Annotated in this window: 49 protein-coding genes and 2 pseudogenes (1 of these 51 only partly in view); 28 read left to right on the forward strand and 23 right to left on the reverse strand. The window is 71.0% G+C overall.

All coding sequences use genetic code 11. The annotated features are described in order from the left end of the window. Positions 1–191: pseudogene (locus ABZ693_RS19940) on the reverse strand (IS1380 family transposase); the annotation flags it as partial. A 948-nt stretch (positions 192–1,139) separates the two neighbouring features. Between ABZ693_RS19940 and ABZ693_RS19945 the strand changes: the two are divergent. The 3 genes from ABZ693_RS19945 to ABZ693_RS19955 are packed head-to-tail and all read left to right on the forward strand — an operon-like array spanning position 1,140 to position 11,925. After that, complete coding sequence (locus tag ABZ693_RS19945) at positions 1,140–7,895, forward strand: LamG-like jellyroll fold domain-containing protein (RefSeq protein ID WP_359878796.1); 6,756 nt, start codon at positions 1,140–1,142, stop codon at positions 7,893–7,895. Beyond that, positions 7,895–11,401, forward strand: a complete 3,507-nt coding sequence (locus tag ABZ693_RS19950) for an RHS repeat-associated core domain-containing protein (RefSeq protein ID WP_359878961.1) — start codon at positions 7,895–7,897, stop codon at positions 11,399–11,401. The genes ABZ693_RS19945 and ABZ693_RS19950 overlap by 1 nt, the downstream gene beginning before the upstream one ends. After that, positions 11,398–11,925: a hypothetical protein gene (locus ABZ693_RS19955; RefSeq protein ID WP_359878798.1), complete on the forward strand. Its 528-nt coding sequence runs from the start codon at positions 11,398–11,400 to the stop codon at positions 11,923–11,925. The genes ABZ693_RS19950 and ABZ693_RS19955 overlap by 4 nt, the downstream gene beginning before the upstream one ends. 727 nt (positions 11,926–12,652) lie before the next feature. Here the strand turns inward: ABZ693_RS19955 and ABZ693_RS19960 are convergent. Beyond that, entirely contained in the window at positions 12,653–13,078 is a 426-nt protein-coding gene (locus tag ABZ693_RS19960) for a secondary thiamine-phosphate synthase enzyme YjbQ (protein ID WP_359878801.1), read from the reverse strand. A gap of 83 nt (positions 13,079–13,161) precedes the next feature. Between ABZ693_RS19960 and ABZ693_RS19965 the strand changes: the two genes are divergently transcribed. Further along, positions 13,162–14,271, forward strand: a complete 1,110-nt coding sequence (locus tag ABZ693_RS19965) for an NAD(P)-binding domain-containing protein (protein ID WP_435842478.1) — start codon at positions 13,162–13,164, stop codon at positions 14,269–14,271. Positions 14,272–14,370: 99 nt separating this feature from the next. On the opposite strand, the gene ABZ693_RS19970 is transcribed toward ABZ693_RS19965, so the two are convergent. Further along, entirely contained in the window at positions 14,371–14,502 is a 132-nt protein-coding gene (locus ABZ693_RS19970) for a hypothetical protein (RefSeq protein ID WP_359878803.1), read from the reverse strand. A gap of 58 nt (positions 14,503–14,560) precedes the next feature. Then, complete coding sequence (locus ABZ693_RS19975) at positions 14,561–16,387, reverse strand: ABC transporter ATP-binding protein (RefSeq protein ID WP_359878805.1); 1,827 nt, start codon at positions 16,385–16,387, stop codon at positions 14,561–14,563. A gap of 269 nt (positions 16,388–16,656) precedes the next feature. On the opposite strand from ABZ693_RS19975, the gene ABZ693_RS19980 reads away from it, so the two are divergent. From ABZ693_RS19980 to ABZ693_RS20010, 7 genes are all read left to right on the forward strand, one after another. After that, a complete protein-coding gene (locus ABZ693_RS19980; protein ID WP_359878807.1) occupies positions 16,657–17,118 on the forward strand; it encodes a MarR family winged helix-turn-helix transcriptional regulator in 462 nt (153 codons plus the stop codon). A gap of 82 nt (positions 17,119–17,200) precedes the next feature. After that, on the forward strand, positions 17,201–20,125 hold the full coding sequence (locus ABZ693_RS19985) for an FAD-binding and (Fe-S)-binding domain-containing protein (RefSeq protein WP_359878809.1): 2,925 nt from the start codon (positions 17,201–17,203) through the stop codon (positions 20,123–20,125). 435 nt (positions 20,126–20,560) lie between these two features. Further along, positions 20,561–23,404 (forward strand): nitrate- and nitrite sensing domain-containing protein, encoded by a 2,844-nt coding sequence (locus tag ABZ693_RS19990; protein WP_359878811.1) that lies wholly within the window; start codon positions 20,561–20,563, stop codon positions 23,402–23,404. Beyond that, positions 23,401–23,832 (forward strand): roadblock/LC7 domain-containing protein, encoded by a 432-nt coding sequence (locus ABZ693_RS19995; protein WP_359878813.1) that lies wholly within the window; start codon positions 23,401–23,403, stop codon positions 23,830–23,832. Before ABZ693_RS19990 ends, ABZ693_RS19995 begins: the two co-directional genes overlap by 4 nt. After that, entirely contained in the window at positions 23,829–24,254 is a 426-nt protein-coding gene (locus ABZ693_RS20000; protein ID WP_381693564.1) for a DUF742 domain-containing protein, read from the forward strand. The genes ABZ693_RS19995 and ABZ693_RS20000 overlap by 4 nt, the downstream gene beginning before the upstream one ends. Positions 24,255–24,260: 6 nt before the next feature. Next, positions 24,261–24,830, forward strand: coding sequence for a GTP-binding protein (locus tag ABZ693_RS20005; RefSeq protein WP_359878815.1), 570 nt, complete (start codon positions 24,261–24,263; stop codon positions 24,828–24,830). Between the two features lie 124 nt (positions 24,831–24,954). Next, complete coding sequence (locus ABZ693_RS20010) at positions 24,955–26,091, forward strand: FAD-dependent monooxygenase (protein ID WP_359878817.1); 1,137 nt, start codon at positions 24,955–24,957, stop codon at positions 26,089–26,091. Between the two features lie 138 nt (positions 26,092–26,229). Here ABZ693_RS20010 and ABZ693_RS20015 read toward each other — a convergent pair whose 3' ends face one another. Further along, positions 26,230–27,024: a metal-dependent hydrolase gene (locus ABZ693_RS20015; RefSeq protein ID WP_359878820.1), complete on the reverse strand. Its 795-nt coding sequence runs from the start codon at positions 27,022–27,024 to the stop codon at positions 26,230–26,232. A gap of 95 nt (positions 27,025–27,119) precedes the next feature. On the opposite strand from ABZ693_RS20015, the gene ABZ693_RS20020 reads away from it, so the two are divergent. Together ABZ693_RS20020 and ABZ693_RS20025 are read left to right on the forward strand one after the other, a co-directional pair. Continuing rightward, positions 27,120–29,693, forward strand: a complete 2,574-nt coding sequence (locus ABZ693_RS20020; protein ID WP_359878823.1) for a DEAD/DEAH box helicase — start codon at positions 27,120–27,122, stop codon at positions 29,691–29,693. Positions 29,694–29,742: 49 nt separating this feature from the next. Beyond that, positions 29,743–30,606: an acyl-CoA thioesterase gene (locus tag ABZ693_RS20025; RefSeq protein WP_359878825.1), complete on the forward strand. Its 864-nt coding sequence runs from the start codon at positions 29,743–29,745 to the stop codon at positions 30,604–30,606. Between the two features lie 24 nt (positions 30,607–30,630). Here ABZ693_RS20025 and sigJ read toward each other — a convergent pair whose 3' ends face one another. From sigJ to ABZ693_RS20040, 3 genes and pseudogenes are all read right to left on the reverse strand, one after another. Beyond that, the gene (gene sigJ, locus ABZ693_RS20030; protein ID WP_359878968.1) at positions 30,631–31,554 is read right to left on the reverse strand and encodes an RNA polymerase sigma factor SigJ; all 924 of its coding nucleotides are present in this window, start codon (positions 31,552–31,554) and stop codon (positions 30,631–30,633) included. Between the two features lie 111 nt (positions 31,555–31,665). Beyond that, positions 31,666–32,090: pseudogene (locus ABZ693_RS20035) on the reverse strand (DUF4267 domain-containing protein). Between the two features lie 74 nt (positions 32,091–32,164). Continuing rightward, positions 32,165–32,611: an anthrone oxygenase family protein gene (locus tag ABZ693_RS20040; RefSeq protein WP_359878828.1), complete on the reverse strand. Its 447-nt coding sequence runs from the start codon at positions 32,609–32,611 to the stop codon at positions 32,165–32,167. Between the two features lie 89 nt (positions 32,612–32,700). On the opposite strand from ABZ693_RS20040, the gene ABZ693_RS20045 reads away from it, so the two are divergent. Both ABZ693_RS20045 and ABZ693_RS20050 read left to right on the forward strand, forming a co-directional pair. Further along, positions 32,701–33,279, forward strand: coding sequence for a TetR/AcrR family transcriptional regulator (locus tag ABZ693_RS20045; RefSeq protein WP_359878831.1), 579 nt, complete (start codon positions 32,701–32,703; stop codon positions 33,277–33,279). 148 nt (positions 33,280–33,427) lie between these two features. Continuing rightward, a complete protein-coding gene (locus ABZ693_RS20050; RefSeq protein WP_359878834.1) occupies positions 33,428–33,943 on the forward strand; it encodes a nuclear transport factor 2 family protein in 516 nt (171 codons plus the stop codon). A gap of 24 nt (positions 33,944–33,967) precedes the next feature. On the opposite strand, the gene ABZ693_RS20055 is transcribed toward ABZ693_RS20050, so the two are convergent. Then, on the reverse strand, positions 33,968–34,198 hold the full coding sequence (locus tag ABZ693_RS20055) for a DUF6011 domain-containing protein (RefSeq protein WP_359878836.1): 231 nt from the start codon (positions 34,196–34,198) through the stop codon (positions 33,968–33,970). Between the two features lie 36 nt (positions 34,199–34,234). Between ABZ693_RS20055 and ABZ693_RS20060 the strand changes: the two genes are divergently transcribed. Continuing rightward, positions 34,235–34,717 (forward strand): glutathione peroxidase, encoded by a 483-nt coding sequence (locus ABZ693_RS20060; RefSeq protein ID WP_359878839.1) that lies wholly within the window; start codon positions 34,235–34,237, stop codon positions 34,715–34,717. A 4-nt stretch (positions 34,718–34,721) separates the two neighbouring features. Then, positions 34,722–35,501 carry a putative protein N(5)-glutamine methyltransferase gene (locus ABZ693_RS20065; RefSeq protein WP_359878970.1) on the forward strand — a complete coding sequence of 260 codons (780 nt, stop codon included), beginning with the start codon at positions 34,722–34,724 and terminating at the stop codon, positions 35,499–35,501. Positions 35,502–35,880: 379 nt separating this feature from the next. On the opposite strand, the gene ABZ693_RS20070 is transcribed toward ABZ693_RS20065, so the two are convergent. Then, entirely contained in the window at positions 35,881–37,257 is a 1,377-nt protein-coding gene (locus ABZ693_RS20070; RefSeq protein WP_359878841.1) for a cytochrome P450, read from the reverse strand. Positions 37,258–37,384: 127 nt separating this feature from the next. Here ABZ693_RS20070 and ABZ693_RS20075 point away from each other — a divergent pair, with 127 nt between their 5' ends. After that, complete coding sequence (locus ABZ693_RS20075) at positions 37,385–37,885, forward strand: VOC family protein (protein WP_359878843.1); 501 nt, start codon at positions 37,385–37,387, stop codon at positions 37,883–37,885. A gap of 75 nt (positions 37,886–37,960) precedes the next feature. On the opposite strand, the gene ABZ693_RS20080 is transcribed toward ABZ693_RS20075, so the two are convergent. Together ABZ693_RS20080 and ABZ693_RS20085 are read right to left on the reverse strand one after the other, a co-directional pair. Next, positions 37,961–38,326 carry a DUF7144 family membrane protein gene (locus ABZ693_RS20080; protein ID WP_359878846.1) on the reverse strand — a complete coding sequence of 122 codons (366 nt, stop codon included), beginning with the start codon at positions 38,324–38,326 and terminating at the stop codon, positions 37,961–37,963. A gap of 240 nt (positions 38,327–38,566) precedes the next feature. Next, positions 38,567–39,793 (reverse strand): acyl-CoA dehydrogenase family protein, encoded by a 1,227-nt coding sequence (locus ABZ693_RS20085; protein ID WP_359878848.1) that lies wholly within the window; start codon positions 39,791–39,793, stop codon positions 38,567–38,569. A gap of 163 nt (positions 39,794–39,956) precedes the next feature. Between ABZ693_RS20085 and ABZ693_RS20090 the strand changes: the two genes are divergently transcribed. After that, the gene (locus ABZ693_RS20090; RefSeq protein ID WP_359878851.1) at positions 39,957–40,607 is read left to right on the forward strand and encodes a TetR/AcrR family transcriptional regulator; all 651 of its coding nucleotides are present in this window, start codon (positions 39,957–39,959) and stop codon (positions 40,605–40,607) included. A gap of 98 nt (positions 40,608–40,705) precedes the next feature. Here ABZ693_RS20090 and def read toward each other — a convergent pair whose 3' ends face one another. Further along, the gene (def, locus tag ABZ693_RS20095) at positions 40,706–41,266 is read right to left on the reverse strand and encodes a peptide deformylase (protein ID WP_359878853.1); all 561 of its coding nucleotides are present in this window, start codon (positions 41,264–41,266) and stop codon (positions 40,706–40,708) included. Positions 41,267–41,381: 115 nt separating this feature from the next. On the opposite strand from def, the gene ABZ693_RS20100 reads away from it, so the two are divergent. The 6 genes from ABZ693_RS20100 (at position 41,382) to ABZ693_RS20125 (ending at position 47,301) form a co-directional block, all read left to right on the forward strand. Next, entirely contained in the window at positions 41,382–42,623 is a 1,242-nt protein-coding gene (locus ABZ693_RS20100; RefSeq protein WP_359878855.1) for a Mur ligase family protein, read from the forward strand. Between the two features lie 31 nt (positions 42,624–42,654). Continuing rightward, positions 42,655–43,383, forward strand: coding sequence for a type 1 glutamine amidotransferase (locus tag ABZ693_RS20105; protein ID WP_359878858.1), 729 nt, complete (start codon positions 42,655–42,657; stop codon positions 43,381–43,383). 235 nt (positions 43,384–43,618) lie between these two features. Continuing rightward, positions 43,619–44,644 carry a 6-phosphofructokinase gene (locus tag ABZ693_RS20110; protein WP_359878861.1) on the forward strand — a complete coding sequence of 342 codons (1,026 nt, stop codon included), beginning with the start codon at positions 43,619–43,621 and terminating at the stop codon, positions 44,642–44,644. Between the two features lie 122 nt (positions 44,645–44,766). Next, positions 44,767–45,732 (forward strand): cytochrome c oxidase assembly protein, encoded by a 966-nt coding sequence (locus ABZ693_RS20115; protein WP_359878863.1) that lies wholly within the window; start codon positions 44,767–44,769, stop codon positions 45,730–45,732. Positions 45,733–45,842: 110 nt separating this feature from the next. Beyond that, positions 45,843–46,064, forward strand: coding sequence for a hypothetical protein (locus ABZ693_RS20120; RefSeq protein WP_359878975.1), 222 nt, complete (start codon positions 45,843–45,845; stop codon positions 46,062–46,064). 193 nt (positions 46,065–46,257) lie between these two features. Next, complete coding sequence (locus tag ABZ693_RS20125; protein ID WP_359878866.1) at positions 46,258–47,301, forward strand: NAD-dependent epimerase/dehydratase family protein; 1,044 nt, start codon at positions 46,258–46,260, stop codon at positions 47,299–47,301. A gap of 109 nt (positions 47,302–47,410) precedes the next feature. Here the strand turns inward: ABZ693_RS20125 and ABZ693_RS20130 are convergent, their stop codons facing one another. The 8 genes from ABZ693_RS20130 to ABZ693_RS20165 all read right to left on the reverse strand — a co-directional run bounded on the left by ABZ693_RS20130 (position 47,411) and on the right by ABZ693_RS20165 (position 54,316). Continuing rightward, on the reverse strand, positions 47,411–48,991 hold the full coding sequence (locus ABZ693_RS20130; RefSeq protein ID WP_359878869.1) for an alpha/beta hydrolase: 1,581 nt from the start codon (positions 48,989–48,991) through the stop codon (positions 47,411–47,413). A 186-nt stretch (positions 48,992–49,177) separates the two neighbouring features. Beyond that, on the reverse strand, positions 49,178–50,017 hold the full coding sequence (locus ABZ693_RS20135) for an urease accessory protein UreD (protein ID WP_359878872.1): 840 nt from the start codon (positions 50,015–50,017) through the stop codon (positions 49,178–49,180). Then, positions 50,014–50,703, reverse strand: a complete 690-nt coding sequence (gene ureG, locus ABZ693_RS20140) for an urease accessory protein UreG (RefSeq protein ID WP_359878877.1) — start codon at positions 50,701–50,703, stop codon at positions 50,014–50,016. Before ureG ends, ABZ693_RS20135 begins: the two co-directional genes overlap by 4 nt. A 49-nt stretch (positions 50,704–50,752) precedes the next feature. After that, the gene (locus ABZ693_RS20145; RefSeq protein WP_359878880.1) at positions 50,753–51,442 is read right to left on the reverse strand and encodes an urease accessory protein UreF; all 690 of its coding nucleotides are present in this window, start codon (positions 51,440–51,442) and stop codon (positions 50,753–50,755) included. An 11-nt stretch (positions 51,443–51,453) separates the two neighbouring features. Next, positions 51,454–53,175, reverse strand: coding sequence for an urease subunit alpha (locus tag ABZ693_RS20150; protein ID WP_359878883.1), 1,722 nt, complete (start codon positions 53,173–53,175; stop codon positions 51,454–51,456). Then, on the reverse strand, positions 53,168–53,527 hold the full coding sequence (locus ABZ693_RS20155) for an urease subunit beta (RefSeq protein WP_359878885.1): 360 nt from the start codon (positions 53,525–53,527) through the stop codon (positions 53,168–53,170). Before ABZ693_RS20155 ends, ABZ693_RS20150 begins: the two co-directional genes overlap by 8 nt. Continuing rightward, positions 53,524–53,841 carry an urease subunit gamma gene (locus ABZ693_RS20160; protein WP_359878888.1) on the reverse strand — a complete coding sequence of 106 codons (318 nt, stop codon included), beginning with the start codon at positions 53,839–53,841 and terminating at the stop codon, positions 53,524–53,526. Before ABZ693_RS20160 ends, ABZ693_RS20155 begins: the two co-directional genes overlap by 4 nt. Before the next feature lie 193 nt (positions 53,842–54,034). Next, positions 54,035–54,316, reverse strand: coding sequence for a type II toxin-antitoxin system Phd/YefM family antitoxin (locus ABZ693_RS20165; RefSeq protein ID WP_359878891.1), 282 nt, complete (start codon positions 54,314–54,316; stop codon positions 54,035–54,037). Positions 54,317–54,374: 58 nt separating this feature from the next. Between ABZ693_RS20165 and ABZ693_RS20170 the strand changes: the two genes are divergently transcribed. The 3 genes from ABZ693_RS20170 to ABZ693_RS20180 all read left to right on the forward strand — a co-directional run bounded on the left by ABZ693_RS20170 (position 54,375) and on the right by ABZ693_RS20180 (position 56,333). Next, positions 54,375–55,025, forward strand: coding sequence for an ATP-dependent Clp protease proteolytic subunit (locus ABZ693_RS20170; RefSeq protein WP_359878894.1), 651 nt, complete (start codon positions 54,375–54,377; stop codon positions 55,023–55,025). Positions 55,026–55,032: 7 nt separating this feature from the next. Continuing rightward, complete coding sequence (locus tag ABZ693_RS20175) at positions 55,033–55,338, forward strand: hypothetical protein (protein ID WP_359878897.1); 306 nt, start codon at positions 55,033–55,035, stop codon at positions 55,336–55,338. 518 nt (positions 55,339–55,856) lie between these two features. Continuing rightward, on the forward strand, positions 55,857–56,333 hold the full coding sequence (locus ABZ693_RS20180) for a C40 family peptidase (protein WP_359878899.1): 477 nt from the start codon (positions 55,857–55,859) through the stop codon (positions 56,331–56,333). Here ABZ693_RS20180 and ABZ693_RS20185 read toward each other — a convergent pair. Both ABZ693_RS20185 and ABZ693_RS20190 read right to left on the reverse strand, forming a co-directional pair. Further along, a complete protein-coding gene (locus ABZ693_RS20185) occupies positions 56,315–56,800 on the reverse strand; it encodes an ATP-binding protein (protein WP_359878902.1) in 486 nt (161 codons plus the stop codon). The genes ABZ693_RS20180 and ABZ693_RS20185 overlap by 19 nt on opposite strands. Positions 56,801–57,009: 209 nt before the next feature. Beyond that, on the reverse strand, positions 57,010–57,366 hold the 3' portion of the coding sequence (locus ABZ693_RS20190; protein WP_359878904.1) for a DUF7691 family protein. Its footprint extends 255 nt past the window's final position; 357 of the gene's 612 nt are visible here — the last part of the coding sequence; the start codon falls outside the window, past its right edge — the gene reads right to left on this strand; it ends in the stop codon at positions 57,010–57,012.

Below are 57,366 nucleotides of genomic sequence, written 5' to 3' on the forward strand. Positions count from 1 at the left end.
CCGGTGCCGCGTGGCCGAAGTGGTCTGAGCGCGGTGGAGTACGCGGCGGTCAGCCCGGCGGCATCGGCAAGATCCGCCAGCAACCGTGCCCCGGCGTGAGCAACCACCCCCGCACCGTCAGCGGAGACATGGAGCTTGGGACGCGAACCGATACCCTGCACGCAGAAAGTGCCTTCCGTCTGGACCGACAGAACCCCTCGACAAGGTTCATCGTCCCAGCTCAGAAGGCACTTTCGCGTTGCCGCACAGAAATCGGCCCCGCACCAAGTGAAACGGCGAGGTTAGGACAACTCCGAGCCTACGTTGCCCCGGGCCCGGCATCGCGGGCCCCGCCTAAGCACTCCTGCAGGATTCGCTGTCTGGTTTGGTCTTTCGGCGGACGGCCGGAGTGTAACGCGGCTTCGATCGTGTGGGGGCGGTCCCCGGGGACCGCCCCTCGATCATGCGACAGCGCCGCAGGTAGCGACAGTGGCGGGGCAGCCTCCGAGGGTGATCACCGAGATGCCGCCGCGCAGTGGGACCTCGAACTGGACGATCCCTTCCTGCCCATCGGGCAGCGTTTTGACCGAGTCGAGCTCCGCCGACGCATGCGTGCCTACGTACGCGGCCTGCTCGCCCCTGCGGCCCGCAAGAACAACTGCGTCGCCCTGTCAGAAGGCGCACCCTGCTGGCGAGTTCGGCTCACACCACCCTGAACCTTTAGTTCCACTTACACGCTAAATGCGAAGCATTCCCCTTCACGCATTGATCACGAAATGAGCACACAGCTTGCTCACAGCATCGACATATCTATCTACTGGCCTCCTCTTTTACTGTGTCCTGGGGGGCTTCCGTGCGCTTTGTGCGGCCAATCTCTTTCACCGTCGCCTTTGTCATGGCCACTCTGACCGGAGCGGAAGGCGTCGCCGCCGCGCGGTCTGCCGACCGCACGTCTCCGACCGCGGCGGATGCCCCTGAGCAGCGCTGGGGATCGGCCGACGGCCGCTCCTCCCGCGCAACAGCAGGCGACACTTCGGCCGACACCACGGGGGGGGCGCCGTGGTCATACGGCTGCCCCTAAGGAACTTCCCCCGGAAAGCGGTGTGTCATCCGCTGCGGTCGCACAGGAGGTACCGCCGCCGACTACGACCGCAACACCTGTGGCCGCCCCGTCCGAAGAGCCGAAGGGCTTTGACTCGGAGACGAGTCGCGAACTCGCCACCGAACGCGAGCGGATGTCCAAGACGTTTCAGAACACGGACGGCACTCTCACCACTCGCTTCTATGACGAGCCGGTCAACTTCCAGGACGCTGCGGGGAACTGGAAGGCGATCGACACGAAGCTGAAGGCTCTCCCCAAGGGGGGACGCATGGGCCATGCCGTGGGCGTGTCCGGGGATGGCTGGCAGATCACATCCGGCGACTCGGAGACCGTCTTCGCGGGCTATGCCGACGGCACACCACTCGTCTCCTTGAACACAGGTGCTGACACCTCGGTGGGCTTCTCCGTGCAGGATGTCGCGCATGCTCCTGGCGAAGCCGTCGACAGCACGATCACCTACCGCGACATTCGCCCAGGTACCGACCTCCGGTTCGTCGCCGGTGGCGCATCCGTGAAGGAGGTCATCACCCTCAACAGCCCTGATGCCGCCTCCGAGTGGGTCTTCCCTCTCTACACGCGGGGACTGACCGCACGGCTTGAGTCGACCGGCGCGGTTGCGTTCCGGGACTCCGCTGGCGGGGTGCGGGCCACCATGCCCGCAGGGTGGATGGAGGATTCCAACCTCGCCCCGAACTCCAACCAGGGCGAGATCTCCAACGGCGTCCGCTACGAATTGGTCGACATCGCCGGTGGTCAGGCACTGAAGGTCTCCCTGGACGCCGAGTGGCTCCACGATCCGAAGCGCGTCTTCCCCGTCAAGGTCGATCCCTCTGTGACCACGGTGACCGGAACGCCCGCATCGTCCGGCACCTACGTAGAGTCGCCGTACAACGTCAACTTCTCAGGTGACACGAACGTCAAGGTCGGCACCTACGACAAGGGCGGCCACAAGGCAGCCGCGTTTCTGCGCTTCGCCGGCGTCGAGTCCGCTCTGAAGAACGCCTGGGTCATCAGCGCCCGCCTGGCCTTGTACAACACGTACTCATACTCGTGCACGGCCCGCCCGGTGACAGTGCACGCGGTCACCTCCAACTGGTCCGAGTCGACCACCAACACCTACCCGGGCCCGGCAACTGGTCCGGCGCTCGGTTCGAAGAGTTTCGCGCACGCGTGGCGCCCTGATGGCCAGACCTCATGGCCCTGCGGGCCTGCTGCCTGGGAGTCGATCAGCCTGGGTTCGGCCGGCCGCCAACTCGTCGATGACTGGACCCATGGCCGGAAGAAGAACTACGGCCTCGCGGTGAAGGCGTCCACGACGGACTCGTACGCTTGGAAGAACTTCGGGTCCGACGACTACCCGAATGGCAAGCCGTCGCTGGACGTGACGTGGACGAAGTACGGCGCCACTTACAAGCTCGGCACCCTCGTCACTCCCATGACGGCGACGTCCGAGGGAGTTTTCAAGGTCACGGTCACGAACCGAGGCCAGGAGACGTGGCCGAAGGGTGGTGACTATTCGCTGCGCTACCTGTTGTACGACGCGTCCGGCACCGAGATCACGGACACTGCGAAGATCCGCTGGTCGGCCATGCCCGCCGATGTCCCGCCGGGCGGGACTGTCACGGTGGATGCCAAGGTGGCCCCACTCACGCCAGGTGACTACACCCTCGCCTGGACGATGAACCACAACAACATCGCCAAGTTCAGCAGTGTCGGAAGCCCTCCGGCAGCCGTGAAGATCTCTGCCGTCAATGTTCCTCCCTATCTGACGGGTGCCGCACCGGCGAGCGGTGCCGTCGTCACCACCCTCACTCCGACGCTGTGGGCGTCGGGAGCCGACCGTGACCGTTACCCGAAGACTTTGCAGTACCAGTTCGAGGTCTGTGAGGTCGAAGGGAAGGACACCCGGAAGAACTGCAAGGTGGGGCCTCGTGTGTCCTCTCAGCAGTGGGCTGTGACCAGCGGCTGGCTGTCCTGGGCGAAGACGTACGCGTGGTACGCCTACGCATACGACGGCAGCGCCACATCGGTGCGTCCCGGGCCCTCGCTCCTCACCACGCAGGTGTCGCAGCCGGCGATCACCAGCCACCTTGGCGGCTCGGACAACGGCCGGAACTTCGGCGAGCGCTCAGGTAACTTCGTGACCGCGGCCACCGACGCCTCTGTTCCGACAGTCGGACCCGAGCTCGCGGTCGCGCGGACGTACAACTCGCAGGATCCGCGGCAGAAGAATGCTTTCGGCGCCGGATGGGCGACACGCTGGGACATGCGCGCCACGCCGGAGAGCAACGGCAGCGTGGTCATCACGCTGGCGAACGGCGCCCAGGTGCGCTTCGGTAAGAACACCGATGGAACCTACGCCGCCCCGTCCGGCTCGGTGGGGAAACTGAAGGCCGAGAGCGGCGGTGGCTGGACCCTGCGCGACGGATCGGGAAGTCTGTACACCTTCAGTGCCGCCGGGCTACTCACGAAGATCGCGGACAGTCACGGCCGATCCCAGCAGCTGACCTACACCGAGAACCAGCTCACGCAGGCAAAGGACGTCCTGTCTGGGCGCACTCTCACGTTCACCTGGGCCGCCGGACATGTGAAGACCGCGACGACGAACGCCGTGTCCAGCACGGACACGGGCCTGAAGTGGACCTACACCTACGACAACGACCGTCTGGTGAAAGTCTGTCCGCCCCCCTCCACGACAGCCTGCACCGGCTACACCTACGAGGACGGAAGCCTCTACCGCAGCACAGTGCTGGACGCCGGTCCGTCGGCGTACTGGCGTTTGAACGAGGGCGAGGGAGAGTCCGCGGCCAGTGAGGCCGTGTCCAGCACCGGCCTGAACGAAGCCCTCTACCGGGACGTGATCCGCGGAGCCAACGGCGTCCTGGCCGGCACCGGCGACAAGGCTGGCTCCTTCGACGGCACGGATTCCTACGTCGCCCTGCCGGACGACGCTCTTGGCTCCTCGCCGTTCGCGTCAGTGGAGATGTGGTTCCAGACCACAAAGTCGGGTGTGCTGCTGTCGCAGGCCAACGAACGTCTGGAGGATGTCGACCTGACCGTGAGCCAGGCCACCCCGCTGTTGTACGTCGGCACGGACGGCAAGCTTCGCGGCCAGTTCTCCTACCCCGGCACCACATTGACCCCGATGACCTCGACCGGCGTGGTGACGGACGGAGCCTGGCACCACATCGTGCTCTCGGGTGCCGGTACCACGCAGACTCTGTACCTCGACGGCAAGCCTGTGGGTTCCAAGACCGGCGCGATCGACCACCTGGACCAGCGCTTCTACTATGTCGGCCTCGGCTGGACCGGCGGTTCTTGGCAGGGAATCGACAAATCCGATCAGCTTGGCCACTTCACCGGCGCCATCGATGAGGTCGCCGTCTACGGCCACACCCTGGACGCGAGTACCGTCGGCGAGCACTACGCGGCGAAAGCGGCCACCTCCCGCATCACCAAGGTGACCCTCCCTTCCGGAAGGGTCGACTCCCAGGTGGTCTACGACGCCGACACCGAACGGGTCGTCGAGGTCACCGACTCCAACAAGGGCTTGTGGAAGGTCTCCGCGCCGTCCTACTCAACCGGCTCGACCTCCTACAGTGACGCCGTTCGCGCCTCTGGCCCCAGCGAGTACTGGCGCTTGGGTGACCGACGGGGCACGGCTGCCGCGAGCGGGCTCCCCGAGGGATCGGAGGGGCGATACGGCGACAGCATCGCACTTGGCACCTACGGTGCCTTCGCGGATGGCGACGACACTGCAGCCGGCTTCGACGGCGACTCCTACATAGAACTCGCCGACGGTTCCCTCAGTGGCACCACCCTCTCCGCCGAACTGTGGTTCCGCACCAGCAAGTCCGGTGTTCTGCTGACCGAAGCGAACGCCGACATCAGCGAGGACGAGACACCCACGCACTCGACCCCGCTGCTGTACGTGGGCACTGACGGCAAATTGCACGGCCAGTTCTACTCCGAAACCACCAATTGGACCCCTCCGGCCTCCAAAGACAAGGTCAACGACGGCCAGTGGCACCACGCCGCGCTGGTCGGCAAGGCGAACACTTCGTCCCTGTACATCGACGGTGTTCTCGCGGGCTCGGTGTCCGGCACGATCACGCACCTGGACCAGACTCGTGTCTTCCTCGGCAAGAGCTGCTGCGGAACCCGCTGGGCCGCCCTCGATGCCAACGACAAGTGGGGCTACTTCACCGGCGCCATCGACGAGGTCGCCTTCTACCCGAAGGCCCTCACCGCCTCCGAGATCCGCGCCCACTACCGTGCCCGCACCGACATGGTCACCGGCGACGGCACGCACTACCGCGGCACGGTGACCGGTGACGCCCCGGCAGGCTACTGGCGGCTTGACGAATCCAGCGGCTCCACGGCACGTAGCAAGGTCGCGGCTCAGAACGGCGACGGCACGTACACGAACACCACCCTCGGTACTGATGGTGTCTTCGGCACGAGCGACAACACCGCTGTCACTCTCAGCGGCAACGGCTACGCGAAAATACCCGAAAGCATCATGCACGGATCGACCGACCTCGCGGTCGAGCTGTGGTTCAAGACCACCAAACCCGGTGTGCTGATCGGCGATCAGACCGTGCCCATCACCAGCACCCCCGACCCCGCCAGCAACGCGTGGGCCCCCGTGCTCTACGTCGGCACGGATGGCAAACTCCACGGCAAGTTCTTCGTCACCGGCCTCAGCTCGGCCAGGGTCGCATCCGCCGACAACGTGGACGACGGCCAGTGGCATCACGCCGTCGTCACCGCGACCGGCACCGCACAAACCCTCTACCTGGATGGTGTCCAGGCCGCCACATTCGCCGGCGCCGTCAACCACCAGTCCAGCACCCACACCTACATCGGCGCTGGCTTCGCCAAGTACTGGCCCGCAAGCCCCGCAGACGTTTCCTACTTCACCGGGCAGATCGACGAAGTCACCATCTATCAGCACGGCCTCACGGCCGATCAAGTCGCCGAGCACTACCAGTCACGCGAGCGTTCCAGCACCTCCGCTCTCGCCATGAACGTCAGCGTCACCGACCCCAAGGGCGCCACCACAAGTACGGTCTACGACGCGCTGCGCGGCCAGCGCCGCATCGCCTCCACCGACGCGGCCGGCGGCCTCACCACCTATGCGTACGACACCGGCGGCTACGTCCACACCGTCACCGACCCCAACGGGCACTCCACCATCACTGGCCACGACGCCCAGGGCAACCCCGTCTCCCGGACGACGTGCCGGGACGCCAATTCCTGCTGGACCTCCTACGCCGAGTACTACAACAACGCCACTGATCCGCTCGATCCCCGCAACGGAAAGCAGATCGTCGCCCGCGACGCCCGCTCCTCCAGCCCGGCCGACAACCGCTACAAGACCAGCACCACCTACACCGACAAGGGGTTGCAGGACTCCGTCACCCTCGCTGACGGCCGCAAGGCGTCCACCATGTACACCACGGGAAGTGAGCCCGCCGTCGGCGGTGGCACCACACCCGCCGGCCTGTTGAAGGCCAATGTCACACCTGGTGGTGCGACCACGGCCTACGAGTACTTCGCCAACGGCGATGTAGCCAAGGCCACGGCCCCATCCGGCCTGGCAACGTCGTTCGCCTATGACGGCATCGGTCGCAAGACCTCCGAGACTCAGACCTCGGACACGTTCCCGAGCGGCATCATCACCTCCTACGCATACGACGACATGTCCCATGTCGTCACCGAGACAGGCGCCGCGGTCAAGAATGAGCTCACGAATACAGAGCACAGGGCGAAGATCCGCCGCGCCTACGACGCAGACGGCAACCTGTTGAGCGAGTCCACCGAGGACATCGCAGGCGGCGACGCCGCCCGCACGACGAGCTACCGCTACGACAGTCTCGGGCGTCAGGACCGCGTCACCGACGCCGAGGACCACAGCACGACCTTCGGCTACGACGAACTCGGTCGCGTCGTCCAGGAAACGGACACGCTCGGCACCACCCTGATCCACAGTTACACGCCGCGAGGCCAGAAGTACGAGACGACACTGAAGGGCTGGACGGGAGACCCGTCCGGTGCCCCCCGTGACCTTGTGCTCGAATCCAACGCGTACGACCCGGCCGGCCGTCTCGCCTCGACCGCCGACGCCATGGGCGCCACCACCACGTACACCTACTACGACGACGACCTCGCCGCTACTACAACGGCCAAGCAGGTGACCCAGGCTGACGGCAGTCGCCACGACGTCGTCCTGGAGGAGAACGCCTACGACGGCGCGGGCAACCTCACCCGTCAGTCGACCGGCGGCAGCAGCGGCAAGACCACCGTCGACTACACCCTGGACGCCACAGCACGCGTCAAGGAATCCGTCCTCGACGCCTCGGACCTCGCGCGCAAGACCACCCTCGGTTACGACAAGGACGACCGAGTCACGAGCGAGACGTTCAGCATCGACGCGACCGGCGGCAGTGTCACGAACACGACCACGTACGACGCGGCGGGCAATCCCACACGCAACGCGGTCTCCGACGCCACCGGAACGCTTCGGACCACCACCAGCACCTTCGACCAGCGTGGCCTCGTCCTGACGACGGTCGGTGCGCGGGGCAATGTCGCGGGAACCGACCCCGCCAAGCACACCACGACCTACCGCTACGACGCTCTGGGGCGTCTCGTCGAAGCCACCGCGCCCGCGGTGCAAGCCGAGGAAAACGGCGCCGCGGCCGCAACCGTTCGGCCGTCCGTGCTCGCCGGCTACAACACCTTCGGCGAAGCCACACACACGCGCGAGGTGCCATCACCCGCACCACTGTCGACAAGCTCGGCCGCGTGATGGATGTGACCAGCCCCGCCTACACCCCGCCCGGCGCAAGCCAGCCCGTCACCGCCGTCACCCACACCACGTACGACGCACTCGGCCGAGCCGACAGCGTGACCGATCCCCTGGGCCGTGTCACCCGCTTCGGCTACGACCAACTGGACAACCTCATCCAACAGACCGACCCCGCGCCCGGCGCTCAGCGCGGACTCGCCGACCCCAACCCGCTCACCGCTCCCCAGACCGACCTCGGCGGCGGAGGCGTCACCCGATACACCTGGACTCCGACGGGGTTGCAGCTCTCGGCCACCACCCCCATGGGGGCCCGGACGGAGGCGACCTACGACGAACTCGGCCGCCAGCTCACCGCCACCAGAGTCGAGCGGTACCCCACTCTGCAGAACCTGACCACCCGCTACGCGTGGGACGACGCCGGAAACCAGACCGCTTCCACCACACCGACCGGTCGCACCACAACCTCCGTCTACAACGCTGCGGGTGAACCCACCGCCGTCACCACCCCTGGCCAAGGAACCACCCGCTTCTCCTACGACCGTCTCGGCCGTACCACGGAGACGATCGACCCCACCAACCGCAAGACCCAGTCCGTCTACGACAGCTTGGGCAACGTCACTGAGGTCAAGGATTTCGGCACCGGAGCCACGGTCCTACGCTCGGCCAAGGCCGGCTTCGACCCCGACGGCAACCAGATCTCGGCAGACAGTCCGACCGGCGGCCACACCGACTTCTGCTACGACGCACTCGGCCAACTGGTCAGCCAGACCGAGAGGATCTCGGCAACCGACCAGATCGCCACGTCCTTCGGCTACGACAAGAGTGGCAACCGAACCCGTTTCACCGACGGCCGAGGCAACACCACCACGTACACCTTCAACCCCTGGAACCTGCCCGAGTCCACCATCGAGCCCGCAACACCCCAGCACCCCGGCTTGGCCGACCGTACCTGGACCACCGTCTACGACGTTTCCGGCCAGCCGGTCACCGAGCTGCTCCCCGGCAACGTCAAGCGCCAGCGCACGTACGACGGTCTCGGCAATCTCATTGTCGAGACCGGTGCCGGAGCCGCCGCCGTCACCGAGCCCCGCAGCCTCTCCTACGACCTCGACGGACATCTGACGAGCGTCGCCACCACCGGAACCGCGGCCCCGAACGCTTACGCGTACAACGATCGCGGCCAACTCCTGCGCGCCCAAGGCCCCTCTGGCGACACGCAGTACGCCTACGACGCCGACGGCGCCATGACGTCGCGCACCGACTCCACCGGCCGAACCGCGTACACCTACGACACGGCCGGGCGCCTCGACACCACCACCGATCCGCTCACCGGAACGCAAGTTCGCTACGACTTCGACGCCGCCGGCCGCCCGACCCTCGAGCAGTACGCGCGCCCTGGCTCCGGTGGACAGTTCGTCATCGGTGCCCAGCGCGGCTACGGATACGACAGCCTCGGCCGCCTGACCTCCGACACCGTCACCAACACCGGAACCAACACCTCGGTCACGGGCATCTCGTACGGCTACGACAACGCCGACCGTCTGACGAAGAAGACCACCACCGGAACGGCCGGAGCCTCCACCAACACCTACACCTACGACGCAGCCGGCCGCATGGACTCCTGGTCTAGCGGCAGCACCACCGTCCCCTACACCTGGGACAAGGCCGGCAACCTCACCCGGCAGGGCACCACGAACGCGGTCTACGACGCCCGTAACCGTCTCGAGAGCTGGGGCACGGAAACCTACGCCTACACGGCCCGCGGCACCACGCAGTCCGTCACCAAGAACGGCAGCACCCGAACCGTCACCTCAGACGCCTTCGAACGCACCATCGCCAACGGCCCCAGCACCTACACCTACGACTCACTCGACCGCGTCCTCACCGGAAACGGCGCCGCATTCACGTACGACGGCGGCTCCAACAACCTCATCGCAGACGGCACCACCGCATACACCCGAACCCCGGACGGCGCCCTACTCTCCAGCTCACCCAAGGCGAACACCGCCTCTGCTCAGCTCGCCGTCACCGACCAGCACACCGACCTCGTCGCCGGCCTCGACCCCACAGGTGCATCAGTCCAGGCGTCCCGCGCCTACGACCCCTTCGGCAAAACCACCTCGACCAACGGCGCCAACCCCGCCGTCGGCTACCAATCCGGCTGGACCGACACCACCACCGGCGAGGTCAACATGGCCGCCCGCTGGTACCAGCCCGGCACTGGCAATTTCGCCTCGCGTGACACCTGGACCCTTGAGGCATCCCCCTCGGCAAATGCCAACCGCTACGCATTTGGCCTGAGTTCCCCTCTGAACTACACCGATGCGACGGGGCATTTGAGCACCGACACGCTCGAGAGGCGGGAAATTGCACAACGGCGAGCGTCGAGCGCAGCCGCAAACTCCAGCACGAATCGCTTCAGCTGGGGAGGCCTCTGGCGTGGAGTGAAACTTGTGGGCGGAAGAAGCCCTGCGGGATGGGCTATTCGTGCATTTTCCTGGGCTTCCGCCCCAGTCTCATTGCATGAATCGACGTGCAGCACCAGTCCTCTGTGCTTGGAGCGGGAGAAACGGCGTCGAGAGCTCCAGAATCAGAAGTTCCCCTGCGTTGGCACTTCTTACTGCTACCAAAGCAGGCCTTCGACCTCTCACAATCCAACCCCATCTCCCAAGCCGACCCCGACTGCTGGCGCCGGCAGAGGGGGCAGAGGCAACGGCGGCCCGGGGAATGGCGGCAATTGCGTGGCCCACTGCACCACGAGTGTCGCCTTCCCCCCGCCTCCTCCGATCGACAAGAACCCGAACGATGGCAAGAGCCCAATTCCGGCCATCAGCTGGGTCCCGAAGCCTGACTGGGGCGCCTTGAAGAGCACTGGCTGGAATTCCGGCGAAGGCTGGGCAGCCGTCATAGATACCCTCACCATCCTAGGAATGCTGGGAAATAATGACCCATTCCATCCCGGAATAGCGGCGAATGAACTACCAGTCACGTCACCCTCTCCCGGCAACTCAAGCGGCTCCAACTGGCGCGACGAGGATCCGTGCAGCAAGCCCAGAGATGAGCGCTACCGCTATCAGCCGCTCATAGACGGGGCACCCACAGGTGCAACCGCCCTCATCTGCCAGCAAGATGTAAAACCACCAAGAAGCCGCTCCCCCAGGAAGGGCACTTGGAATCCACCCGGCTATCTCGCAAAAAAGGATCGAGATCGCCAATGGATTTTCAATCGATCTCACATAATTGCCGATCGATTTAACGGAGCGTGGATTCGAGAGAATATCGTATCAGGATTCCGCGACTTCAACGATCCGGCAATGAAGAAGTGCGAGGACAAGATCGCAAACTCCACCCTCTCTGGTGAACGCGTATACTACTCCGGGCAGGTTCTATACGGTAACGGGCGACAGAACATCCCCACCGGATTGAGGATGACCGCATCTACTCAAACTGGAATTCTATTCAATACGACGATCGAAAATCGTCCAGGAAGTCAGGTGACCTGTTGAGTCTCGCAGAGCTAGAGAAGGCCATTCCGCAGCTTTTGGGGTTCCGCAGCCCTACCCATCGAGGCATCGACTGGGGATACATCGCACGAGAGGTCGGCGCGGCACCCCCTCCGGACTTCGTGGAACTATCGGAGAAATACCCTTCATTCACCGTTGATGAATTCCTGAGCATTCACATCCCCGACCCAGGAGAGGAAAGATTCTTCGTCCGTAGCGTTCGCGAGAGACTGGAAGTCCTGGGAGAATTCCGCGACGCCGGAATGGCCCATGGGTACGTCCCCTTTCCTGAGCCGCATGGACTCTACCTCTGGGGAGATTCCATCGATGGCGACTACTTCTACTGGAAAACGGGAGCATCGAGGTCCGATCCCTGGACGATTTTGGTCGAAGGCGCCAACGCCGACTGGTGCGAGTACGACGGCAGCCTGACAAGCTACCTCGCCGGACTGGTGCGCGGAACCATTCCCCCCGACGGTCTCCCGCCGGACTTTCCGGGGCGGACGCCCGTGATCGATGTGGATTGACCCGAATTGGAACGATGTACCGTCTGACGCTCCAGCCCCGCCGTGGCCGTGTATCGACACGACGACGGCTGGGCCATGTGCGGCCGCATGATCGTGGAGTTCCTTTTGACCTCGGCCGCGTGCGGGTGTAGCTCGACGCGTTCGACCCGGCCGTTCGGCACGGTGTGGACGTACTGGAAGCCGTACGACGGCTTGCCCTTCGGACAGCCTGCGGCACGTATCTTCTTGGTGGCGTCACGGTTGCGCCGCTGGATGGCGCGCAACTCCATCCGCGCGCCGCAGGATTCCATCGTGAAGCGGTTCTCGTCGTTCGGGTCGTCGAGGTTCCAGACACCCTCGTGCCCATAGGAGACGAGGAGCTTTCCCTCGTCTCCTACGGGCACGAGTCCGTCGTACTTCCCCCGCTCGTCACAAAGCCACGGAGCCACGGACCGAGCTTCGGACGGGTCATCGGGTCGGTGGCGCCGGACACCTCCCAGCCGTCCGCCCAGTCGATAATGTGCCCGCCGACCGATGCGGCAGCGGTCAGCACATCCCCCCGCTGCCGCTCCGGCGAGGTCGCCGCTGCCTTCACCCGCGACAGTCGACGCACTCCGAGCAGGCATTTTCCGCAACCGTCGTACGGCCGCTCGATCTCGTCCCTGGTGGTGCCGCACACCTTTCTCCCGCTTCGCCGGAGCGTTCGGAGATATGGGGGCCACTCCCAGGACGATCTTGGTCGGCCCGGTCAGCTCAGGAAGCTCAGCCGCACCTGGCGTTCCGGGTTGTCGACGTTCGTGTCCACCAGGCAGATCGACTGCCAGGTGCCGAGTTCCAGGCGGCCCGCGAGGACCGGGGCCGTGGCGTGTGGGGGGATCAGGGCCGGGAGGACGTGGTCGCGGCCGTGGCCCGGGGAGCCGTGGCGGTGCTGCCAGCGGTCGTCGGCCGGGAGCAGGTGGTGGAGGGCGGCGAGGAGGTCGGCGTCGCTGCCCGAGCCGGTCTCCAGGATGGCGAGGCCCGCCGTGGCGTGGGGGACGAAGAGGTGGAGCAGGCCGTCGCGGCCGCGGGCGGTGGTCGCGAGGAAGTCCTCGCAGTGGCGGGTGAGGTCGGTGACGGTCTCCCGCGAGCCGGTGGTGAGGGTGAGGATCGTGGTGTCGAAGGCCATGGGGCTCATCCTGCCGTTCCCGGGCGGGGATATGGGGTGTGCCGGGCGGTGGGGCCGGGAAGATGCGGGGCTCGGACGCCGTTGGTGGAATCGTGAACGATTTCGGGGTGTACGAGGAGCGCGAGGTCGACGTCGTGGTCGTCGGCGCCGGACAGGCCGGGCTGTCGGCGGCGTACCACCTGCGCCGTACGGGGTTCGAGCCGGAGCGGGACTTCGTGGTGCTCGACCACGCGCCGCGGCCGGGCGGCGCCTGGCAGTTCCGCTGGCCGTCGCTCACGTACGGCAAGGTGCACGGGATGCACGCGCTGCCCGGCATGGAGCTGACCGGGGCCGATCCGGCGCGGCCGTCCTCGGCGGTGATCGGGGAGTACTTCGCCGCGTACGAGGAGTCCTTCGGCCTCCCGGTGCACCGGCCCGTGGACGTGACCGCCGTACGGGAGGGCGAGGGCGGACGGCTGCGGGTGGAGAGTACGGAGGGGGTGTACGCCGCCCGGGCACTGATCAGCGCGACCGGGACGTGGGAGCGGCCGTTCTGGCCGCGCTACCCCGGGCAGGAGACCTTCCTGGGGCAGCAGCTGCACACCGCCCGGTACCCGGGGCCCGAGGCCTTCGCCGGCCTGCGGGTGGTCGTGGTCGGCGGCGGCGCCTCCGGCACCCAGCATCTGATGGAGATCGCCGGCCACGCCGCCGCGACGACCTGGGTCACCCGGCGCGAGCCCGTGTTCCGTGAGGGCCCCTTCAACGAGGTGGCCGGACGGGCGGCGGTCGCGCAGGTCGAGGAGCGCGTACGGCAGGGGCTGCCGCCGCGCAGTGTGGTGTCGGTGACCGGGCTTCCGCTGAACGACGCCGTCCGCGCGGCCCGGGCGAGCGGGGTCCTCGACCGGCTGCCGATGTTCGACCGGATCACGCCGACCGGGGTGGCCTGGGACGACGGGCGGTTCGTCGAGGCGGACGTCATTCTGTGGGCGACCGGCTTCCGGGCCTCGGTCGACCATCTCGCGCCGCTGCGGCTGCGTGAGCCGGGCGGCGGCATCCGGATGGAGGGCACCCGGGCCGTACGGGATCCGCGGGTGCATCTCGTCGGCTACGGGCCGTCCGCGTCGACCATCGGCGCGAACCGGGCGGGCCGCTCGGCCGTTCGCGAGATCCGCGCGCTGCTCAAGAACACTCCGCGCGCGTCGGGCGCTGCCGTCACCGGCTGAATCCGGCCGGGCAGCCACAGCCGGGCGCACACGCGGCGGCGCCGCCGGCCCCCTGGGACGGGGAACCGGCGGCGCCGCGCTCTGCCGAGCCGGGTGGCGTCAGATCAGCCAGCCCAGGAAGTGGACGACACCGGCGAGCAGGTTGGTGATGATGTTCATGGGGTGCTTCTCCTCGTACAGGTTTTCTGTGGGACATACGCGATCGCGGTCTGCAGCCCGTCGCTTGCGCACCGTAAGCATCCGACGTCCCACCTGCCCGAGGCAACGAAATCCCGGACGATCACACGTTCTAGGGAACAACCGCTCCCACGTTCGCATGTTCGTCTCTCCGCACCAGGGCCGCGTACCGCCCGCCGAGGGCGAGCAGTTCCTCGTGCGTGCCGCGTTCGGCGATGCGGCCCCCGTCCAGGACGACGATCTGGTCGGCGTCGCGGACGGTGGACAGCCGGTGCGCGATGGTGAGGGTGGTGCGCCCGGCCGAGAGCGCGTCGATGGCCTGCTGGACGGCGTGTTCGGTACGGGTGTCCAGCGCGCTGGTCGCCTCGTCGAGGATCAGGACGGGCGGGTCGCGCAGGATGGTCCGGGCGATCGCCAGACGCTGCTTCTCGCCGCCCGAGAAGCGGTAGCCGCGCTCGCCGACCAGGGTGTCGTAGCCGTCGGGCAGCGAGGCGATGTGGTCGTGGATCTGGGCGGCGCGGGCGGCCGCCTCGATCTCCTCGTCGGTGGCGTCGGGCTTGGCGAAGCGCAGGTTGTCGGCGACGGAGGCGTGGAAGAGGTACGTCTCCTGGGAGACCACGCCGACGGCGCGGGCGAGGGTGTCGAAGTCGAGGTCGCGCACGTCGACCCCGTCGAGGAGGACCCGGCCCTCGGTGACGTCGTACAGCCGGGGCACCAGATGACCGAGGGTCGACTTGCCGGAACCGGTCGGGCCGACGACGGCCAGGCTGCTTCCCGCCGGGACGGTGAGGTCGATCGCGTCCAGGGTGGGCCGGCCGCCGCCCTCGGGTTCGTAGCGGAATCCGACCTTGTCGAAGACGACCTCGCCCGCGACCCGCGGCAGCCGGACGGGCTCGTCGGGTTCGGTGATGTCGATGGGCAGGTCCAGGTACTCGAAGATGCGCTGGAACAGCGCGAGCGAGGTCTGGATGTCCACGCCGGTCGACAGCAGGCTGACGGTCGGCCGGAAGAGGCCCTGCTGAAGCGAGACGAACGCGACCAGCGTGCCGAGCGAGACGGCGGGGCCGCCGAACTGGAAGGTGAGGCCGGCCGCCCAGTAGAGCAGCGCGGGCATGGCGGACATGACGATGCCGATGACGGACATCCGCCAGCGTCCGGCCATGGACGAGCGCACTTCCAGGTCGACCAGGCGCTCGGACTCCTCGGCGAACGAGCGGGTGAGGGAGTCGGCGCGGCCCATGGTCCGGCCGAGCAGGATGCCGCTGACGGACAGGGACTCGGTGACGGTCGCCGCCATGACGGCCATCTGCTTCTGGCGCCGGGTGGTGATCCGTTTGCGCTCGCGGCCGACCCGGCGGCTGATCCAGACGAAGACCGGCAGCAGGAGCAGCGAGACGACGGTCAGCCGCCAGTCGAGGGCGACCATGGCGACGACCGAGGCGACCACGGCGGTCAGGTTGGAGACGAGGGAGGTGGCGGTCGAGGTGACCGTCGCCTGCATGCCGCCGATGTCGTTGGCGATCCGGGACTGGACCTCGCCGGTGCGGGTGCGGGTGAAGAAGGCCAGCGACATCCGCTGGAGCCGCCCGTAGACCGCGGTGCGCAGGTCGTGCATGACGCGCTGGCCGACGGTGGTGGAGATCAGGGTCTGCAGTACGCCGAAGACGCCGGAGACCACGGCGGTGGCGATCATGCCGAGGGCGAGCAGGCTGAGCAGCCCGGTACGGCCTTCGGGGATCGCGACGTCCAGGATCGCGCGGAGCAGGAACGGGGAGGCGACCGAGACCAGCGACGACGCGGCGACCAGCAGGCCGACGAGGGCGAGGCGGGCCCGGTAGAGGCGGAAGAGCCGCAGGATGCGCCGCAGCTGGGCGGGCTCCTCGGGGCGGCCGGGTTCTCGGGCGGGTGGCGTCCACGTGGACGTTCGGTGCGGATGCATGGGCTCCTGCGCGGGGTGCGGTGACGGTTTCCCTGGGGCTTCTCGGTGCCTTTCCGGCGGTGGTGCGTCGACGGTGGTGCCGGCCGACGGTTCGTCGGCCGGTGACGCGTCGGCGGGGCCGTCGTCCCGCGCCCCCACGGTGAGACGTCGGGGCGTCGGCGGTACGACGGGCTCGGGGGCAGCGGGACGGGGATCCTGGGCGATCCTTTCGGAGGATAGTTCATTGTTACCTATACTCACAATGAACGAGGTCTTGATATTGTTCCCTCATGAGTACCCCGGCCGCTTCCGAAGCCTCCGACCCCGACGGCCTGCTCGCCGAGCAGTTGCTCCGTCTGACCCGTCGGCTGCATCGCGCCCACAAGCTGCACCTGGAGCCGGCCGGCATCACCCCGGCGCAGTTCCGGCTGCTGCGGACGGTCGCGCACTTCCCCGAGCCGCCCCGGATGGCCGACCTCGCCGCCCGGCTCGAGGTGGTCCCGCGCGCGGTGACCAGCCTCGTCGACAGCCTGGAGGCGAAGGGCAGGGTGCGCCGGGTCCCCGACGCGCACAGCCGCCGGGTGGTCCGGGTCGAACTCACCGACGCCGGCCGCGACACGCTGAGAGACCTGCGCAGCGCGCGCCGCGCCGCGGCAGAGGACATCCTGGCCCCACTGACCGTCGAACAGCGCGAGGTGCTGGGAGGTCTGCTGTCCACCCTGGTCGACCCCGGCCCGGAGCGCGCCTGCTGAGCCGCGGCGGCCGCGATCGGGGCGGGACCCGCCGGAGCGGCCGGCGCCCGGGCACGGCTCGCGCCGAAGGAGGGCACCGGCCATGCCCGTACGCGAACCGAATCCGCAGACCCTGCGTGCCGGTACGAGACGGCAGGCGGCGCCCGACCGGGTGCCGGACCTCCAGGCCCGAGGCACCCCGAAGCACCTGCGCGACGAACTGATCGCCGTCCTCGGCCCCGAGAAGGTGCTGTGGAAGGTCTCCGATCTGGTCCGTTACGCCTCCGACGCGAGCCCCTACCGTTTCGTGCCGCAGGTCGTCGTGGTCGCCGAGGACATCGACGACGTCTCCGCGGTCCTCTCGTACGCGCACGGCAAGGGCCGCGAAGTGGTGTTCCGGGCCGCCGGGACCAGCCTCAACGGGCAGGCGCAGGGCGAGGACATCCTGGTGGACGTGCGCCGGCACTGGGCGGGCGTGCAGGTCCTGGACGACGGGGCCCGCGCCCGGATCCGGCCGGGCACCACAGTCGTCCGGGCCAACGCGGCGCTCGCCCCGTACGGCCGGGTGCTGGGCCCGGACCCGGCGAGCGCGATCGCCTGCACGATCGGCGGTGTGGTCGCCAACAACGCCTCAGGCATGACCGCCGGCACCACCCGCAACTCCTACCGTACGGTCGCCTCGCTCACCGTCGTCCTGCCGAGCGGCACGATCGTCGACACCGCCGACCCGGCCGCCGACGAGGAGCTGGCGCACGCCGAACCGCGACTGTGCGCCGGACTGATGGCGCTGAAGGCGGAGATCGAGGCGGACGCGGAACTGACCGCCCGGATCCGCGCCAAGTACACGATCAAGAACACCAACGGCTACCGGCTCGACGCGTTCCTCGACGGCACCACCCCGGTCGGGATCCTGCGCGGGCTGATGGTGGGCTCCGAGGGCACCTTCGGCTTCCTCTCCGAGGTCGTCTTCGACACTCTGCCGCTGGACCGGAAGGTGTCCACCGGGCTGCTGTTCTTCCCGTCGCTGCCGGCCGCCGCGGCCGCCGTGCCCCACTTCACCGAGGCGGGCGCGCTGGCCGTGGAACTGATGGACGGCAACACCCTGCGCGCCTCGGTGAGGGTGCCCGGGGTGCCCGCCGACTGGGCGGAGCTGCCCCGGGAGACGACCGCGCTCCTGGTGGAGTTCCGGGCGCCGGACGAGGCGGCGCTGCGGGCCTGCGAGACGGCGGCGGCCCGGGTGCTCGACCGGCTCGACCTGGTCGCCCCGGTCCCCTCCGTCGTCAACGCCTTCACCCGGGAACCGGGGACGATCGCCGGGTACTGGAAGGCGCGCAAGGCGTTCGTGACGGCGGTCGGCGGCGCCCGTCCCTCCGGTACGACGCTGATCACCGAGGACTTCGCGGTGCCGCCGGACCGGCTCGCCGAGGCGTGCGCGGAGCTGCTCGCCCTCCAGGTCCGGCACGGCTTCGACGCGGCCGTCGCCGGGCACGCGGCGCACGGCAACCTGCACTTCCTGCTCACCTTCGACGCCGCCGAGCCGGCCGACGTGGAACGGTACGCCGCGTTCATGGACGAGTTCTGCGCGCTCACCGTGGAGCGCTTCGACGGCTCACTGAAGGCGGAGCACGCCACCGGCCGGAACATCGCGCCGTTCCTGGAGCGGGAGTGGGGGCCGAAGGCGACCGCGCTCATGTGGCGGACCAAGGAGATCATCGATCCGGACGGGGTCCTCGCGCCCCGCATCGTCCTCGACCGCGATCCGCAGGCGCATCTGCGCGGCCTGAAGACCATCCCGGTGGTGGAGCCGATCGCCGACCCGTGCATCGAGTGCGGATTCTGCGAACCCACCTGCCCCAGCCATGATCTGACGACCACTCCGCGCCAACGCATCGTGCTGCGGCGGGAGATGATGCGGCAGGCCGACGGTTCCCCGGTGGAGGCGCAACTGCTGGCGTCGTACGGCTACGACGCGGTCGACACCTGCGCCGGCGACTCGACGTGCAAGCTGGCCTGCCCCGTCGGCATCGACACCGGGGCGCTGATGAGGGAGTTCCGGCACGCGCGGCACTCGGTGCGCGAGGAGCGGGTCGCGGCCCTGACGGCGCGGCACTTCCGGGCCGTGGAGGCCGCGGCCCGGCTCGCGGTGGGCACGGCCCGGCACCTCGACGACCGGCTGCTGGAGTCGGTGACGGGGCTGGCGCGCCGGGCCACGCGCCCCGACCTCGTACCGGAGTGGCTGCCCGAGATCCCCGGCGCGGCGGCCCACCGGCTGCCGCGGACGCACCGGCCGGCCGCCGTCGCCGTGTACTACCCGGCCTGCGTGAACCGGATCTTCGGCAACCCCGAGGGATACCAGGGCCCTTCGCTGCCGGAGGCGATGGTGGCGCTGTCGGCGCGGGCCGGCCGGCCGGTGTGGATCCCGGACGACGTGCACGGCACGTGCTGCGCGACGATCTGGCACTCCAAGGGGTACGAGCTCGGCAACGAGGTGATGGCCAACCGGATCGTGGAGGCCGCCTGGGAGTGGACGGCCGGGGGCCGGCTGCCGCTGGTGGTGGACGCCTCCTCGTGCACCCTCGGTCTCGCGCACGAGGTGGTGCCGTATCTCACCGACGACAACCGGGAGTTGCACGCCGAGCTGACGGTGCTCGACTCGCTGGTGTGGGCGGCGGACGAGCTGCTGCCGCGGCTCGACGTACGGCGGCGGATCGGCTCGGCCGTGGTCCATCCCACCTGCTCCATGCGGCACTTGGGCGACGAGGACCGGCTCACCGAGCTCGCCGGGGTCTGCGCCGAGGAGGTCGTGGTCCCCCTCGACGCCGGCTGCTGCGCGTTCGCGGGCGACCGGGGCATGCTCCACCCGGAACTGACCGCGTCGGCGACGGCACGGGAGGCCGCCGAGGTCGCCGCCCGGCCCTTCGACGCGTATCTGTCGGCCAACCGGACGTGCGAGATCGGCATGGACCGGGCCACCGGACGGACGTACACCTCGGTCCTGCTGGAACTGGAGCGCGCGACCCGGCCGTGATCCCGGCCCGCCCGCGATCCTCACCCGTCCCGGCCTCGCCCGCGGCCGTTCCGATACGGCGTCACCGGCCCCCTCGACGCCGCCGACGGGGCATCATGGCCCGAACCCGACGCGGACCTTGTCACGTCCGGAGGTGCGAGAGTCCAGCCGACGACTCTGGCACACCTGCGCAGGTCGCGATACTCCGGGGTGATCTCCTCCCCTTCTTCACAGTGTGACTAATATGCACGCGTCATAGCACGGAACAGCAATGGCCGGTCGGACGACCGGCCTTCGTAAGGGAGCATCACCCTGCGCACGCGCGCGTCACGGCGGACGAGCTCGAAGTCCCTTTCCCTGCGGACCGCTCTGCTCATCCTCGCCTTCGTCCCAGGAATCGCTCTGACCGCCCTCTGGGCCGTCACCAGCGGTCAGACCTTCTTCGACTTCCAGCGGATGGCGGCCCAGGGGCAGCTCGCGGAGAAGGCCGGCCAGCCGTCCAACATCGTGTACTACAACCTGCAGCAGGAACGGCGGCTGAGCGCCGACGTCCTCGCCCGCCAGGACGGCGCCGCCACGGCGCTCACCCGGCAGCGGGAAGAGACCGACAAGGCGGTGAAGACCTTCCTGACGCTGTCCGACGACCCGGCCGTCGACAACGCCCCCGACGAGGTGCGCGACGCCGTCAACGTGGCGCGGGAGGCGATCGGCCGGCTGTCCGTCCAGCGGGCCCTCGTCGACAGCGGCGACGCCGACCAGCAGGAGACGGTCTACCGGTACTACACGGATCTGATCGCCGTCGACCTGAAGCTGTTCACGGCACTCAGCCACGTCGACGACGGCAAGGTCACCACGGCCTCGCAGCCGCTCGTGGAACTCTTCTGGACGAAGGAGATGATCTCCCGCTCCGACGCGCTGCTCGCCCGCGCGTGGGGCGACCGGGACCGGCTGAGCGCCAAGGACTTCCAGCAGGTCCAGCAAGCGGTCCTCACCCAGTCGTTCCAGGAGAGCTCGAAGGTCACGCCGTACCTGCCGGACGACGAGCTGGCGATGTGGCGGCAGATCACCTCCAGCGAGGCGTGGCGGAACAAGACCGCCGTCGAGCAGACCCTGCTGCGGCCCGCCGAGCCCGACGCGAAGGGCCGGGTCCGCGTCGGCGACCAGCGCGAGAAGTGGCGCGCCACGATGGACGCCGTCGGCCCGCCATACGAGAAGCTCCTGGAGCACCGCACGCAGCGGGTCATCGACCAGGGCCTGGACAGCGTCCTGTCCCTGCTGCTGCGCATGGTCCTGACCACCGTGGTCGGTCTCGCCGCCGTCGTCGCCGTCGTCCTGACCACCTGGCGGCTCACCCGCAGCCTGCGGCTGCGCATCGGCCGCCTCCAGGAACAGGCCGAGGAGCTGGAGAAGTCGCTGCCCGCCGTCGTCGAGCGGCTCGCCCGGGGCGAGCAGATCGACGTCCAGGCCGAGGCCCGTGCCATCGAACAGGGCTCCGCCGACGGCCCGTCGGACGAACTGGCCCAGCTGGGCAAGGCGCTCAACCTCGCGCGCACCAGCGCCCTCCAGGCGGCGGTCAGCCAGGCCGACCAGCACCGGGGCTTCGAGCGGCTGCTGCAGCGGGTCGCCCGCCGTACCCAGCAGCTGATCGGCCAGCAGCTGAAGAAGCTGGACGAGATGGAGCACCGGCACGAGGACTCCGAGGTGCTCGACGGCCTCTTCGACCTCGACCACCTCACCGCGCGTCTGCGCCGGTACGAGGAGAACCTGGTCATCCTGTCCGGCGGTACCCCGCACCGGCGCTGGCGCAAGCCGGTCGCGCTGCTCGACGTGATGCGCTCGGCCCAGGGCGAGGTGCAGGACTACCGGCGGGTCGTCCTCGACCTCGACGGCAGCCCGTGGCTGGCGGCCCGCGCCGTCGGTCCCGTCACGCACATCCTGGCCGAGCTGATCGAGAACGCGCTCTCCTTCTCGCGCCCGCCGAACCCGGTCGAGGTGCGGGCGGCGGTCGTGAGCCGCGGCCTCGCCATCGAGGTCGAGGACCGCGGCCTGGGCATGGAGGAGGAGCAGCTGGCCGAGGCCAACGCCCTGATGCTGAACCCGCCGCGGCTCGACATCCTCGCCCACGCCGAGGACATCCGGCTCGGCCTGCACGTGATCGCCCGGCTGACCCACCAGTACGGTCTCGGCGTCGAGTTCCGGCCGTCCGCGTACGGCGGCACCCGTGTCGTCCTGCTCGTCCCCCGCGACCTGGTCGTCGCCGCGCCGCAGCAGACCGGCCCGGTGGCCGTGCCCGACCCGGCGCCCGAGCCCGAGCCGCTGTCCGCGCCGGCGCCCGCCGGCGGGCACGACCCGCTGCCGAACCGCCGGCAGGGCCAGGCCCTGGCCGCGGTGACCCGGCTCACCCCGCACGCGCCACGGGAGCCGGAGGTCCCGCAGGCTCCCCAGGCCCCGGAACACCCCGCGCCGGCGTACCCCGTCGAGCCGGACTACGTGACCCGCAACCCGTACGCGATGCCGGAGACGCCGGGTGTGCCCCACACCGACGGCCACCCGGCGTACGAGGAGGCTCCCGCCACTCCGTACGGTTCGCCGTACGAGACACCGGCGGCCCCGGCCCCTGCTCCGGCTCCGGCCCCGCCCGTGGCCCCGTACGGCGAACCGCAGCCGGTCGCCGACCTGTTCGCGGGCACGTTCCCGCCCGCGGCACCGGCGTACGGCTCCGCGCAGCCCTACGGCACCGCCGACGCGTACCCCGAACCGGCACAGCCGGGCGGCATCGGGCACGACGTCCACGGCGGCGACAACGGGCAGCAGCCCGCCCCTTACGGCGGCCCGCACGACCAGGCCACCGGCTACGAGGGCTTCGGCACGCCGCAGCAGGACCTCCGGCCGGCCGGGCCGGCGGAGCACGCCGGTTTCGCGCCGCAGTACGTGACCCCGCTGCCGTCCCACGGAGGACACACCGCTCCCCCGGCGCCCGCGCCCGCCGCGCCGACCGCGGCCCCGGCATCGGAACCGGCCCCGCCCGCCCCGGCGACCGCCGGTGGCGACAAGCCGCTGCCCCGCCGCGTACGACAGGCCAGCCTCGTCGACGAACTTCGGCTGGACCCCGCCGCCCCCGGCGCTCCCCAGCCGCCGCGCTGGCAGGACGACCCCCTGCTCCGGCCCGCACCGCGCCGTGCCGGAGCGACGATCGGCGCCTTCCAGCGCCGCTCGCGGGCGGCCCGCGCCGCCGAGCCGGACGCCCCCGCCGGGCCGGGCGCGTCCCACCACCCCACGAGAGAAGAAGACGGATCATGACACGTACCACCGCTACCCATCAGGACCTCGACTGGCTGCTCGACGGCCTGGTCGAGTCGGTCGCCGAGACCAGGAACGCGGTCCTGCTCTCCGACGACGGCCTGGTCGTCAGCCACTCCCGGACCATCGCCCGCGCGGACGCCGAGCGGCTGGCCGCCATCTGCACCGGCCAGCAGAGCCTGGCCCGGGGCGTGGGCCAGCTCTTCCGGGGCGGCGCCGTGCACCAGGTGATCGTGGAGCTGTCCGACCTCTGGCTGTTCATCATCTCCGCCGGGCAGGGCACGCACCTGGCCGTGGTCGCCTCCCAGGAGGTCGACGCGGAGGTCATGTCCCTGGCCATGCACAACCTCGTCCAGCAGGTCGGACAGAAGCTCGGCACGGCCGCGCGCGGCGAGTTCGACGCGTTCGGGACCGGGCCGGGCGCGTGACCCCGCCCTGGGAGTACGAGGGCACCGCGGACCCGGAGGACGGAGGGGACGACGCCGGCGACAGCATGGTGCGCCCCTACACGATCACCCGGGGCCGCACCGCTCCCGCCCGCGACGACCTCACCCTGATCACGGTGCTCACGACGGTGGAGGACCCGCGCGACGAGCGCGGTGTCCCGCTGCGCCCGGGCCGGCTCCAGCCGGAACACCGGATCATCCTCGGCCGGTGCGCCCGGCCGGTCGCCGTGGCCGAGGTCGCCGCGGAACTCGACCTCCCCGTGTCGGTGACCAAGATCCTGCTGGCCGACCTGATCGCCCAGGGCCTGCTCAACGCCCGCCCGCCGATCTCGATGGCGCAGGCGGCGGGCGGCTGGGACCGGGAGCTGCTGGCCACCGTTCGTGACGGACTTCGGAGACTTTAGGACACCATGAACAACAGACAGGCGGACCCCGCCGCGGTCAAGATCCTTGTCGCGGGCGGGTTCGGCGTCGGCAAGACGACCCTGGTGGGCACGGTCAGCGAGGTCACTCCGCTGCGCACCGAGGAGTACATGACCCAGGCCAGTGTCGGGGTCGACGACCTGGCCGGGATCCACGACAAGGAGACGACGACCGTCGCCCTGGACTTCGGGCGGATCACCATCAGCGACGAGGTCGTCGTCTACCTGTTCGGCACACCGGGGCAGGAACGCTTCTGGTTCATGTGGAACGACCTGGTCACCGGTGCGCTCGGCGGTGTCGTCATCGCGGACACCCGGCGTCTGGAGACGAGTTTCGCCTCGATCGACTTCTTCGAGAGCCGGAGCATCCCCTTCGTGGTGGCCATCAACTGCTTCCACGGCCAGAACACCCGTACGACCGAGGAGATCAGGGCCGCGCTCGACCTCGATCCGCACATCCCGCTGCTGATCGGCGACGTCCGGGAGCGCGCGTTCGGCAAGGAGACGCTGCTCGCCCTGGTCGACCATCTGCTCAGCCTGCCGGCGGCGGCCGGCTGACCGGGCCCCGGTCCGGCCGGCCCCGATCTCGCCGGCCCCGCGCGGCCGGTCCGGCCGGCCCCGCCCCGCGCGCCCTCTCCTCCCCCGTACGCGCCACTCCCTTCTTCCTTTGGAGTCACCCCAGATGACGACACCCCTGCAGGTCCTGATCCACGGCGGAGGCATCGGCGGCCTCACCCTGGCCACGGCGCTGGCCCGGCGCGGCCACACCGTGGAGGTCGTGGAGCTCCGCGGCGAGCTGGACGCGCTCGGCGTGGGCATCCTCCAGCCCTCCAACGCCCTGCACGCCCTGAACGAGATCGGTGTGCTCGACGCGTGCCTGGCGGCCGGGTTCGCGTGGGAGGTGCTGACCATCGCCGACCCCACGGGCGGCACCCTGGCCGAGATACCGCAGCCCCGGATGGGCGACCTGCCGTCGAACAACGGCATCCCTCGCCCGGCGCTCGCCAAGCTGCTCGGCGAGGCGGCCGTCGCGGCCGGGGCCACGATCCGCTTCTCCACCACGATCACCGACCTCACCGACGACGGCACCGGCGTCGACGTGGTCCTCTCCGACGGCTCGACGAGCCGCTGGGACCTGGTGGTCGGCTTCGACGGCATCGGCTCCCCGCTGCGTACCCGGCTGTACGGGGACCGCTACACCCCCGAGTACACCGGCTTCGCGAACTGGCGGGTGACCGTGCCGCGGCGGCCCGAGGTGCGGGGCGTGGTGATGGGGGTCGCCGGGACGGACGGGAAGGCGATGCTCAACCCGATCTCGGCCGACTCGATGTACCTGGCGTCGGTGTTCGCCGAGGCCGAGGACTTCCGCCCGGACCCCGAGCGCGCCCTGGAGCAGCTCACCGAGCGGCTGGCGATGTTCTCCGGTCCGGTCGCCGAGGCGCTCGCCTCGGTCGAGGACCCGGCCGGCGTGGTCTACTCCCGGATCTCCCAGGTGACGGTCGAGGAGCCGTGGCACGTGGGACGGATCGTGCTGGCCGGTGACGCGGCGCACGCGAGCGCCCCGCAGCTGGCGCAGGGCGCGGCGATGGCCGTCGAGGACGCGGTCGTGCTCGCGGAGTCCCTGGACGCGCACGAGGGCGACGTGCCGGCGGCGCTGAAGGCGTGGGAGGAGCGGCGCCGGCCCCGGGCCATGTGGGTGCAGGCGCTGTCCCGCGCGCTGCTCCGGCAGGAGATGGGCGCGGCGACCACGCCGGAGGAGGACGAACTGCTGAAGGTCGGCGTCGCGGGCGCGTCGCACGTCCTGGTCGAGCCGTACTGAGGCGCTTCCCCCTTCCGTGACGTCACAAGGGCCGCACCGGAGATCCGGTGCGGCCCTTGTGCTGCCAGGGGTACGGGGTGGGCGTACGGCGTCCTTGGGCGTACGGGGGGGAGCCGTGCCTGGGCCCCCGCCCAGGAATCAGCCGAAGAGGCCGAGTGCCGACGCCCCGCCGATGCCGCCGAGAACCATGAAGGCCGGCATGAGGACCTTCAGCTCGACCCAGTCGCCGGCCCGGAAGCGCAACGGCTTCGGGGTGCCGAGCGGGTACCAGCGCTTGCGGCCGATCGGGATGGGCCACAGGATCGGGCAGCCGGAGACCGTCAGCGCGTCGCCGATGTCGTGGACGAGGGCGCCGAGCACGATCGGCAGGCCGAGCCACAGGTACTCCTGGCCGGGGCCGGTGAAGAGCCAGTCCGAGCCGTTGCCCGGCTGGTCGAGGACGCCGGCGAGGATCCAGGCGCTGGTGGCGCCGAGCAGCCACACCAGGACGTCGCTGGACATCCGCGCGGCCCGCCACAGCAGGCCTTCGACCGCGAGGACCAAGTGGACGAAGAGGATCGCGAGGACCGCCCAGCGGCCGCCGCTGACGGCGGCCAAAGAGCAGCCGCCGCCGACCAGGACCGCCCACAGCCAGGTGTGGGTGAGGGTGCGGTGGCCGCCGGAGCGGCGCGGGTCGGCCTTGGAGCGGGTCGCCTTGTAGACGGCGTACGAGAGCTTGTCGACGATCTCGCACAGGCCGCGGGAGACCGGGCCGAAGGCGCGCGAGATGGTCGCCGACTTGTGGTCGAGGTCGGGGGCGAGGGCCGCGCCCGCGCAGATGAGCGCGCCGACGAGCAGAACCGGCCAGGGCATCGGCTCGTCGAAGGCGGCGGCCGCCGCTCCGACGCCCAGCCAGGCCGCCGCGCCGGACAGCGAGTGCGCCGGTCCCATCATGGTGGTTCCCGCCCCATTTCTCGTACCCCGGCGCCCAGTTGGCGTCCGGTCCGTCGGCCGCCCGGGCGGGCGGCAGACGGATCAGCCTACCGTCCGTGATCTTGGTGCCGGTGGCCGGTTCCCGCATCGGGACGGAATCCAGGCAAGATGGTGGCGTGACCCTTATCGATCAGTTGCCGCCGACCGCCGACCCCGACGCCCTCTTCGAAGCCTTCTCGTCCTGGGCCGAGGAGCGGGGTATCACGCTCTATCCGGCCCAGGAGGAGGCGCTGATCGAGGTGGTCTCCGGGGCCAACGTGATCCTGTCCACCCCCACCGGCTCCGGAAAGTCGCTGGTGGCGGCGGGTGCGCACTTCACGGCCCTGGCCAATGACCAGGTCACCTTCTACACGGCGCCGATCAAGGCGCTGGTGTCGGAGAAGTTCTTCGACCTGTGCAAGATCTTCGGCACCGAGAACGTCGGCATGCTCACCGGCGACGCCTCCGTGAACGCGGACGCGCCGGTGATCTGCTGCACCGCCGAGGTGCTGGCGTCGATCGCGCTGCGCGACGGCAAGGACGCCGACATCGGCCAGGTCGTCATGGACGAGTTCCACTTCTACGCGGAGGCGGACCGCGGCTGGGCCTGGCAGATCCCGATCCTGGAGCTCCCGCAGGCCCAGTTCATCCTCATGTCGGCCACGCTCGGCGACGTGTCGATGTTCGAGAAGGACCTGACCCGGCGGACCGGGCGGCCGACCGCGACCGTCCGCTCGGCCACGCGGCCGGTGCCGCTGTCGTACGAGTACCGGCTGACCCCCATCACCGACACCCTCACCGAGCTCCTGGACACCCGGCAGGCGCCGGTCTACATCGTGCACTTCACCCAGGCGCAGGCGGTGGAGCGGGCGCAGTCGCTGATGAGCATCAACATGTGCACGCGGGAGGAGAAGGACCGGATCGCCGAGATGATCGGCAACTTCCGGTTCACCACCAAGTTCGGCAAGAACCTCTCCCGTTACGTCCGGCACGGCATCGGCGTGCACCACGCGGGCATGCTGCCGAAGTACCGGCGGCTGGTGGAGAAGCTGGCGCAGGCGGGTCTGCTGAAGGTCATCTGCGGTACGGACACCCTGGGCGTCGGCGTCAACGTGCCCATCCGCACGGTGCTGTTCACGGCCCTGACGAAGTACGACGGCAGCCGGGTGCGCACGCTGCGCGCCCGCGAGTTCCACCAGATCGCGGGCCGGGCCGGCCGGGCCGGCTTCGACACCGCCGGTCTGGTGGTCGCGCAGGCGCCCGAGCACGTCATCGAGAACGAGAAGGCGCTCGCCAAGGCCGGCGACGACCCGAAGAAGCGCCGCAAGGTGGTCCGCAAGAAGGCCCCGGAGGGCTTCGTCGGCTGGACGGAGAGCAGCTTCGAGAAGCTGATCGCCGCCGACCCGGAGCCGCTGACCTCCCGCTTCCGGGTCACCCACACCATGCTCCTGTCGGTGATCGCCCGCCCGGGCAACGCCTTCGAAGCCATGCGCAAGCTCCTGGAGGACAACCACGAGCCGCGCCGGAACCAGCTGAAGCACATCCGCCGGGCCATCGCGATCTACCGCTCGCTGCTCGACGGCGGTGTGGTGGAGCAGCTGGAGACCCCGGACGCCGAGGGCCGCACGATCCGCCTGACGGTCGACCTCCAGCAGGACTTCGCGCTCAACCAGCCGCTGTCGACGTTCGCGCTCGCCGCCTTCGACCTGCTGGACGCCGAGTCCCCCTCGTACGCCCTGGACATGGTGTCGGTCGTCGAGTCGACCCTCGACGACCCCCGGCAGATCCTGGCCGCGCAGCAGAACAAGGCGCGCGGCGAGGCGGTCGCCGCGATGAAGGCCGACGGCGTCGAGTACGAGGAGCGCATGGAGCGACTCCAGGAGGTCTCGTACCCGAAGCCGCTCGAAGAGCTGCTGTGGCACGCGTACGGCGTCTACCGCACCTCGCACCCGTGGGTCGGCGACCACCCGGTGTCGCCGAAGTCGGTCATCCGCGACATGTACGAACGAGCGCTGTCCTTCACGGAGTTCACGTCCTTCTACGAGCTGGCGCGCACCGAGGGCATCGTGCTGCGCTATCTGGCGGGCGCGTACAAGGCGCTGGACCACACCATCCCGGACGACCTGAAGACGGAGGACCTGGAGGACCTGATCGCCTGGCTGGGCGAGATGGTGCGGCAGGTCGACTCCTCGCTGCTCGACGAGTGGGAGCAGCTGGCCAACCCGGACGTGGAGACCGCCGAGGAGGCGCAGGAGCGCGCCGACCAGGTCCGTCCGGTCACGGCGAACGCCCGCGCCTTCCGGGTGCTCGTCCGCAACGCGATGTTCCGCCGGGTGGAGCTGGCGGCCCTGGACAACGTGGACGAGCTGGGCGAGCTGGACAGCGAGTCCGGCTGGGACGCGGACGCGTGGGGCGAGGCGATGGACGCGTACTGGGACGAGTACGACGACCTCGGCACCGGCCCGGACGCCCGCGGCCCGAAGCTGCTGGCCATCGAGGAGGACGCGGCGCACGGTCTCTGGCGCGTCCGGCAGACCTTCGCCGACCCGAACGGCGACCATGACTGGGGTATCAGCGCGGAGGTGGACCTGGCGGCCTCGGACGAGGAGGGCCGGGCCGTCGTCCGCGTCACGTCGGTCGGACAGCTGTAGACACTCTGCCGCAAGCACTCCGGTGCGGGCGCTCCGGGAGGAGTACGAGGTGACCAATCCCGCCGAGGGACTCGTGGATCTGCTCGATCTGGAGCGGATCGAGGTGAACATCTTCCGCGGGCGCAGCCCGCAGGAGTCGTTGCAGCGGGTCTTCGGCGGGCAGGTCGCCGGCCAGGCCCTGGTGGCGGCGGGGCGCACCGTCGAGGACGCCCGGCCGGTGCACTCGCTGCACGCCTACTTCCTGCGGCCGGGCCGGCCGGGCGTGCCGATCGTGTACGAGGTGGAGCGGGTGCGCGACGGCCGTTCCTTCACGACGCGGCGGGTCAAGGCGGTCCAGGAGGGCCGGACGATCTTCGCCCTGACGGCCTCGTTCCACCGGCCCGAGGAGGCCGCGTTCGCGCATCAGCGGCCGCCGCGGCATCTCACCGACCCGGAGAGCCTGCCGCGGCTCGCGGACGAGATCCGCGACCATCTCGGGGCGCTGCCGGAGGCCCTGGAGCGGATGGCCCGCCGCCAGCCGTTCGACATCCGGTACGTGGAGCGGCTGCGCTGGTCGCCGGAGGAGGTCCGGGGCGCGGACGCGCGCAGCGCGGTGTGGATGCGGGCGGTGGGGCCGCTGGGCGACGACCCGCTGGTGCACACCTGCGCCCTGACGTACGCCTCCGACATGACGCTCCTCGACGCGGTCCGGATCCCGGTGGAGCCGCTGTGGGGGCCGCGGGGGTACGACCTGGCCTCCCTCGACCACGCCATGTGGTTCCACCGGCCGTTCCGGGCGGACGAGTGGTTCCTGTACGACCAGGAGTCGCCGATCGCGACCGGCGGCCGGGGCCTGGCGCGGGGGCAGATCTTCGACCGCGAGGGGCGGCTGCTGGTGTCGGTGGTGCAGGAGGGGCTGTTCCGCGCGCTGTGAGGAGACCCGTCCCGGCGCAGGAGGTCAGGACGCCGTCCAGGGGCGCAGTTTCTCCGGGTTGCGCACGGCCCAGACGCGGGTGATCCGGTCGTCGGCCGTGTCGAACGCGAACACCGCCACCACCGCGCCTTGGTGATGGACCGTCAGTCCGGGCTGGGCGTTGACGACGCGCTCTTCGAGGACGAGACCGGGGCCCCCGCGGGCGATCAGGTCGACCAGGTAGTGGGCGATCTCCGCATGACCCTCGATCGGGTGCGGCATGGCGGGGACGATGCCTCCGCCGTCGCCGATGGCGGTGGCGTCGGGGGCGAGCAGACCGAGCAGGGCCGCGATGTCCTGGGTCTCCCAGGCCCGTTTGAAGTCCCGGACCAGGGTGGCGTGCCGGCTTTCTCGCGCGGCCCGGGCCGGGAGCACGGGCCGCGCCGTGTGCAGCCGGCGGCGGGCGGAGAAGGCGAGCCGGCGGCAGGCGGCCGGGGTGCGGCCGACGATGGCCGCGACCTCGGCGAAGCTGTAGCGGAAGACGTCGTGCAGGACGAAGGCGACGCGCTCGGCCGGGGTCATCGCGTCGAGGACGACGAGGAAGGCCATGTGGACCGATTCGTCGAGGGTGACCCGGTCGGCGGGGTCGGCGGCCGACCGGGGGCCGGCCAGGTGTCCCGGCAGGTGTCCGGGCAGCGGTTCGGGGATCCACTCCCCCACGTACCGCTCCCGCCGGGCCCGCGCCGAGCCGAGCAGGTCGAGACAGATCCGGCCGGCGACCTTGGCCAGGTACGCGCCGGGCGACACGACGGCCGCGCGGCGCCCGGGGGACATCGCGTACCAGCGGGCGTACGTCTCCTGGACGACGTCCTCGGCGTCGGCCAGCGAGCCGAGCAGACGGTAGGCCATCCCGGTCAGCCGCCGCCGCTCGTCCGGGGCGGCGGCCGGGTCCGGTTCGGCGGGGCCCATGGAACCGGTGGGGCCGGTGGTCGGGGCGGGTCGGTCGCTCTTCGCTGCGCTCACGTCCGTACGACGGCGCGCGCCCGCGGAATGTGACACCGACCCCGGAGCGTGCGGGTGTCAGGCGGGCCGCGCGGCGGGGGTGGGCACCGTGCGGGCCTTGCCGGTCTCGCGGAGAACCAGCAGTCCGGTGATCGCGATCAGCACCGAGGTCAGACCGTGGATGCCGAACGCGGCGGCGGCGGTGCCGTGGTGGGTCAGAACGTCGATCATGTCGCCGAACGGGGCGACGGCCTCCATCAGCAGGACCCAGCCCAGGGCCCGGCGGTGGCCCGTCACCAGCAGGATGCCGAGGACCAGGCCCATCGAGAATTCACGGATGCCCTTCATGACGAGGAAGCCGCCGCCGTCACCGGCGGGCCAGCCCGGCAGGCCGACGCCCGGAGCGGACGCCTCGGGGAAGAGGATGAAGGAGACAGCCCGAGGTAGAGCGCGAACAAGGCGCAACCGGTGGCCAGGACGGTGTTGACGTTCTTCAGCGACATCGTGTTTCTCCTTACGGCGTTCAGGGTGGAGTGGGGCGGGTTCGGCGCGGGGCGCCGCCGGGGCGGCCCGGGGCTCAGACGAGGGCGGCGACCAGGCAGGTGAAGGCGGCGATGAGGACGGCGACGCGGACGTAGTGGTAGCGGTCCCAGCGGTTCATCTGCTCCTTCCAGTCCTCGGGCCGGTTCTCGGGGGTCCAGGTCTTGCCCCGGTTGTTGATCGGGACGAGCAGCAGGAGCGACATGACCACGCTCAGGATCAGCAGCCCGGCCGCGACGACGACCAGGACGGCGCCGGGGCGGTGCCATCCGGCGACGGCCCAGACCGCGCTCAGGACGAGCGAGCCGACGTACCAGAACGGCATCAGGGCGCCGAGCATCCGGCCCCCGTGGGCGCGGCCGAGCTGGCCGCTGTCCCCGGGAAGCGCGTCAAGGATCCGGTTGATCACGAAGGCGACGGAGAACTCCACCCCCACCATCAGTCCGACGGCCACGGTGGTGGACACCGCGACGGCGTTGAGCATGACGACCCCCTGGGATCTAGCGTTGCTAGCCGATGAGGCAACGCTAGACCTTCTGCCGCTCGATTGTCTAGCGGTGCTAGGATCGAGTCATGTCGGTACAGGAACGCAAGCAACGCGAGCGGGCGGAGCGCGAGCGCCTCATCGTGGCCACGGCCCGCGAACTCGCCGAGCGGCAGGGCTGGGACGCGGTCACCACCCGCCGGCTCGCCGAGCGCATCGAATACAGCCAGCCCGTCCTCTACAGCCACTTCCGCGGCAAGCGCGAGATCATCGGCGCCGTCGCCCTCCAGGGCTCCACCGAACTGGCGGCGGCGGTACGGGCGGCGACCGCCGCCGTCGACGGCCCGCGCGCCCGGGTCGCCGCCCTGGCCCACGCGTATCTCGACTTCGCCGCCCGCAACCCGGCCGTCTACGACGCCATCTTCCGACTCGACGGCGGCCTGGCCTTCGCGCACGAGGACACCCCCGAGCCGCTGAAGGACGCCTTCGCCGCCCTGTTGGAGACCCTCGAAGAGGTCGCCGGGGAGGGTGTCGCCCCGGGACTGTTCAGCGAGACCTTCTGGGCCGCCCTGCACGGACTGGCCACCCTGACCCGGGCGGGACGGCTCCCGCCGGAGTACACCGGGCCGAGGGTGGAGCTGCTGGTGGACCGGCTCGCCGTCGTCTGACACACCGCCCCGGCCGCTCGGCCGGACTCGCCCGGACTCGCCCGGGCCTCGGCGGCACCTCACATTCCGCGCCGCTGTGTCGTCGTACTCGCACCGGGGCCGAACGGGCCCCGGTCACGGACGACGGCACGGGAAGGACCGCGACACCATGAGTGAGACGACAGGCGAGACGACGAACGGGACGACGGGCGGAGCTACCGGCGGCGGCGCCCCCACGGGCGCCGAACTCCGGGCGCTCGCCGACCGGATCGAGATCGAGGCGCTGCGCGGCGAGTTCACCGACGCGGGGATGACCCGCGACTACGACCGGCTCGCGGAGCTGTTCACCGACGACGGAACGTGGCGCATCCCGGACGCCGGCCTGGAGTTCACCGGCTCGAAGAACATCCGCGCCGCCATCGAACGCCTCCAGGGCAACTGGGAGTTCTTCGTGCAGACCATCCACCCGGGCGCGGTGCGGATCGACGGCGACACGGCGGAGGGCCGGTCGTACGTGGCGGAGCTCGGGCGGCTGCGGGACGGCGGCTCGCACGTCAACTACGCGCTCTACCACGACCGTTACCGGCGCACGGCACAGGGCTGGCGGTTCACCGAGCGCCGCTACGAGGTGCGGTACGTCGACACCACCCCGCTGCCGGGCGGCGCGCCCGGCCCGCGACCGTAACCGCTCGGGATCCGGCCTCCCGGGTCACAGTCCGGGCAGGGTGTCCTGTTCCATCTCGTGCCGCCGGGTCCGGATGTCCGGGCCCGGCGGATGCAGCTTGGCGTCGCAGGCGGGCCCCAGGCCGGAGCGCCGGGACGCGGCACCGGTCAGCGGGCGCCCGCACAGCCGGCACCACACCCGGCGCGCCCCGCCCTCCCCCGCGTCCGTCACCAGGTCGGCGGCCTCGATGTCGATTGCCAGCGGTTCGTCTCCCATGGTCAGATCAAACCCCATCGCGACGAGGAGCGTCCCTTGAGCCTGTACGACATCCCGCTGACGACACTCGCCGGCGACCCCACCTCACTGGCCGAGTTCCGGGACCGGACGGTCCTGGTGGTGAACGTGGCCTCCCGGTGCGGCCTCACCCCGCAGTACGCCGGCCTGGAGCGGCTCCAGCAGGAGTACGGCAAGCGCGGCTTCACCGTGCTCGGCGTGCCGTGCAACCAGTTCGGCGGCCAGGAGCCGGGCAGCGCCGAGGAGATCTCGGCCTTCTGCTCGACGACGTACGGGGTGAGCTTCCCGCTCCTGGAGAAGACCGGGGTCAACGGGCCCGGACGGCACCCGCTGTACGCGGAGCTGACCCAGGTCGCCGACGCCGGCGGCGAGGCCGGTGACATCCAGTGGAACTTCGAGAAGTTCCTCGTCGGCCGGGACGGTTCGGTGACCCGGTTCCGTCCGCGCACCGAGCCCGAGGCCCCGGAGCTGGTGGCGGCGATCGAGGCTCAGCTTGTCTGAGCCGATGGCGCCGGCGGAACCGGCGGCGGACGTCGTCGCCCGGCTCCGGGCGGCGGGCTGTGTCTTCGCCGAGGAGGAGGCGGAGCTGCTGACCGCGACGGCGGCCGGCCCGGCCGAACTCGACGCGATGGTCGAACGGCGGGCCGCGGGCCTGCCGCTGGAGCACGTCGTGGGCTGGGCGGAGTTCGCGGGACTGCGGATCGAGGTGGACGGCGGGGTGTTCGTGCCGCGCCGCCGTACGGAGTTCCTGGCCGCCGAAGCCGTCGCGCGGGCCCGGCCGGGCTCCGTCTGCGTCGACCTGTGCTGCGGCTCGGGTGCGGCGGCCGCCGTGCTGCTCGCGTCGGTCGCGGACGCGGACGTACACGCCGCCGACATCGAGCCCGCCGCCGTCCGTTGCGCGCGCCGCAACGTCGAGCCGCGCGGCGGCCGGGTGTACGAGGGCGACCTCTTCGCGCCGTTGCCGGACGCGCTGCGCGGCCGGATCGAGGTGCTGGTCGCCAACGTCCCGTACGTCCCGAGCGGCGAGGTGGCGCTGCTGCCGGCCGAGGCGCGCGAGCACGAGCCGCTGGTGGCCCTGGACGGCGGCGCGGACGGCCTGGAGGTGCTGCGCCGGGTCGCGGCCGGGGCGGCCGGGTGGCTGGCCCCGGGCGGGCATCTGCTGTTCGAGACGAGCGAGCGCCAGACCGGTGCCGCCGTGGCGGCGGTCGCCGCGCACGGCCTGACGGCCCGGATCCTGACGGACGAGGACCTGTACGCCACCGTGGTCGTGGCGACCCGCGCCTGACCGGGCGGAGGGCGCGTCGCCACGGCGGGTGAGCCGCGTGTCCCGGGCCCCGGCCCGGGTCCGCGCGGCCGGGACCGGCCGCCGGACGACGCCCCGTACCCGGTCCACGGAACCGGCTCCCCGCCCGCCTGGGTTCGGAGCCGTACTCCCGGCGCCGGAGGCCGGAGCACAGCGGAAAGCCCACCCCCGGAACTCCGGAGGCGGGCTTTCGATCGAGCGCTGGGCCGGCCTTGCACCTGCATTTCCCCACAGGAAGTGGGGCGTCTTTCCTTGGACCACCAACGCACTGCTCGCGAGGCTGTGTTCGCCCGCTTGCGTAAGATGATCATATCCCATCCGGCCGCTGCCCGTCACATCGAAGCCGGCCCCTCCGTGACGCTCAGCGCGTCCGAGGCTTCAGCCGGCAGCGGGCCGGGCCGAGCGCCTGGAGGGTGATCGCGGAGCCCAGCGGGACTTCGGTGTCGATGGCCTCCAGCTCGTACGACTGCAGGATCATCGCGAGCGCGATCACCGACTCCAGCATCGAGAAGTGCTGCCCGATGCAGGCGCGCGGGCCGCCGCCGAACGGGAACCAGGCGTAGCGGGGGCGGGCCGCCTCCGCCTCGGGCGTGAAGCGGTCGGGGTCGAAGCGCTCCGGATCGTCCCAGTAACGGGGGTGGCGGTGCGTCACCCACGGCGCGACGATGACGTCGGCCCCGGCCGGGATGAGATACCCGTCGATCTCGGTGGCCTCGACGGCCCGCCGGCCGATCGCCGGGGCCGCCGGGAAGAGCCGCATGGCCTCCTTGAGCACCCGGCCCAGGTACGGCAGGGCATCCAGGTCGCCGGCGCCGGGCGTACGGCCCTTCAAGACCTCGTCCAGCTCCTCGTGGACCCGCTGCTGCACCTCGGGGTGCAGGCCCAGCAGATGCAGCGCGAAGGCGAGCGAGGTGGCGGTCGTCTCGTGCCCGGCGAGCATGAACACCAGGACCTGCTCGCGCAGTTCGGTCGCGTCGAAGCCCTCGACGCCGCTGCCCTCCTCTCCCCCGGCGCCCATCAGGAGCGTCAGCAGATCGCGTTCCCCGTCGCCCGCGCCGGCCGCGCGCCGGTCGGCGATGACCCGGTCGCAGACGGCGTACAGCTCCTCGTGGGCGGCGGCCGCCTTCCGGTTGCCGGGTGTGGGCCACTCGCGCGGGATGTTGCGGGGCGCGTAGCCGCGCTTGGTGACGTACCCGGCGAGCACCGGGAAGCAGCGCTCGACGATGCCGACGGCGGCGTCCACGTCCGTGCCGAAGAGGATGCGGGCGACGGCACGCAGCGCGAGCCGGCCCATCTCGTGGACGACGTCGGCCGTCTCGCGCCCCTCGGCGCGCCAGGTGCCGGTCAGCCGGTCGGCCTCGGCGGCGATGGCGGTGGCGTACGTGTCGACGCTGCGGCGCGTGAACAGCGGCTGCACGAGCCTGCGTTGGCGCAGATAGTCGTCGTCCTGGCTGGTGAGCAGTCCGTTGCCGAAGGAGACCCGGAGCTCCTCGTAGAAGTTGTTGTCCTTGCGGAAGTTGGCCGCCTGGGTGGCGAGGACCTGCTGGGCGCCCTCCGCGGAGAACACGCAGTGGATGGTGCCGCGCATGCCGGGCGGTCCCGCGGTGATCCGGACGACGTCGCCGAGGTCACGGCGGGCCTTGAGGAAGGTGCCGAGCGAGTCGTTCTTGAGGTCGAGCAGGGAGCCGAGCAGCGGCATCCCCGTGAGTTCGGGCACGGTCTGTGCGGTGGTCGCCATCGTGGCCATTCCCCCTTGTGCGCTTCGGTGGCGCGGTCGATTCTGCCGCACGGCGGTACCCCCTGGCAGGCGGCCCTCGCGGCTGCTGGTCACTCCGTTGTCAGTGGTGTCTGGAACGCTTCCCCCCATGGACGCACCCGAGTTGAACGCACCCGACCCTTCCACCCCGCCGCAGCCGCTGCTGCAGCTCACGATCGACTGCGCCGATCCGCGGCGCCTCGTCGCCTTCTGGACCGAGGCCCTGCGCTACGCACCGGAGCCGCCGCCCGAGGGGCACGCGACGTGGCGCGCGTACTGGCAGGCGACCGGTGTGCCCGAGGACGAACTGGGCGAGGACGCCGGGGAGGTCCCGGAGTCGATCGTCGACCCCCACGGACGGGGGCCGCGGGTGTGGTTCCAGGAGGTTCCGGAGCCGAAGACGGTCAAGAACCGGCTGCATCTCGATCTGAAGGTCGGGGGTGGGCGGGCGGTGCCGCTGGAGGTCCGCCGGGCCCGGGTGGACGCGGAGGTGGCGCGGCTGACGGCCCTGGGCGCGTCCGTGCTGTACACGATGGACGAGCCGCACGGCATGGGCTACTACGCGGTGGTGCTCGGCGATCCGGAGGGCAACGAGTTCTGCGTCGTGTGAGCGGGCTCGGCGCACGAGGAGGCGGGGCGCCGGGCCGATGCCCGTCACCCCGCCCGTCGCCTGTCCGACCGGCCCTCACTCGACGAGCCGGGCCAGCGACCAGATGATGACGAGGTCCAGGACCATCACGCTGATCGCCCACGCCGGGTAGTACGGGATGAACATGAACTGGGTGACGAGGCTGATCGCGGCGAGCCCGACGCCGGCGCCGCGAGCCCAGCCCTTGGCGGCCAGCGCCCCGACACCCACGACCATCAGCGCGACCCCGATCACCAGGTGGAGCCAGCCCCAGGCGGTGATGTCGAACCGGTAGGCGTAGTCCCCCGACACGACGAAGAGCCGGTCCTGGGCGATGCCGGCGACCCCCAGGAGGAAACTCAGGACCCCGCTGATGAACAGCGCCACACCGGCGAACACCGCCGGCTTGCTCGGGTGTTCCACGCCTCCTCGGGCGCCTCCCGCGTCCTGTCGTGCGCCACTGGGCATGGCCGCCATGGCCGCCACCTCTCGTCCGGGGTGCGGTCCCCGCGCGTCGCGCGGAGCGGCAGCGGAGACCGGTGACGTTCGCGCCACGGTCCCACCGTCGCCCCGGGGCGCGGTCGCGGCGACCGGACCGGGCCGTCCGGGTGACCCGTGCGCCCCGCTCCGGTCCGGGCTCCGGGCGGGGAGCCCGGCGGCGGGTCAGCGGATCGGCATGCCGGAGAGGGTGCGGGCGATGACGAGGCGCTGGATCTCGCTCGTCCCCTCGAAGATCGTGTAGATCGCGGCGTCGCGGTGCATCCGCTCCACCGGGTACTCGCGGGTGTAGCCGTTGCCGCCGAGGATCTGGACGGCCTGCGCCGTGACCTTCTTGGCGACCTCGCTCGCGTACAGCTTGGACATCGAGCCCTCGGCGGAGGTGAAGGGCTTGCCCGTGACGCCCATCCACGAGGCGCGCCACACGAGCAGCCGGGCCGCGTCGATCCGGGTGCGCATGTCGGCGAGCTGGAAGGCGACGCCCTGGTTGTCGATGATCGGGCGGCCGAACTGCTGCCGGGTCTTCGCGTAGTCGAGGGCCACCTCGTACGCGGCGCGGGCGGTGCCGATGGCCATGGCGCCGACGGCGGGGCGGGACGCCTCGAAGGTGGCCATGGCGGCGTTCTTGACGCGCTCGCCGCCGCTCTTGGCGCGCTCCCGGGCACGGGCGAGGCGCTCGTCCAGCTTCTCCTTGCCGCCGAGCAGGCAGCCGCCGGGCACCCGGACGTCCTCCAGGACGACCTCGGCGGTGTGGGAGGCGCGGATGCCGTGCTTCTGGAACTTCTGCCCCTGGGACAGGCCGGGGGTGCCGGGCGGCACGATGAAGGAGGCGTGGCCCTTGGAGCCGAGCTCGGGGTCGACGACGGCGACGACGACGTGGACGTTGGCGATGCCGCCGTTGGTCGCCCAGGTCTTGGTGCCGTTGATCACCCACTCGTCCTTGGCCTCGTCGTAGACGGCGCGGGTGCGCATGGAGGCCACGTCGGAGCCGGCGTCGGGTTCGGAGGAGCAGAAGGCGGCGACCTTGACGTCGGTGGCGTCGCCGTACATCTGCGGCACCCAGGTGCCGATCTGCTCCTCGGTGCCGTTGGCGAGGACGCCGACGGCCGCGAGGCCGGTGCCGACGATGGAGAGGGCGATGCCGGCGTCGCCCCAGAACAGTTCCTCCATGGTCATCGGGATGCCGAGGCCGGTCGGGTCGAAGAACTGCTGGGCGTAGAAGTCGAGGGAGTAGATTCCGAGCTTGGCCGCCTCCTGGATGATCGGCCAGGGGGTCTCCTCGCGCTCGTCCCACTCGGCGGCCGCGGGGCGGATCACGTCGGCGGCGAAGCCGTGGAGCCAGTCGCGCACCTGCTTCTGGTCGTCGTTCAGTTCGAAAGTGAACTCGGACATGGTCCCTCCCAGCGGCCTGTTACTTGCGGTAACGAGAGTCTGTTACCGGCGGGTAGCCCCTGTCAACCAGCAGCGGAGCACATCCTGCCGGACGGCACCCGGTGCCGCGGGGGTGTTACGTTGCGACAGCCGCAGGAATTCGTACAGGCGGGGAGACACGCCCATGGACACCAGACACCGGACCACCACCGACCAGCAGAAGCCCGCCGACCAACGGCGCCGGGAACTGCTGGAGGCGGCGGACCGCGTGGTGCTCCGCGACGGCCCCCAGGCCTCCATGAACGCCATCGCCGCCGAAGCCGGGATCACCAAACCGATCCTCTACCGCCACTTCGGCGACAAGGGCGGCCTCTACCGCGCCCTCGCCACCCGCCACACCGACGCCCTCCTCGCCGCCCTGCGCGCCGCCCTCGACGCCCCCGCCGACCGGCGCGCGCGCGTCGAAGCCACCCTCGACACGTACCTCGCCTCCATCGAGGCCATGCCGCAGGTCTACCGCTTCCTCATGCACCCCGCCGAGGAACCCCACCAGGCCGAGCAGGGCTTCGACATCGGCCGCCACTCCGCCCCGCTGCTGCGGCGCATGGGCGAGGAACTCGGCCAGGTCATCGCCGAACGCGTCGACCTCGGCCCCGGCGGCGAGACCCAGGCCCGCATCTGGGGCCACGGCATCGTCGGCATGATGCACGCGGCCGGCGACTGGTGGCTCGGCGAACGCCCCTGCCCCCGCGCCGAACTCGTGCGCAGCCTCGCCGACATCCTCTGGGGCCGCCTGGCCCAGGCCTCGGACCTGCCGGGCGGGCCGGGATTCTAGGGCCTTTCTTGTGCCTCGGTTCGCCTCCGGGGGCACCCCGGACGTACGGGCACCGCAGGCAGGCGCCCCGCACCAGGCCTCGGGTGGGCCAGGCGAGGTCAGACCTTCGGAACTTCCGCCCCGCTGCCCCAAGGCTGCTTGCCGATCGTCCTCAGGAGTCTGCGGCGGGCCCAGCCCGTCACGTGGTCCGCGTACACGCCGCCGTCCAGGTGGTCCGACTCGTGCTGGAGGCAGCGGGCGAAGAAACCCGTGCCCTGGACGCGGACCGGGGTGCCGTCGACACGGACGCCCTCGACCACGGCGTGGTCGTAACGGGGCGTCGGGGCCTCCAGGCCCGGCAGCGACAGGCAGCCCTCCGGGCCGCGGATCACGTCGCCGTCGGCCTCGACCAGACGCGGGTTCACCACATGGCCCAGGTGCCGGACGTCCTCGTCGTCCGGGCAGTCGTACACGAACACCCGCAGCCCCACGCCCACTTGGTTCGCGGCCAGGCCCACGCCGTTCGCCGCGTACATCGTGGCGAACATGTCCTCGACGAGCCGGGACAGCTCCGGGCCGAAGTCGGTGACGGGCTCGCAAGGGGTGTGCAGGACCGGGGTGCCGAGCAGCGTCATCGCTCGGACACGGCCGGAACTGCCGGGGATCAGCCGGTTTCGCATGGGCGCAAGCGTACGTTCAGGGGGGCCGGGTGCCATGTCACGGTGCCGTGAATTCGGGCTGCTGGCCGGATCTCGATAGGCTGAGCCCGGACCGACGCAAGGAGGAACAAGGACGATGTCAGGCAGCAACTCGGAGCCGCTGTCGGCGCGCGCCAAGCTGGCCGTGACGGCCGGCAGGGCCGCGGCCGCCGTTTCGCGGGCAGCGGGACGCGGCAGCGGATCGGTGATCGGCGGCCGCGTCGCCCTCAAGCTCGACCCGGATCTGCTGGCGGCGCTCGCACAGCATCTGGACGTGGTGCTCGTATCGGCGACCAACGGCAAGACCACCACCACCCGGCTCATCGCCGAGGCCCTGCGGGCCAGCGGCCCGGTGGTGTCGAACGCGCTGGGCGCCAACATGCCCGCCGGAATCACCTCCGCCCTGGCCGGCGGCTCGGACGCCCGGTACGGCGTCATCGAGGTCGACGAGAAGTACCTGGCGGGCGTCGCCCGGGACACCACTCCCAAGGCCATCGCCCTGCTCAACCTCTCCCGCGACCAGCTCGACCGCGCCGCCGAGACGCGGATGCTCGCCGAGAAGTGGCGCGAGGGACTCAGCGGCACGAAGGCCGTGGTCATCGCCAACGCCGACGACCCGCTGATCGTGTGGGCCGCCTCCTCCTCCCCCAACGTGGTGTGGGTCGCGGTCGGCCAGGAGTGGAAGGACGACGCCTGGTCCTGCCCGTCCTGCGGCGGCGTGCTCCAGCGCCCCGGCGACGACTGGTTCTGCGCCGAGTGCGGCTTCCGCCGGCCCGCGCCGAGCTGGGCGCTCAGCGGCGAGCACGTGCTGGACCCGCACGGTTCGGCCTGGCCCATCCACCTGCAGCTGCCCGGCCGCGCCAACAAGGCCAACGCCGCCACCTCGGCCGCCGTCGCCGCGGTCTTCGGGGTGCCGCCGCAGGTCGCCCTGGAGCGCATGTACCAGGTGCAGGCCGTCGCCGGCCGCTACGACGTGGTCACCTTCCAGGGCCGCGAGCTCCGGCTGCTGCTCGCGAAGAACCCGGCGGGCTGGCTCGAGACGTTCTCCCTGATCGACCCGCCGCCGGCCCCGGTGATCCTGTCCGTCAACGCGCGCGGCGCCGACGGTACGGACACCTCCTGGCTGTGGGACGTGGACTACGGCCGGCTGGCCGGTCACCCGATCATGGTGCTCGGCGACCGCAAGCTGGACCTCGCGGTCCGGCTCGAGGTCGCGGGCGTGGACTTCCGCGTGTGCGACACGCTCGACGAGGCGGTGTCCATGGCCCCGCCCGGTCAGATCGAGCTGATCGCCAACTACACGGCCTTCCAGGACGTCCGCCGCCGCGTCGGCAACTGACCCGCCTCGACCCCGCTAAAGGACTTGCAGCATGAGTGACAGCAGCCTGCGTCTGGTCTGGGTCTACCCGGACCTGCTCAGCACCTACGGCGACCAGGGCAACGCCCTCGTCGTCGAGCGCCGCGCGCGCCAGCGCGGCCTCAACGTGGAGCGCGTCGACGTACGCAGCGACCAGCCGGTCCCGACCTCCGGCGACATCTACCTGATCGGCGGCGGCGAGGACCGTCCGCAGCGGCTCGCCGCCGAGCGGCTGCGCCGCGACGGCGGTCTGAGCCGGGCCGCCTCCAACGGCGCCATCATCTTCTCGGTGTGCGCCGGCTACCAGATCCTCGGCCACGAGTTCGTGAACGACCTCGGCGCGCGCGAGCCGGGCCTCGGCCTGCTCGACGTGACGACCGTGCCGGGTCAGGGCGAGCGCTGTGTCGGCGACGTACTCGCCGACATCGACCCGCGGCTGAACCTGCCCCAGCTCACCGGGTTCGAGAACCACCAGGGCATCACGCACCTCGGCCCGACCGCCCGCCCGTTCGCCCGCACCGTGTTCGGCAACGGCAACGGCACCGGCGACGGCACCGAGGGCGCGTACAACGAGACCGTCTTCGGCACCTACATGCACGGCCCCGTCATGGCCCGCAACCCGCAGATCGCGGATCTGCTGCTGAAGCTGGCGCTCGACGTGAACGCGCTGCCGCCGACGGACGACCGCTGGTACGAGGCCCTGCGCGCCGAGCGCATCGCCTCCGCCACGCACCCCGCCTGACGGCCCGTCGCCCGCGCGGGGCGTGCACGGACGTGCACGCCCCACGCCCCGCGGGCCGGCGCACGCCCGGTCCGCCCCGCGCGGCGACCGCGTGCGGACGACTCCCGTACACGTGTCCGCTGTCCACTGTGCGGACAACCGGTTCGGGCAGGCCACCCCGCACCGATAGGGTGGCCTGAATCCAGCCGGACGACGTGGTCCGGGAATCAGCCCACGTTGCAAAGGTTTTCGGGCTATGCGCATTGGTGTGCTCACTTCCGGCGGAGACTGCCCCGGTCTGAACGCCGTCATCCGGTCCGTCGTGCACCGCGCCGTCGTCGACCACGGCGACGAGGTCATCGGCTTCCACGACGGGTGGAAGGGCCTGCTGGAGTGCGATTACCGCAAGCTGGACCTCGACGCGGTGAACGGCATCCTGGCCCGCGGCGGCACCATCCTCGGCTCCTCCCGGGTCCAGCCCGCGCACCTCGTCGACGGCGTCGAACGGGCCCGCGGCCATGTCGCGGACCTCGGGCTCGACGCGATCATCCCGATCGGCGGCGAGGGCACCCTGAAGGCCGCGCACCTGCTCTCCGAGGCCGGCCTGCCGATAGTCGGCGTCCCCAAGACCATCGACAACGACATCGCGGCGACCGACGTCACCTTCGGCTTCGACACCGCCGTGACCGTCGCCACCGAGGCCCTGGACCGGCTGAAGACCACCGCCGAGTCCCACCAGCGGGTGCTGATCGTCGAGGTCATGGGCCGGCACACCGGCTGGATCGCGCTGCACTCCGGCATGGCCGCCGGCGCGCACGCCGTCGTCGTGCCCGAGCGCCCCTTCGACATCGACGAGCTGACCGCCCGGGTCGGCGCCCGCTTCGAGCACGGCAAGCGCTTCGCCATCGTCGTGGTCGCCGAGGGCGCGAAGCCGCGCGAGGGCACCATGGACTTCAAGACCGCGGGCACCGACATCTACGGGCACGAGCGGTTCACCGGCGTCGCCAACCAGCTCTCCGTCGAGCTGGAGCGGCGGCTCGGCAAGGAGGCCCGGCCCGTCATCCTCGGCCACGTCCAGCGCGGCGGCACCCCCACCGCGTACGACAGGGTGCTCGCCACCCGCTTCGGCTGGCACGCGGTCGAGGCGGCGCACCGCGGCGACTTCGGCATGCTGACCGCGCTGCGCGGCACGGAGATCGAACTGGTGCCGCTGGGGAAGGCCGTGGAGACCCTGAAGACGGTCCCGGCCGACCGCTACGACGAGGCGGAGTGCGTCCTCTGACTTTGCCCCGAAGGCAAGAAATTCCTGGGCGACGCCCTAACCGCCCCCGGTCGTGGACACGGCCGGGGGCGGTTCTAGTCTGGTGCGGACAACAAGCGCGAAACGGGCTCCAGGAGTAGCAGATGGATCACAGCGGGCACGGTGGGGGCGGCATGCCCATGGACCTGCCGCCGTTCACGCTGGGGCGGGGACTGGAGTTCTCCCCCGACCTCTTCTTCCTGATCGGGTGCGTGGCCGGGCTCGTCCTGTACATCTGGGGCGTGGTGCGGCTGCGGCGGCGCGGGGACTCCTGGCCGGTGAACCGGACGGTGTTCTTCGTGGTGGGCGTGCTCACCATCGCCCTGGTGATGTGCACCAAGCTCAACGACTACGGCATGGTCATGTTCAGCGTGCACATGGTGCAGCACATGGTGATCTCCATGCTGTCGCCGATCCTGCTGCTGCTCGGCGCGCCGGTGACGCTGGCGCTGCGGGCGCTGCCCGTCGCGGCGACGCGCGGCACGAAGGGCCCGCGCGAGCTGCTGCTGATGCTGCTGCACAGCCGCTACATGCGGGTGATCACGCACCCGGGCTTCACCATCCCCATGTTCATCGCGAGCCTGTACGCGCTCTACTTCACGCCGCTGTTCGACTTCCTCATGGAGTCGCAGACGGGTCACATCGTGATGATGGTCCACTTCCTCGCGGTGGGCCTGTCGTTCTTCTGGCCGATCATGGGCGTGGACCCGGGTCCGCACCGGCCGGGTTACGTCATGCGGATGCTGGAGCTGTTCGCGGGCATGCCGTTCCACGCGTTCTTCGGCATCGCGCTGATGATGGCGACCTCGCCCATGGTCGACACGTACAAGAACCCGCCCGCCTCGCTGGGCATCGACGCGCTGGCGGACCAGAGCGCGGCGGGCGGCATCGCCTGGGGCTTCAGCGAGATCCCCTCGGTACTGGTGCTGATCGCGCTGGTCTACCAGTGGTACCACTCCGAGCAGCGGCAGGCGGCGCGCAAGGACCGGGCGGCGGACCGGGACGGCGACAAGGAACTGCAGGAGTACAACGCGTATCTCGCCTCGCTCCGGGCGCGCAGCGGACAGTAAGGGCGCGCGCCGGTCCGTGACGGCGCACGGCGGGGGCGCACGACGTTCGCGCCAGGGGCTGGCGCACGCCCCTCCCTCGGGGTCACGATGGCTTCGAGGAGGGCGGAGCGATGATGTCGGGTTCCACGAAGACGATGGCCGCGCTCACCTGCGCGGCCCTGATCCTCACCACCGCGTACACGGTCGCGCTGGGCAGCAGCGGCTGGCTCTGGTTCGGCTGGGTGGTGCTCGGGGTGGCGACGCTCGGGATGGCCGCGGCGGACAGCGGCGAACCGGCCGTGGCCCCGCGGCAGCGGCCGGCGAGCGGGCCAGGGCCTTCCTCGTCGGACTGAGCCCGGCCCCCGATTCCTGATCCCCGATCCCTGATTTTTCGGCCCTCCGAGCTCTGAGCCCGGAGGGCCGTTTTCCGTCCCGGCCGCCAGGTCCGCCTTCCCGGAAAGTTCCCGCGGGCCGCACGCCGACGGCGAATCCGCGCACGGCGAAAGCCACTGGGCCGCCCCGCGTCCGGCCCGTAGCGTGCCGCTCATGACCAAGGGACACGCGTGCGTGGTGGGAGCGACGGGACAGATCGGGCGGGCGGCCGTACGGGCGCTCGTCGCGGACGGATGGGAGGTCACCGCCGTCTCGCGCCGGGGCGGCCGGGACGAGCGGTGGCCGGCGGAGGTCCGGTCGGTGGCGGTGGACCGGAACGAGGACGGGGCGCTCGCGCGGGCCCTCGGCGACGGCGTGGACGTGCTGGTGGACGTCGTGGCCTACGACGCCGGACACGGACGGCAGCTGACGGCCCTGGCGGACCGGATCGGCTCGGCCGTGGTGATCTCCAGCGCGGCGGTGTACGAGGACGAGCAGGGCCGGAACTTCGACACGCAGGACGAGCCGGACGGTTTTCCGCTCTACCCGCTGCCCATCCCGGAGACCTGGCGGACGGTGGCGCCGGGCGACACCTCGTACGGCACCCGCAAGGTCGCGCTGGAGCGGGAGCTGCTCGCGGCGGGCGACGCGCTGCCGACGACGGTGCTGCGGGCGGCGGCCGTGCACGGCCCGTACGGTCCGGGCCCGCGCGAGCTGTGGTTCGTGAAGCGCGCGCTGGACGGGCGTCCGGTGCGGATCCTGGCGGAGGGCGGGCGGTCCGTCTTCCACCCGGTGCACGTGGACAACCTTGCGGAGCTGATCCGGCTGGCCGCGGCGAAGCCGGGGTCCCGGGTGCTGAACGGCGCCGACCCCGAGGCGCCGTCGGTCGCCGAGATCGGGGCGGCGGTCGACGCGGTGATGGGGGTGGCCGGCGAGACGGTGCTGTTCGAGGGGCCGCCCGGGAAGGACGCGGTCGGCGAGACCCCGTGGACGACGCCGCGCCCGATGGTCTGCGGCATGACGGCGGCGGAGCGGGAGCTGGGCTACCGGCCGGTGACCGGGTACGCCGAGTCGCTGCCGGAGACGGTGGCGTGGCTGACGGAGACGGTGGCGGACCGGGACTGGCGGGACGCCTTCCCCGGCCTCGCGAAGTACGGGGTGGACTTCTTCGACTACGCGGCGGAGGACGCCTGGCTCGCGGCGCGGCGCGGGGTGTGAGACGCGCGGAAGGGCGGTCGCCCTGCGGCGACCGCCCTCCCTCTCGCGTCACGTGTCACGGCGTGTTGCTGCGCACCCCGCCGTCACACCGTGTTGTCGTGCTGTGCCGTTACGGCTTGGGCGTGGCGTGCGGCTCGCACGTCACGTCCTTGGCGTCGACCTTGCCGGTCAGCAGGTACGTGTCGACCCGGCTGTTGATGCAGGGGTTCACCAGGCCGGTGACACCGTGCGAGCCGGCGTTCTTCTCGGTGATGAGGCGCGAGTCCTTGAAACGCTTGTGCAGCTCGACGGCGCCGGCGTACGGCGTGGCCGCGTCCCGCTCGGACTGGACGATGAGCACCGGCGGCAGGCCCTTGCCCGTCTTGACCTGGGCCGGCTTCTGGCGGGGGCCGGACCAGGTGGCGCAGGGCAGGTTCATCCAGGCGTTCGCCCAGGTCATGAACGGGTACTTCTCGTGCAGACGGGAGTTGTCCCGGTCCCACTTCTTCCAGCTGGTCGGCCACGGCGCGTCGTTGCACTCGACGGCGGTGTAGACGGCGTTGCCGTTCTCCGACGCGATGTTGCCGGCGGTGTCCGTGAGGTCGGCGGAGGCACCGTCGATCAGCGGCTGCGGGTCACCCGCGGCGTACGCGCTCCAGGCCTCGGCGACCGGGGCCCAGGTGGAGTCGTAGTACGGGGCGCTCTGGAAGAAGCTGATGAGCTCGGCCGGTCCGACGGTGCCACCGAGGGGCGCCTTCTTCGCGGCGGCGCGCAGGGTCAGCCACTGCTGGTGGACCTCGTCGTAGGTCTTGCCGAGGTGGTAGGTGGCGTCGTTCTGGGCGACCCAGGTCATCCAGTCCTTGAGGCGGCCCTCGAACGCGATGTCCTGGTTGAGGTTGGCCTCGTACCAGATGTTGTCCTTGGACGGGTCCACCACGCTGTCGACCAGCATGCGGCGCACGTGGTCCGGGTACAGCGTGCCGTAGACGGCACCCAGGTAGGTGCCATAGGAGACACCGATGTAGTTGAGCTTCTCCTCGCCGAGGGCCGCGCGGACGACGTCGAGGTCGCGCGCGGTGTTGAGGGTGTTGATGTACGGCAGGATGTCGCCGCTCTTCTCGGCGCAGCCCTTGGCGTACTCGGCGGCCAGCTCGCGCTGGGCCGCCTTGTCGGCCTCGTTGTCCGGGACCGGGTCGGCCTTGGGGCCCTTGACGAACTCGGTCGGGTCGACGCAGGAGATGGCCGCCGAGTGGCCGACACCGCGCGGGTCGAAGCCGACGAAGTCGTACGCCTTGGCGACGTTCGCCCAGATCGGGTTCTTCGTGGTGACGCGGCGCGGGAACTTCAGGCCGGAGCCGCCGGGGCCGCCCGGGTTGTAGAGCAGCGAGCCCTGGTGCTCACCGGCGGTGCCGGTGGCGCCGATCCGGTCGACGGCGATCTTGATCTTCTTGCCGTTCGGGCGGGCGTAGTCGACCGGGACGGTGACGAAGCCGCACTGGATCGGCTTCTCCAGGCCCCAGTTGGCGGGGCAGTCCTGCCAGTCGATGCCGGCCTTCGCGGCGCGCTCGGCGGCGAGGGCGGCGCCCCGGGCCTCGGCGTCGCGGGTCTGGCCGGTGACGGCCCCGGCGGCCGGGGCGGCGACGAGCGCGCTGGCGACGAGCGTGCCCGCTATCAGAGTGCCGGCGGAGCCGAACACTGCTGTACGTCTCAAGGAAATTCTCCCCCTCGATGGGCGCCGCCCCCGTGGCAGCGCCGATGGGCTGTTCGGGGGATCTTTCCGTCAAAGGGGCCTCGGGTAAAAGGGCGTACGCCTGTTTCTTTACCGAACCAATAACCGGTGACAGGTGTACCGCTCAGCGGTTACCGCCGGAAAGACGCGCCGCGGACGGTCCGCGGGTCAGGCGGACACGAGGAGAGCGAGGGCGTCGTCGAGGGTGCGGCGCAGGGCGAGGGCGTCCGGGGCGACGGCCGTGACGAGGGCGGCCGGCCCCGCGAGCGGGGCGAGAACGGCGTGCTCGCCGAGCAGTCGGGCCGCCACCGGCCGATCGGTGAACTCGGGGTTGACGACCAGGAGTTGGCCGGTGGCACGGTGACCGCCGAGGACCGCGGGGCCGTCCCATCCGGCCGGGGCGCCGGGGCCGTAGCGAAGCTCCTGGTCGAGCAGCGGACGGCCGGCGCGGCGGACGGTCAGGCAGGTGGTGAGCGTGCCGGACGGCTCGGCATGGCGGCCGAGGATCTGCTCCTCGCGCAGTACGAGCCGGGCGGTGGCGTCGAGTCGGACCGTGGTGCGGGTGATCAGGGCGGAGCCGGCGGCGGAGACGAGCTGTTCGGGGAGCCAGCGCAGTTCCGCGCCCGCGCCGACGGTGAGCGTGAGGTCGTACGTGGCGGGGGTGTCGGTGCCGCCCGGCAGCGCGACGGTCGCGGCGGCCGCGTCGACGAACAGCCGGGCCCCGTCCCGCACTTCGGCCGTCAGAGCGAGCCGGTCGCCGCCGAGCGGGGCGCTCATCGCACCGACGACGGTCACCCGGGTGTACGGGCCGGTGGAGCGGGTGCGGCACAGCGCGAAGGGGCCATCGCCGTCCAGGACGGGCAGGGAGCCGTCCGGGGCGGCGGCGATCCGGGCGGTGGCGGTGAGGCTCGCCCGGTCGGGCACCGGGGTACGCCGGGGTGCGGGTGCGGACTCGGGCACGGACTCGGGGTCGGCTTCCGGCTCGGAGGGGTGGACGGCCAGGCTCATGCGGTCCAGGCCGCCAGTCGTTCCCGGACCCAGTCGGTGACCGGGGCGACACCCTCGACGGAACGCAACGATGTGAGCGCGACGGGGAGTTCGCCGCGCTGCTTCTTCGCGTCGCGCTCCATGCGGCCGAGGTCGGAGCCGACGTAGGGGGCGAGGTCGGTCTTGTTGATGACGAGGAGGTCGGCGGTGGTGACGCCGGGACCGCCCTTGCGCGGGATGTCGTCGCCGCCGGCGACGTCGATGACGAAGATCTGGGCGTCGACCAGGCCCTTGGAGAAGGTGGCGGTGAGGTTGTCGCCGCCGGATTCGACGAGGACGAGGTCGAGCGGACCGACGGCGTCCTCCAGGTCCTCGACGGCTTCGAGGTTGGCGGAGATGTCGTCACGGATGGCGGTGTGCGGGCAGGCGCCGGTCTCGACGGCGGTGATCCGCTCGGGCGGCAGCACGGCCTCGCGGAGCAGGAATTCGGCGTCCTCGCGGGTGTAGATGTCGTTGGTGACGACGGCGAGGGAGAGGCTGTCACGCAGGGCGCGGCAGAGCGCGGCGACGGTGGCGGTCTTGCCGGAGCCGACGGGTCCGCCGAGGCCGATGCGCAGGGCGCGGCGGCTGCCGTCGGGCCGGCGGGCGTCGGCGGAGACGGCGCGCGCGTGGCCGTGGTCGTGGTCGGGTCCGTGGTCGAGGTGCATGGGCGCGGGGCTCCTTGGGGACGGCGGCGGGACGGGACACGGGCAGGGGTCACGAGGCGAAGAGGCGGACGGGCCAGGTCGCGTGCTGTTCGGCGGTCAGGTCGAGCAGCGGGGCGGACGCGGCGGGCAGCGCGTCCAGGCGGCCCTCGCGGACGGCGTTCCGGGCGCGGGCGACCGCCTCGGCGGCCACCTGGTCCATCACGGGGGCGAGCCGGGCGAGGACGGCGGTGGCCTGGAACGGGTCCAGGCCGAGCAGCCGTACGACCGCGGTCGCGGGCCCGCCGGCCGTCTCGTACACGACGCAGTGCGCGGCGCCCTCGGAGCCGAGTCCGGCGGCCCTCGCGGCGGTTCCGAGGACGACGGGCTGGTGCGCGCCGCGCGGGAACGCGGCGGCGAGCCGGTCGAGTTCGGGTCCGGGCCAGGCCGTGCGGGCGGCCCGCATCAGCTGGCGGCCGAGCCGGCGGGCGACGGCCCGCAGGGCGGGTGAGGGGGTGCGGGCGTCGGCGGCCTCGTCGAGGGCGTACGGGTCGGCGCCGAGGGCCGCGGCGGCGCCGAGGCCGGCCGCGGTGAGGCCGGTGGTGTGCAGCCGGCCGCGGCAGAATGCCTCCAGGCCTGCGGCGTCGGTGAGCCGGCCGGCCCGGACGGCGGCCTCGGCGCCACCGGAGTGGGCGTGCCCGCCGGCGGGGAACCGCCCGTCGGCGAGCACGAGGAGCGCGGCACGCGCCGCGGAGATGGACATTCCGGCAGCGCTCAGAAGAGGAAGTAGCGCTGGGCCATGGGCAGTTCCTCGACCGGCTGCTGTTCGACGAGATCGCCGTCGATCCGTACCTGGAACCGGTCGGGGTCGACCTCGACCCGGGGCATCGCGTCATTCTCCCGCATGTCGGCCTTGGTCGTCCGGCGGGTGGAGCCGATGACAGCGAACTCCTTGCCGAGGCCGAGCCGTTCGGGCAGGCCGTCCTCGATCGCCGCCGGTGCGGTGAAGTTGACGGATCCCGCCGCCGCGGCCCGGCCGAGCGCGCCGAACATCGGGCGGGGCAGGACGGGCTGCGGGGTGGGGATGGAGGCGTTGGCGTCGCCCAGTTGCGCGTAGGCGATGTGGCCGCCCTTGAGGACGAGCAGCGGCTTGACGCCGAAGAACGCGGGTTCCCACAGGATGAGGTCGGCGAGCTTGCCGGATTCGACGGACCCGACGAGGTGGTCCAGGCCCTGCGCGACGGCCGGGTTGATCGTGTACTTGGCGACGTAGCGCCGGGCCCGGTGGTTGTCGGCGTCACCGTCGCCGGGCAGGGCGCCCCGCCGGTTCTTCATGACGTGGGCGGTCTGCCAGGTGCGCATGATCACTTCACCGACCCGGCCCATGGCCTGGGAGTCGGAGGACATGATCGAGATGGCACCGAGGTCGTGCAGGATGTCCTCGGCAGCGATCGTCGTGCCGCGGATGCGGGACTCGGCGAAGGCGAGGTCCTCCGGGACGGCCGGGTTGAGGTGATGGCACACCATCAGCATGTCGAGGTGCTCTTTGATGGTGTTGACGGTGTGCGGCCGGGTGGGGTTGGTCGAACTGGGCAGCACATGAGGCTCGGAGACCACGGTGATGATGTCGGGCGCGTGCCCGCCGCCCGCGCCCTCGGTGTGGTACGTGTGGATGGTGCGGCCCTTGATGGCCGCGAGGGTGTCGCCGACGAACCCGGCCTCGTTCAAGGTGTCGGTGTGGATGGCGAGTTGGGTGCCGGTCTCGTCACAGACGTCCAGGCAGGTGTCGATCACCGCGGGGGTCGCCCCCCAGTCCTCGTGGATCTTGAATCCCAAGGCCCCGCCGCGCAGTTGGGAGTGCATGGCCTCGCGGGACATCGTGTTGCCCTTGCCGAGCAGGCCGATGTTGACGGGGAAGGTGTCCAGGGCCTCGAACATCCGGGCCATGTGCCAGGGTCCCGGGGTGACGGTGGTGGCCTTGCTGCCCTCGGCGGGTCCGGTGCCGCCGCCGACGAGGGTGGTGGTCCCGGTGGCGAGGGCCTGTTCGACGACGCCGGGCCCGATGAAGTGCACATGGGTGTCGACGGCCCCGGCGGTGACGATGCGGCCGTTGCCGACGATCACCTCGGTCTCGGGGCCGATGACCAGATCGGGGTGGACTCCGTCCATGGTGTCGGGGTTGCCGGCCTTGCCGAGGGCGGTGATCCGGCCGTCGCGGATGCCGATGTCGGCCTTGACGACACCCCAGTGGTCGAGGACGACCGCGCCGGTGATCACCGTGTCGGGGGCGCCCTCGGCGCGGGTGACACGGGACTGGCCCATCGACTCGCGGATGACCTTGCCGCCGCCGAAGACGGCTTCCTCGCCCGCCAGACCGGGGCCGCCGGAGCGGTCCTCCTCGATCCGTACGAGCAGATCGGTGTCGGCGAGCCGGATCCGGTCGCCGGTGGTGGGGCCGAACAGGTCGGCGTACACGGCGCGGTGCAGCTCAGGCACGGTCGGCTCCGTTCGGGCGGCCCTCGGCGGCCGCGTCGCTCTCGGGGTCCAGCGGGCCGGCCGTCTCGCCGCGCAGGCCCGGCACGATCCGGTCGCCGGCCAGTGGCACCAGCTCGACCTCGACCGGGACACCGGGCTCGAAGCGTACGGCGGTGCCGGCGGCGATGTGCAGCCGCAGCCCGCGGGCGGCCACGCGGTCGACGTCGAGACCGGGGTTGACCTCGGCGAAGTGGTAGTGGGAGCCGACCTGGACGGGCCGGTCGGCGGTGTTGAGGACGGTGAGGCGGGTGACGGGGCGGCCCTCGTTCAGGGCCACGGGACCGTCCGCGAAAAGGATCTCCCCGGGGATCATCGGGGCTCCCCCGGGAAGATGGGCTCGTGGACGGTGACGAGCTTGGTGCCGTCCGGGAAGGTGGCCTCGACCTGGACGTCCCGGATCATCTGGGGAACGCCGTCCATGACGTCCTTGCTGGTGAGCACGGTGCGTCCGGAGGTCATCAGCTCCGCCACGGTCCGGCCGTCCCGGGCGCCTTCCAGGATGTGGACGGTGATGAGGGCGACGGCCTCGGGGTGGTTGAGCTTCACTCCGCGCGCCCGGCGCTTCTCGGCCACGTCGGCCGCGACATGGATGAGCAGGCGCTCCTGCTCGTGGGGGCTGAGTCGCACGCTTCCACCTCGCTGTCGGCAGGCCGGGGTCTCCCCGGACTGCCGGACCCTATCGACCTGCAACATCCTGTTGCAGGGCAACGAGGGGCGTGTTCCGAGACATTGCGCGTTGCGGCGGAAGTCTTTCCGGGCACCTGACCGGGGCTTTGCGTGTCCGTGAAGAACGGGCCCCGGCCGCACCACCGGGCGTGGTTCAGTCCCCGGAACCCGGGCCTCGGTGGTGGGCGGCGATGCCGAAGCGGCGCTGTTCACCCGGAGCGGACGCGACGCCGCGCAGCGTGGACACCGAGCTGATCACCGGCTCGTCCTCGGTCTCCCGCAGGGCTTCGAGTCGTTCCAGGTCAGCGGCGGACACGAGGGCGACGAGGGGCTTCCCGTGCCGGGTGACGACGACGCGTTCGTCGCCGTACACGACGCGGTTGATCAGATCCGCGAGCTCTGCGCGCGCTTGCGTCACCGGAATCTCATAGACCATGCTCCTCATCTTACGGGCTGTACGTCCTGTACATTTTTTACAGAAGGAGGAGAGCCTCATGCAGATGCGTCATGTCCTTCCGGAGTTCACGGAGCGCACGTCCTTCGGGGTCCGCACGCTCGATCCGTACGCGAAACTCTTCGGCGAGCGGATCGTCATGCTGGGCACGCCGGTCGACGAAGCAGCCGCGAACGACGTCGTCGCCCAGTTCCTGCAGCTGGACTACGCGGCGCCGGAGCAGGTGATCAGCCTCTACATCAACTCCCCCGGCGGCTCGGTCACCGCGATGACCGCGATCTACGACACGATCCGCACGGTCTCGTGCGAGGTGGAGACCATCTGCCTCGGCCAGGCCGTCGGCCCGGCCGCGGTGCTCCTCGCGGCGGGCACGCCGGGCCGCCGACTCGCCCTGCCCCGCGCCCGGATCGTCCTGGAGCAGCCCGCGCTCGACGAGCCGATGCGGGGACAGCCCAGCGATCTCGACGTGCAGGCGCGGGAACTGCTGCGCCAGCGGGATCTGACCGCCGCACTGCTCGCCGAGCACACCGGGCGGGAGCGGGCGGCCGTCGACGCCGACATCGACCGGACCACGGTCCTCGACGCGTCGGGCGCGCGGGCGTACGGACTGGTGGACCACGTCGTCCGCAGCCGCCACGACACCGCCGGCCCGGACGCCGGGGACGGCCGGCCCGGGGCCGGGGAGGAGTGAGGCCGCCGTGGTTCCGGAGCTGCCGCCGCTGCCGGCCCTGACCCGCGCCGAGGGCGAGCTCGTCGACGCGTATCTGGAGGTCGTCGATCTGCTCGGGCGGATCAACCCCGCCCGGGCCGACCACACCTACGGCGCGCTCCGGGCCGCGCAGGCCCTGGTCGGGCGGGCGACGGCGCTGCGCGACGCACTGACGACGATGCATCTGCGGGGCGAGAGCGAGGTGCACGCGGACACCCTGGCGCGGGCGCTGCGCGTCCTGGACGGGGAGCGGCGGTCAGGGCGGGTCATCGTCCCCGGGGAACGGGCCGGTTGACAGCGGCGGGTGTCGTGTAGAGCTCCACTCGGCGCACGATTATCACATCATCACTCCCTCGTTCGGCGTATCCGACGGACCGGCGGAAGGCCGGACGACTTGCGCTCCGCGTCCGCCCGTCCGGCGGACGGCCGTCTCACCGCCCCTGGTCGGAGGCTCGTCGCCGAAACACCCGACGGGCACTCAACCCGGCTGTCCACCCGAATGGTTCAGCCGTGAGGAGACTCACTTACCACCATTTCATCGCTGTTTTCGGCGGCGTCGTGAGTGAAGATCCGTGTCGACGCCAAGCCCCCGCCACCCGAGGCGGGGCGGTCCGGGCGGACGCCGAGTCCTGCCGCCGCCGCGGACGTCTGGTCGACCGGAGTGGACCGGCAGGAGTGGAGGACCCGAGCAACACGGGGCGTCCGAGCGATCGGAGCCGTCCCTCGGGGTGAAGCCGCAGCCGCGGCCGGGCATTCTTCGCCTGCCCGAACCCGACAGGTCATCCTTCTCAGGCGGCTGACGAAGGGTTGCGCATGACTGCGCAGATGCATGTCCCGTTCCTGCTGTCCCGGGCCGGAGCCGTCTCGGCTCTCACCCTGGCCGCCGTCGGCGGCACCCTGGTCGCTCCCGGCGCCGCGCCGGACGCCGAGGCCGCGCCGTCGTACGCCTACAGGGCGCTGAACGTCGCCGCGTCGAAGAAGGGGTCCCCGTACCGCTACGGGGCCACCGGACCTGGCCGGTTCGACTGCTCGGGCCTGACCCAGTACGCGTTCCGCAAGGCGGGCAAAAAGCTGCCGCGCACGGCACAGCAGCAGTACAACAAGACCCGCCACATCTCCGCGTCCCGCCGCCAGAAGGGGGACCTCGTGTTCTTCCACTCCGGCGGACGGGTGTACCACGTGGGGATCTACGCGGGGAACAACAAGATCTGGCACTCCCCCAAGACGGGTTCCTGGGTGAAGCTGGAGCGGATCTGGACCTCGAAGGTGCTCTACGGACGGGTGCGCTGACCGCGTGTCACTCTCTCCCGGGCCGCGGGCCGGCCCGGGAGAGCGGCGGCGGCGGGCCAGGGCAGGGTGATCCACACCGTCTTGCCGCCCTTGGCCGTCGGCGTCACCGACAGCCGGCCGCCGGCCTCGGCGGCCAGGGTGCGGATGATCAGCAGGCCGCGCCCGTTGTCCTGCTGGACGGCCGCGGGGAGCCGCCGGGGCCGGCGGGGATGGCTGTCGGTCACGCCGATCCGCAGCCGCTCGTGCCGGTCGAGGTACAGGCCGACCGTGAAGGCCGGCGACCGGCCGAGCGTGTGCTGGACGGCGTTGGTCGTCAGTTCCGAGACCATCAGGAGCAGCGCGGCCGCCGCTTCCCCCGTCTCGTCGAGCCCCCAGGAGGACAGCACCTCCGCGACATGACGGCGCGCGGCGGGCACGGACGCCGGGTCGCTCGGCAGCGTGAGGGTCGCCTCCTGGTGGTCCGCCATGACGACGACGCCCCTTTCCCGCCGGGCCCGGCCCGGTGTGCGCTCCGCGTCAGCGTGCCACCGATCCCCCGCCCGGGCGGCGATCTCCCCGGATCCACGGACATCTGTCGCCCGAAGCGGTGAACGCTGCGACGTACGACCGGACACAAGCCGGCCGGTGGGGCCGGCCCGTACCCGCGGGGCGGGTCACAGCCGAGAGTGCGGGCGGGTCAGGAGACGAAACCGATCACGCCGTATCCGGGGCGGGCGGCGGCATGTTCGAGCCAGCCGACGACGTCCCTGATCGCGTCCACGACGTACGACTCCAGCGGCGGCGCGTGCCCGTCCCGCTTGGTCCGCTCGAACTGCTCCAGCGCGGCCACGCACTCCTCGTGCGTCCACTCGCCGGAGCGCGGCAGATCGTAGGTGGGTATGCCGGCCGGCACGCCGCCGTAGTAACCGAGGTCCGCCACCGACACCGCCGTGATCCGCAGCGCCTTCAGCCCCTCGTCCACGGTCTCCAGCCAGTCGCCGCGGAACGGACAGAAGGAGGAGTTGTCCAGGAAGGAGCCGGTCAGCGTGCAGAG

The sequence above is a fragment of the Streptomyces laurentii genome (genome assembly GCF_040635425.1).
Classification (GTDB): domain Bacteria; phylum Actinomycetota; class Actinomycetes; order Streptomycetales; family Streptomycetaceae; genus Streptomyces; species Streptomyces laurentii.

What these genes read in the sequence shown, in the direction of transcription:
- ABZ693_RS19950 (WP_359878961.1), top strand. Translation starts at nt 7,895, where the DNA reads ATGGATGTGACCAGCCCCGCCTACACCCCGCCCGGCGCAAGCCAGCCC.
- ABZ693_RS19960 (WP_359878801.1), bottom strand. Translation starts at nt 13,078, where the DNA reads ATGAGCCCCATGGCCTTCGACACCACGATCCTCACCCTCACCACCGGC.
- ABZ693_RS19975 (WP_359878805.1), bottom strand. Translation starts at nt 16,387, where the DNA reads ATGCATCCGCACCGAACGTCCACGTGGACGCCACCCGCCCGAGAACCC.
- ABZ693_RS19980 (WP_359878807.1), top strand. Translation starts at nt 16,657, where the DNA reads ATGAGTACCCCGGCCGCTTCCGAAGCCTCCGACCCCGACGGCCTGCTC.
- ABZ693_RS19985 (WP_359878809.1), top strand. Translation starts at nt 17,201, where the DNA reads ATGCCCGTACGCGAACCGAATCCGCAGACCCTGCGTGCCGGTACGAGA.
- ABZ693_RS19990 (WP_359878811.1), top strand. Translation starts at nt 20,561, where the DNA reads ATGGCGGCCCAGGGGCAGCTCGCGGAGAAGGCCGGCCAGCCGTCCAAC.
- ABZ693_RS19995 (WP_359878813.1), top strand. Translation starts at nt 23,401, where the DNA reads ATGACACGTACCACCGCTACCCATCAGGACCTCGACTGGCTGCTCGAC.
- ABZ693_RS20005 (WP_359878815.1), top strand. Translation starts at nt 24,261, where the DNA reads ATGAACAACAGACAGGCGGACCCCGCCGCGGTCAAGATCCTTGTCGCG.
- ABZ693_RS20010 (WP_359878817.1), top strand. Translation starts at nt 24,955, where the DNA reads ATGACGACACCCCTGCAGGTCCTGATCCACGGCGGAGGCATCGGCGGC.
- ABZ693_RS20015 (WP_359878820.1), bottom strand. Translation starts at nt 27,024, where the DNA reads ATGATGGGACCGGCGCACTCGCTGTCCGGCGCGGCGGCCTGGCTGGGC.
- sigJ (WP_359878968.1), bottom strand. Translation starts at nt 31,554, where the DNA reads ATGGGCCCCGCCGAACCGGACCCGGCCGCCGCCCCGGACGAGCGGCGG.
- ABZ693_RS20040 (WP_359878828.1), bottom strand. Translation starts at nt 32,611, where the DNA reads ATGCTCAACGCCGTCGCGGTGTCCACCACCGTGGCCGTCGGACTGATG.
- ABZ693_RS20045 (WP_359878831.1), top strand. Translation starts at nt 32,701, where the DNA reads ATGTCGGTACAGGAACGCAAGCAACGCGAGCGGGCGGAGCGCGAGCGC.
- ABZ693_RS20050 (WP_359878834.1), top strand. Translation starts at nt 33,428, where the DNA reads ATGAGTGAGACGACAGGCGAGACGACGAACGGGACGACGGGCGGAGCT.
- ABZ693_RS20055 (WP_359878836.1), bottom strand. Translation starts at nt 34,198, where the DNA reads ATGGGAGACGAACCGCTGGCAATCGACATCGAGGCCGCCGACCTGGTG.
- ABZ693_RS20065 (WP_359878970.1), top strand. Translation starts at nt 34,722, where the DNA reads ATGGCGCCGGCGGAACCGGCGGCGGACGTCGTCGCCCGGCTCCGGGCG.
- ABZ693_RS20070 (WP_359878841.1), bottom strand. Translation starts at nt 37,257, where the DNA reads ATGGCGACCACCGCACAGACCGTGCCCGAACTCACGGGGATGCCGCTG.
- ABZ693_RS20075 (WP_359878843.1), top strand. Translation starts at nt 37,385, where the DNA reads ATGGACGCACCCGAGTTGAACGCACCCGACCCTTCCACCCCGCCGCAG.
- ABZ693_RS20085 (WP_359878848.1), bottom strand. Translation starts at nt 39,793, where the DNA reads ATGTCCGAGTTCACTTTCGAACTGAACGACGACCAGAAGCAGGTGCGC.
- ABZ693_RS20090 (WP_359878851.1), top strand. Translation starts at nt 39,957, where the DNA reads ATGGACACCAGACACCGGACCACCACCGACCAGCAGAAGCCCGCCGAC.
- def (WP_359878853.1), bottom strand. Translation starts at nt 41,266, where the DNA reads ATGCGAAACCGGCTGATCCCCGGCAGTTCCGGCCGTGTCCGAGCGATG.
- ABZ693_RS20100 (WP_359878855.1), top strand. Translation starts at nt 41,382, where the DNA reads ATGTCAGGCAGCAACTCGGAGCCGCTGTCGGCGCGCGCCAAGCTGGCC.
- ABZ693_RS20105 (WP_359878858.1), top strand. Translation starts at nt 42,655, where the DNA reads ATGAGTGACAGCAGCCTGCGTCTGGTCTGGGTCTACCCGGACCTGCTC.
- ABZ693_RS20110 (WP_359878861.1), top strand. Translation starts at nt 43,619, where the DNA reads ATGCGCATTGGTGTGCTCACTTCCGGCGGAGACTGCCCCGGTCTGAAC.
- ABZ693_RS20115 (WP_359878863.1), top strand. Translation starts at nt 44,767, where the DNA reads ATGGATCACAGCGGGCACGGTGGGGGCGGCATGCCCATGGACCTGCCG.
- ABZ693_RS20120 (WP_359878975.1), top strand. Translation starts at nt 45,843, where the DNA reads ATGATGTCGGGTTCCACGAAGACGATGGCCGCGCTCACCTGCGCGGCC.
- ABZ693_RS20125 (WP_359878866.1), top strand. Translation starts at nt 46,258, where the DNA reads ATGACCAAGGGACACGCGTGCGTGGTGGGAGCGACGGGACAGATCGGG.
- ABZ693_RS20135 (WP_359878872.1), bottom strand. Translation starts at nt 50,017, where the DNA reads ATGAGCCTGGCCGTCCACCCCTCCGAGCCGGAAGCCGACCCCGAGTCC.
- ureG (WP_359878877.1), bottom strand. Translation starts at nt 50,703, where the DNA reads ATGCACCTCGACCACGGACCCGACCACGACCACGGCCACGCGCGCGCC.
- ABZ693_RS20145 (WP_359878880.1), bottom strand. Translation starts at nt 51,442, where the DNA reads ATGTCCATCTCCGCGGCGCGTGCCGCGCTCCTCGTGCTCGCCGACGGG.
- ABZ693_RS20155 (WP_359878885.1), bottom strand. Translation starts at nt 53,527, where the DNA reads ATGATCCCCGGGGAGATCCTTTTCGCGGACGGTCCCGTGGCCCTGAAC.
- ABZ693_RS20165 (WP_359878891.1), bottom strand. Translation starts at nt 54,316, where the DNA reads ATGGTCTATGAGATTCCGGTGACGCAAGCGCGCGCAGAGCTCGCGGAT.
- ABZ693_RS20170 (WP_359878894.1), top strand. Translation starts at nt 54,375, where the DNA reads ATGCAGATGCGTCATGTCCTTCCGGAGTTCACGGAGCGCACGTCCTTC.
- ABZ693_RS20180 (WP_359878899.1), top strand. Translation starts at nt 55,857, where the DNA reads ATGACTGCGCAGATGCATGTCCCGTTCCTGCTGTCCCGGGCCGGAGCC.
- ABZ693_RS20185 (WP_359878902.1), bottom strand. Translation starts at nt 56,800, where the DNA reads ATGGCGGACCACCAGGAGGCGACCCTCACGCTGCCGAGCGACCCGGCG.